A 57,671-nucleotide genomic window follows, 5' to 3' on the forward strand; every position below is an offset into this window, starting at 1 on the left:
CGATGACGCACAAGAGAAGAACGACGCCAAGGCTAACGATCCATTAGCAGATGCTAAGGATGAAGCAAAGGACAAGATTGACAACATGCCAAACTTGACTGATGCTGAAAAGGATGCAGCTAAGGATGCTGTTGACAACGCAACTTCACAAGACGAAATTGACAAGGCTGTTGATGACGCACAAGAGAAGAACGATGCCAAGGCTAACGATCCATTAGCAGATGCTAAGGATGAAGCAAAGGACAAGATTGACAACATGCCAAACTTGACTGATGCTGAAAAGGATGCAGCTAAGGATGCTGTTGACAACGCAACTTCACAAGACGAAATTGACAAGGCTGTTGATGACGCACAAGAGAAGAACGATGCCAAGGCTAACGATCCATTAGCAGATGCTAAGGATGAAGCAAAGGACAACGTTGATAAGAATATGCCTGACTTGTCAGATCAAGATAAGAAGGACATTGAAGATAAGATTAACGATGCCAAGACACCTGAAGAAATTGACCAAATTATCAAGGATGCTCAAGATCTAAATGACGCCAAGAAGGATGCCAAGGACGATCTAAAGGACTTGAATGACTTGTCAGATCAGGATAAGAAGGATATCGAAGATAAGATTAACGATGCCAAGACACCTGAAGAAGTTGACCAAATCATCAAGGATGCTGAAGATCTAAATGACGCCAAGAAGGATGCCAAGGACGATCTAAAGGACTTGAATGACTTGTCAGATCAGGATAAGAAGGATATCGAAGATAAGATTAACGATGCCAAGACACCTGCAGAAGTTGACCAAATCATTAATGATGCTAAGAATCTAAATGACGCCAAGAAGGATGCTAAGGATTCAATTAACAAGTTGCCAAACTTGACAGATGCTGAAAAGCAAGATTTGATTAACAAGATTAATGATGCTAAGACAGCTGAAGAAGTTGAGCAAATTCTTAATGATGCTAAGAATCTAAATGACGCCAAGAAGAATGCCAAGGATGCAATCAACAAGTTGCCGAACTTGACAGATGCTGAAAAGCAAGATTTGATTAACAAGATTGATGGCGCTAAGACAGTTGAAGAAGTTGAACAAATTCTTAACGATGCTAAGAATCTAAATGATTCTAAGAATGGTGGAGAAGCTGTTGATAATCTTCAAGATGCTAAGAATAGTGCTAAGGATGCAATCAACAAGTTGCCAAACTTGACAGATGCTGAAAAGCGTGACTTTATTAAGCGAATAGATGGGGCTAATAGTCTTGATGCAATTGAAAACATTGCGATTGAAGCTCAAAACTTAAATGATTCACGTAATCAAGCTGGTCAAAATGACTTGCAAGATGCTAAGGATGCAGCTAAGAATCAAATTAATGGATTACAGAACTTGACTGATGCTCAAAAGCAAGACTTCTTGTCACGTATTGATGCAGCAACGTCAGTTTCAGAAATTAACGCAATTCTTGCAGAAGCTAAGGCTTTGGATGCACAAAACTTAGCACGTACTAAGGATGCAGCTTACAAAGTGATTGATGGTATGGCTAACTTAACTGATGCTCAAAAGGCTGAATTGAAGGGTCAAATTGAAGGAATGACTTCAGTTAAGGCTATCAACGATGCATTAGAAGCAGCTAAGAAGTCAGTATTGCCAAATACTGGAGCCGAAGATAATGGAATGCTTTCAGTAATTGGAGCTTCAATGCTTGGAATGCTCGGATTGGCTGGATTAGGACGTCGTAAGAAGAACTAATTAGCTGACCAATGTATAAAGAAAGGTTCACTTATATAAAGTGAATCTTTTTTTGTATAGACTAAAAGTCCAATTGATATGTTTAAGCCAATTCAGTTCTAATCCACATCATAGAATATAGTATGTGATATAAAATAAATTTAACTAATTTCATTTAAAAAAATAAAGTTATCAGATACATCTATACATTATGGAGTTTGTAGATCCACTTTCTGCATGTATAGATTATCAGAAAGTAAAAGCTAATAAGATTAGCAGTGCTAAAAAGCCATCGAAATTTAAATAAAAGTTCAGATATGATAAAAGTCTATGCAACCCGCATAAGGAAAAGTAAAATATGATTAAGTTTCAAGAGACCAACTTAACAGATGTCAAAAAAATGGCGTGAATAATCGAGCTGAAAAAATGATTGTAGTTAATGCTATTAATATTGTGTTAGAATCAGTATTATCAAATATTGGGGTCGAGAAAAATAGATTATTTTCAGCGGATGATGAATTAAATGTTTAGCGCTGCTGAATTTAGGATTTGTAAGAAGAACTAATTAACAAATGAATTATGTGTATCTTAATTGTTATAGCATATACAGTTTTATTAATAAATTAATAGAAAAATAGTCTTTTAAAAATAAATCCTTTAGAATCAAAAGAACTAGGTGATTTTTGGGAAAGAGTACATTATGAATAATACCGAAAAAAGTTATACTCACAAAAAAACAAAATATTTCATATTACTTTTTTTCATTTCATTTGGAATTAGTTTGCTATTAATTTCAATGCATGAAATTCAGTTTTTTAATACTAAATCCATTTCAGAACAAAATACAAGTGCCTTAGATAAGCCATTGGATTATGATGTGAATGCAATTTTTGCAGATAATGGGTCAAGAATGTGGAATACTCAAATAAGAAATGCAAAAATGGGAGTTGGCTTTTCAAAGGATAATTTATCCCCTGGTAAAGTTGATTTAGAAACTCCTTCGCATTTTGCTAAACGGCATAATTTAGAACTCGTAATAAATGCATCCCGTTTTAATGTCAATGCAGGTCAGATGTGGGGAACACATATGCATGATGGAAAAGTCATTGCGCACAGTAAATGGGATGCTAGTAGTTCCTATTTGACGATTGGCAATGATGGAAAGACATTGGGATCTAAGCCGAATGCAACTGTATTTCAAAATGGACAATATCAAGAAGTGATAACTGGTTTCTTTCCGTTAATACAAAATGGGAAACCAGTACCAAAACCTAAAAATATGAAAGTGGCTTCCGATCATCATCCAAGACAAATTATTTATCAACTTGATGATGGTACGTTAGGTATATTATCAGTCTCTGGAAGATTTGATGGAAATAAAGGTTTGAACTATAGGGGAATGGTGCATGAATTAAGCAAAATTAAGCATGTGAGATTCGCGTATAATTTGGATGGGGGTGGATCCACTTCGACAGTAGTTAATGGACAAATGATTAATCCTAGTTTTGATGAATCACGTAGTGAACGTCCAGTTAGAGATTATATTTATTTTTATTCTGACGAAGTACAAGATCCCTTAAAAACAAGACCAACAACCACATTACGATAGTAGTATTTATTATAAACGCGTATCATGAGGTGGAGATGAATTTTCAGTAAAAAAAGATATAAACCAACAAGGAACATGTTTAAAAAGCGAACCATATATTTTTTGCCATTGAATGGTTATATTTACAATTAATGAGGTTCAAATGTAAGTGAATAAGTAAAGAAAGGTTCACTTATATAAAGTGAACCTTTTTTGTATATGATTTTAAAATATTAAAAACCGAGTTTATTTTAACAAGATGAGCTCGGTTTTTTTAATCATTCATAGAAGCTTGTAGGGTGAGAAATACTTGAATAATTAGTAAACAGGTAAGGGCAGTTAAAATGGCACTTACCGGTGCAATATCGTTTGCAAGTTGTATATCATTTATTGGTGAGTTCCAAATGAAATGTAACAATACTGGCGATAGGGTCCAGGTCCATGCGACTTTCTTAGTAATAATTGGGTGTTTTGAAATTAAGGAAAATAAACCGACGGCAATGATGCCAGTATATGCCCAATGTGAAGCTAAAGCGCCAGAAAGTCGATTAAATGTGTCAGGAATAATTTCTTGAATATTTGTACTAGCAGTGAGTACCACATATGAAATATCTTCGATTACTTGAAAACCAAAACCAACCATAATTCCGATAACAAAGACCACCTGAATTCGAGATACGTTAAAAAGATAGATTAGCAAGAAAACGCAGATGATTTTCAAAATCTCTTCAATAACGGGACCTGTCAATGCTGCTTCCCACTGTTCCACAAAAGTTTGGTTTGAAATGAGCGTTTTGAAACCTTGAGCAGCTAAATCATTAAAAATACTAGCTAGCCAACCAGTAAAGAAAGCACCTGCAAAGAAAGAAGTCCATAAATAAATTTGAGCAACAGCCAGGCGTTTTCTTAACCAATTAAATACGAGCAAACCAGGAATGATATAGATGAGAAGCAAGGTGAGGCTGCTGAACAAGGTGCTGTATTCGTGCTGAGTCAGTCCAGCGTAACCGATACTACCGATTTCATAGTCAATACCGATTGCGACGATGATAAGAAATATAAAAAGAATGCCAGTTTTAGGGGCAAAATTATGATTTAAATGCATGATAATAGATTACCTCTTTAAAAATTTACTTTTAAAAGCATAACACGTTTGTTTAGTGAAAGGATATATTTTCTATCTATTACAATGTAAAGATGTTTAATATCTAAGAATAATATGGATTAATCATTGTTAAAAGGCGCTGAATATTGATGGTTCATGATGTAAATCATATTAATGATGTTACTTTTATTTGTTTTGAATGTTTAAACATTGGAAGCAATCAGAAAATCAGTCGTCTTGAAAGTCAGAATTGATATCAACTGGAATTTTATAGATTATTTCCTTATTTGGAAGTATGAACATTATAAAAACGATTAAAAGACGAACTATATAATTGTTTTTAATCATTTTAGTGCTAAAATATTTACATTTAACGAATTAAGTGTTTAAATGTATGTGAATAGAAGAAACGTACATAAAACTTGGAGGTTAATATGCCAAAGGTAGCGGTGATTATGGGATCTAAGTCAGACTGGCCAACAATGCAAGAAACGACAAATGTTCTTGATGCATTAAATATTGAATATGAAATTCATATTGTTTCGGCACATCGAACCCCTGAAAAAATGATTGAGTTTGCGAAACAAGCACGTTCAAACGAATTTGAGGTCATTATTGCTGGAGCTGGTGGTGCTGCTCATTTACCAGGAATGGTTGCTGCCACAACGACATTGCCTGTTATTGGCGTACCAATTCAATCAAAGGCATTAAATGGACTGGATTCATTATTAAGTATTGTACAAATGCCAAGTGGTGTTCCGGTTGCGACTGTCGCAATTGGTACGGCAGGAGCTAAAAATGCTGGTTATTTAGCAGCACAAATGATTGGTATAACCAATGCAACGGTTGCCGAGGCAATTGGTAGTTTCCGAGATGAGCAGGCGCAAGCGGTCATTGAAAGTGAGGCTCATTTGCATGAATAACCTGATTTTACCACCCGCAACAATTGGCATCATTGGTGGCGGTCAGTTGGGCCAAATGTTAGCACTGGCAGCTAAACCCTTAGGGTATCGCGTGATTGTTTTAGATCCAACGCCGAATGCACCAGCAGGACAAGTGGCAGATGAACAAATTATTGCGTCATATGATGATGCTGCGGCCTTACGAGTATTGGCGCAACGTGTAGATGTCTTAACCTATGAATTTGAAAATGTAGATTTGATGACTTTAAAGGATTTAGGCAATCTAACACCGTTACCACAAGGCACAGAACTCCTAGCTATTACTAAAAACCGTTTAGCTGAAAAATCATTTATTAAAAATTTAGGCCTGCCGGTCACGAATTTTGCTGAAGTTAAAAATGTGATTGATTTGGATGCAGCAGTTCAGCAGGTTGGTTTACCAGCAATTTTGAAAACTGTTGAAGGCGGTTACGACGGACATGGACAATGGGATATTCCTGATCGTGATGCCCTTGCTGAATTAGTTGCACATTGGGATGACTCAATTGAAGATACTTTGATTCTGGAACATCGAATCGCCTTTGATTTCGAAATCAGTGTCATGGTAACTACGGATGGCAATGATGATATTAGGATTTGGCCAATGACGCAAAATGAGCATCATTCGCATATTTTACGAACGTCTATCGCGCAAACGAATCCAAATCAAAAACAACTCCAAAAAGTTCAGGACATTGCAAAAACAATTGCAACAGCGTTTGGCTTAAAAGGTGTCTTGGGAATTGAAATGTTTGTACAAGGTAATGATATTTATATTAATGAATTAGCACCACGCCCGCATAATTCAGGACATCTCACAATAGAGGGCACGAATATTTCACAATTTGAAGGGCATATTCGAAGTATTGTTGGTTTGCCGATTCCTGAAATTCAGTTACAAGCGCCAGCCATGATGTTGAATTTATTAGGTGACAAGTTGACACGAGCAAGAAATGACTTAGTTACGCATCCTGAGTGGCATTTCCATGATTACAGTAAAGCTGAAATTAAGCCATTGCGTAAAATGGGCCATATTACAGTTGTTGGAGATACGGATATTCAAGCATTGAAAGAATGGGAGATGGAAAATCATGGCGATTGAACAAGGTGATGTGATTACAACTGGTAAAGCCAAGCGTTTATATGCAACGAATGATCCTGAATTATTATGGGTCCAGCATTTGAATCAAGCCACCGCATTAAACGGTAAACGTAAAGCAGAAATTCCCGAAAAAGCTGCATATACAAACCAAATTAGCCAACTGTTATTTGAATTTTTGAATCAAGCAGGTATTGCAACCCACTTTGTACAACGCCTTAGTAAAACTGAAAGTTTAGTTCAGCGATTAGAAATGTTGCCATTAGAAGTTGTCATTCGTAACTATGCATCAGGTCATTTTGTTTCACGATTTGGTGTTGAAAATATGCAGGTACTCGAACCCAATGTTTTGGAATTCTATTTTAAGTCAGATGCATTAGATGATCCATTTATGAATGAATCACAAATATTGGCCTTACGATTAGCTGATACGGAAACATTGGTTCAAATTCAAACGGTGGCACATCAAATCAATCAACACTTGAAAGCCCTATTTGATGAAATTGATATTACATTAGTCGACTTTAAATTGGAATTTGGTCGAACTGATGCTGGTCAGGTCATTTTAGGGGATGAACTCTCACCCGATAATATGCGACTGGTTGATCAATCAACTGGTGCATCCCTGGATAAAGATATTTTTCGACAAAATTCAGGTGATTTAACAATTGGATACGCCCAAGTCTTACAACGACTACAAGCAAAATTAGGAGCATAACTTATGTATTTAGCTAAGATTAAAGTAACCTATAAGCCATCTGTATTGGACCCACAAGGGGAAGTAATCAAGTCAGCTTTGCATCGTTTGGATTATGAAACAGTTGAACAAGTTGTCCAAGGAAAATATTTTGAGGTTAAATTAACGGCAAGTGATTTAGAAGATGCCAAACAGTTAATTGAATCAATGGCAGAAGCTTTATTAATTAATCAAAACACTGAGACATATGACTATACAGTCGAGGAAGTTGAGGGATAAGCATGAAGTCGGTGGTGGTTCGTTTTCCAGGTTCTAACTGTGATGAAGATATGTATTATGCGTTAAAGGATTTAGGTTTAGCGCCTGAATTCATTTCAGCGCAAAGTGACGCCAGTTTAGATGAATATGATGCGATTTTCTTACCGGGCGGATTTTCATATGGTGATTACTTACGTACAGGCGCTATTGCCCGCTTTTCACCCATTATGGCGGCTGTGCAAACAGCTGCTGCGCAAGGAAAAATCGTTGTGGGTATTTGTAATGGCTTTCAAATATTGACGGAAAGTGGCTTATTACCAGGTCAGTTAATGATGAATGAAGTGCCTGGTTTCATTTGTGATGAAACAGAGCTTGTGATTAATCAAAAGACTTCAGCCTTTACAAATGCGTATACGGCAGAGCAAATTTTAGTACCAGTGGCGCATGCGGATGGACGCTATTATGCCGATGCTGAAACTTTGCAACGCTTAGAAGACCAAAATCAAATTGTCTTTAAGTATGCTGAAAACCTAAATGGTTCAGAAAATAGAATCGCTGGTATTACAAATGAGCAAGGTAATGTATTGGGCATGATGCCACATCCAGAACGAGCAGTTGAAACATTGCTTGGTAATACGGATGGACAGAATTTTTTCAAAAGTATTTTAGCGACTGTTGCAGCGCAAGGAGTGAACTAATATGCGAGAAAATGTTGCAAATCCAATGGTAAATGAACCAACACCAGCCGATATTCAAACAACACAATTATACGAACAGTGGGGCTTAACGCCAGCGGAGTATGATTTGATTGTTGAAAAATTGGACCGGCTCCCCAATTATACGGAAACAGGTTTGTTTTCTGCCATGTGGTCAGAACACTGTTCATATAAAAAATCAAAGCCAGTCTTGCGTACTTTTTGGTCGAAAAATGAACGGGTGTTGCAAGGACCTGGTGAAGGGGCTGGCATATTAGACATTGGCGATGATCAAGCTGTCGTGTTTAAAGCTGAATCGCATAATCATCCGTCAGCGGTGGAACCCTATGAGGGTGCCGCGACAGGCGTCGGTGGTATTTTACGTGATATTTTTTCAATGGGTGCCCAACCAATTGCCGTTTTAGACAGTTTGCAATTTGGTGATATTCAGTCGAAACAAACGCAACGTTTGGTGGATGGCGTCGTGGCTGGAATTGCGGGATACGGGAATGCAATTGGTATTCCGACCGTTGGTGGTGCGATGAATTTTGATGCAACGTACCAACATAATCCATTGGTTAATGTTATGGCTGTTGGTTTACTTGATCAAAAGCATTTACATGTCGGAAAAGCTGAAGGTGCCGGAAATTCAGTTTTGTATGTCGGCGCAACAACCGGCCGTGATGGTATCCATGGTGCCACTTTTGCATCGGTTGAATTTGATTCGAATGAAGATCAAAATCGTTCAGCGGTACAAGTTGGTGATCCATTTATGGAGAAATTAGTGATGGATGCAACGATTCGTGCGATTCGCGAATTTGGGGACAGCATCATTGGAGTTCAGGACATGGGTGCGGCTGGCTTAGTATCTTCAACAGCCGAAATGGCGGATAAAGCTGGGATGGGGATGACATTAGACTTAAATCAAGTTCCTCAACGTGAAGCACACATGACGCCATATGAATTGATGTTATCAGAATCACAAGAACGCATGATTTTGATTGTAAAAAAGGGCCATGAAGCGCAAGTCCAACAAGTCTTTAACGAAGCTGATTTGAATGCTGTTGTGATTGGTGAAGTTGTGGCTGGATTGGATTATCAATTACGATTTAATGATGAAATAGTGGCAGATGTACCAGTCGACTTTTTGACTTCAGCTCCCAAAGTGAATTTACCGCAGGTGAAGCCAGCACGGCTTGAACAGGCGACAACTGAGCAATATCAACCGGATGTTAGTCAACCAACGCAAGTTTTGACGCAACTATTAGCACAGCCAACGATTGCTTCTAAGGCAAGTTTATACCGTCACTTTGATAGTAGTGTACGTACAGATACAGTTGTCAAACCAGGTGGGGATGCGGCAGTTATTCGTGTTCGCGGAACGCAAAAGGCTTTGGCGATGACAACTGATATTAATAGTCGTTATACGTACTTAAATCCCTATATTGGTGGACAGTGGGCGATGCTAGAAGCCGCACAAAATATTATTGCAACAGGGGCAGAGCCAATTGGTATTACGGATTGTTTGAATTTTGGAAATCCAGATGATCCTGAAATTTATTTTGAATTGGCCCAATCTGTTGCAGGCATTAATGAAGTGGCGCAAAAAATTAATACACCGGTCATTTCTGGAAATGTGTCGCTTAACAACGAAACAGATGGCACTGCCATTTATCCAACACCAATGGTTGGTATGGTTGGACTTCATACACAAACTGATCATATTACGACAATTAAGGCAAAATCAGCGCAGGATGCAATTTACTTAGTTGGTCAATTACAAGGCCAGTTTAATGGAAGTGAGTTGCAACACATGCAAATCGGTGCTATTTCAGGTGATTTGTTGCCAATTGATGTTGATTACGCGCAAGGCGTGCAACAAAAAGTATTGCAGGCGGCCCAACAACAATTAGTCGCAAGTAGTCATGACATTGCTGAAGGTGGTTTGGCAGTGGCATTGTCAGAAGTGCTCTTTGGAACAACGTTTGGTGCCACTGTTAATGTTGATGCGCCAATTGAATGGGTGTTTGCTGAAGCACCAACACAATTTGTGGTGACTGTTAAGCCAGAGCAACAAGCGGATTTTGAAAAGCTCATGAGCACGGATGCCGTTAAGTTGGGTGACATCACGAATGATGGACAGTTTAAATTAATTGCAACGAATGGCCAGATTGACGCACCAGTCGCAACTTTGGAAAGTGTATATAAGGATAGCTTATGCCAACAACTACAGTAGAAAATGAAAAATCATTGAATGAAGAATGCGGTATTTTCGGGATTTGGAATGATCAAAAAGCAGCCGAATTAACTTTTTATGGTTTACATGCCTTGCAACACCGTGGACAAGAAGGGGCTGGAATTGTTGCTAAACAAGCAGATGGTCGTTTGTGGCAAGAACGTGGCTTGGGTTTGTTGAGTGAAGTGTTTAGCGATCCGCGCCGTATGCTTAATTTAACAGGTGAAGCTGCAATTGGGCATGTCCGCTATGCGACAGCCGGTAATCATGGGATTGAGAACATTCAACCATTTATGGTGAATTTTTCAGACATGCAAATTGCTTTGGCTCATAACGGAAATATTACGAATGCACAAACGCTCAAGCAAGAATTAGAAGATGAGGGTGCAATCTTTCAATCATCATCAGATACCGAAATTTTATTGCATTTGATTCGTCGATCAAAAGCGCCAACTTTTGACGAAAAACTCAAAGAAGCTTTGCTACGTTTGCGTGGTGGTTTTGCTTTTATCCTTTTGACTCCCAATGCCATGTATGCAGCATTAGATCCACATGGATTCCGTCCTTTTGTGATTGGTCGCTTGCCTGAAGCTGGTGGCTATGTGGTGGCAAGTGAAACCGCTGCTTTAGAAACAGTGCGGGCTGAATTTTTACAAGATGTGCAACCGGGTGAACTGATTCGCTTTGACAATGCAGGTATGCATCTATCAAAGTACACGGAACAAACGACCCTTAATATTGATGCGATGGAATATGTTTACTTTGCCCGCCCTGATTCTAATATTTATGGTGTCAATGTTCATCGTGCACGTAAACGAATGGGGGAAGCAATTGCCACTGAACAACCAGTTGATGCAGATATGGTTGTTGGTGTGCCAAATTCTTCATTGTCTGCAGCCATGGGCTATGCTGAAAAAGCGCAATTACCAAATGAAATGGGCTTGGTAAAAAATCAGTATATTGCACGGAGTTTTATCGAACCAACTCAAGAACGGCGTGAGCGGGCTGTACGCATGAAATTGAGCGCAGTACCAGCCATCGTCGCTGGGCAACGGGTCATCTTAGTTGATGATTCAATTGTTCGAGGCACCACATCAAAATATATTATTAAAATGTTACGTGATGCTGGGGCAAGTGAGGTGCATGTAAGAATCGCGTCACCCGCATTCAAGTACCCATCATTTTACGGTGTGGACATGCAAACAACTGATGAATTGATGGCGGCGCACTATTCAAAGGATGAAATGTGCGACATTATCGGAGCTGATTCACTGGAGTTTTTATCAGTTGAAGGGTTAGTGACAAGTATTGATTTACCTTATCAAGGAGCTGGGAATGGGTTAACGACAGCCTACTTTGATGGGCACTATCCATCTCCAGTCTATGATTATCAAGATTCATTGGCTGAATTAGCCGCCGCAAATATTGTTACTTTTGACCCAGAACCTTAAGCCAAGAAAGATAGGAGCAACCGATATGACAGAAGAAAGTGCATATGCTGCATCCGGTGTCAGTGTTGAAGCCGGTAAAGCAAGTGTTGAAAAAATGCAAACAGCTGTTGAAGCAACCTATAACGATCAAGTATTGACACCTTTAGGGAGTTTCGGTTCTGCCTTTGCTTTGGGCCAAGGTTATCAGGACCCAGTTTTGATTAGTGGTACTGATGGTGTTGGCACCAAATTATTGCTGACCATTGCAGCACAAAAGTACGATACCATCGGCCAAGACTTAGTGGCCATGGTGATGAATGATGTCTTAGCACAAGGGGCCAAGCCTTTATTCATGCTTGATTATTTAGCGGTCGATAAAATGCGCCCAGAAGTGGTAGCAACGCTGGTGCAAGGGGTTGCCAAAGCAACGAAAACAATTGGCGCCGCTTTAATTGGTGGAGAATCGGCTGAATTACCCGGCATGTATGCTGACAATCATTATGACTTAGCTAGTTTTGGCGTTGGTGTTGTTGAACGTGAACAATTGCTTTCAGCCGAAAAGGCACAAGCGGGGGATGTTTTGATTGGTCTGCCATCAAGTGGATTGCATTCAAATGGCTACTCATTAGTCCGTCAAGTCCTTGGTTTAGAAACCGCGGCCGACTGGCAGGCTTTACCAGAGTCATTGCAAGCAACGCTACTAGAACCAACGCGCCTTTATCAGCCTATCGTCGAACCATTGTTGAACCAGCCTGGGTTGCATAGCATGGCACATATTACTGGTGGTGGCATTATCGAAAACTTACCACGGGCATTTGGGCCTGAGCTGACTGCCGTTGTTGAATGGGATAGTTGGCCCATCTTACCAATTTTTGACTTATTACAAAATAAAGCCAACTTAACATTAAATGATATGTTGCTGACTTTTAATAATGGCTTGGGAATGGTTTTGGTTGTAAGTTCTGATGCAGCTGATGACGTTTTGCAACATTTTGCAACACAGAACCAACCAGCTTATTTGATTGGTAATTTGCAACCACGCGAAGCAGAATCAATTGTTTGGAAAGGAACAGCTCCATGGCCAATGACATTAAATTAGCAGTGTTTGCTTCTGGGAATGGTACGAATTTTGCGGCTATACTGGATGCGATTGCAGTACAGCAATTACCCTGTCAAATTGTCTATTTAGTAGTCGATAAGCAAGATATCGGTGCCATCAATATTGCTAACGCGCATCACATTCCGGTTTTATTTGTTGATTATAAACAAGCTGAAAATCGTGAAGCCGCAGAGGCACCTATTATAGAACAATTGCAAGCAGCAGGCGTACAAGGCGTGCTGATGGCTGGCTTTATGCGATTGATTACGAACCGCTTATTAGAGGCCTTTCCACAAAAGATTATTAATATCCATCCAGCATTATTACCTAGTTTTCCAGGGATTCATGGCATTAAAGACGCTTTTGATTATGGCGTGAAAATAACGGGTGTGACAGTCCACTATGTCGATGAAGAAATGGATAGTGGCAAGATTATTGATCAAGCGACTGTTCGCCTGGAAGCGGATGAGACCCTAGCGAGTTTAGAAGAAAAAATTCATGACGTCGAACATCATTTATATCCAACTGTTTTAGCACAACTATTGAAAGATGAGGTATTTAACTAATGGCACGAGCATTGATGAGCGTTTCAGATAAGCAAGGTTTGGTTCCTTTTGCCCAAGCATTGACGGAATTAGGTTATGAAATTGTTTCGACTGGTGGTACGCTCCGGTCCCTTGTTGACGCTGGGATTCAAGCAATTGCAATTGATGATGTAACAGGCTTTCCAGAAATTCTAGACGGTCGTGTAAAGACTTTACATCCGCGTGTCCACGCTGGCCTATTGGCACGTCGTGATTTACCTGAACATATGGCGACATTGGATGAGTTGGACATTACGCCCATTGATATGGTTGTCGTTAATTTGTATCCCTTTAAGCATACGATTCAACAAGCTGATGTGACACGTGCGCAAGCTATCGAGAATATTGATATTGGTGGTCCTTCAATGCTTCGTTCCGCTGCGAAAAATGCCCAGGATGTGCTACCAATTGTAGATCCAGCTGATTATGCCGACGTGATTGCGCGTTTGCAAGCTAACGATGTGGACGATACTTTCCGGCATGCTTTGGCAGCCAAAGTGTTCCGGCATACAGCGGCTTATGACGCATTGATTGCCGATTATTTGTCAGATACCGATTTCACCACACAGAAAACAGAAACATATGAATTGGTCGATAATCTCCGTTACGGTGAAAACGCACATCAAGACGCAGCAGCATACCGTGATGCTTTGCCAACTGATTATTCAGTTTTGAGCGCGAACATTTTGCATGGTAAGAAGCTTTCTTATAACAATATTCGTGATGCGGATGCCGCTTTGCGAATTATCGCTGACTTCTCAGCACCAACGGTTGTGACGGTTAAACATATGAACCCAGCTGGAATTGGTCAAGGTGATTCAATTGAGCAAGCTTGGGATCGTGCTTTTGCAGCTGATGATGTGTCAATTTTTGGTGGCATTGTGGCTTTGAATCGTGAAGTTGACTTAGCAACTGCTGAAAAAATGCATAAAATTTTCTTGGAAATTATTATTGCGCCAAGCTTTACCGATGATGCTTACGCTGAATTGGCTAAAAAGAAGAATTTACGTTTGCTAACGCTACCATTTACAAATGATGTGCCACAAGCAGTTGAATTAACATCAATCTTAGGTGGAACTGTTATGCAACATCGTGATCTTTTGCCTGAGCAACGTGAAAACTATGAAGTTGTTTCAAAAGCACAACCAACTGAAGCACAATTGGCGACATTAGAATTTGCGCAAACAGTGGTTAAGCATGTGAAGTCAAATGCCATCGTTGTGGCCACACATAATCAAACCTTAGGTGTGGGAGCTGGGCAACCAAATCGAATTGATTCAGTGAAGTTGGCTGTGGACCATGCTTCAAATAAGGCTGGCTTTGAAGAAGCTGTATTAGCTTCTGATGCCTTTTTCCCAATGGCCGATTCAGTTCAATATGCAGCGGATCATGGCATTAAAGCGATTGTTGAGCCTGGTGGTTCAATTAAAGACCAAGCATCAATTGACAAGGCCGATGAATTAGGCATTATCTTAGTATTTTCTGGTAACCGTCACTTCAAGCATTAAGATAGGAGCTGCAAATGGCGTCAGTGTTAATTATTGGGTCAGGTGCCCGTGAATTTATTTTTGCGCAAACATTTAGTCAAACGGTTGATGAGATTTTTATTGCACCTGGGAACGATGGAATGCGTGCGGCAGGTTTTGAAACGGTTAATTTAACAGATATTGCAGATTTGATTGATTTTGCTAAGGAAAAGGACATCGATTTAACCTTAGTTGGGGCTGAAAATTTGCTAATGCAAGGGATTGTCGATCAGTTTGAAGCTGAAGGCTTAAACATCTTTGGTCCAACCCAAGCGGCTGCTCAATTAGAAGGGTCAAAGTCATTTAGTAAGGATATTTTAGAGCGATATCAGATTCCAACTGCAAGTGCAACGACGGTTGACTCATTAACACCAGCTATTGACGTTTTGAAGGCGCATCCATATCCAGTGGTCGTGAAATTAGATGGACTCGCCCTCGGAAAAGGCGTTAGTATCTATGAAAACCAAGCTGAAGCACTCGAAGCAGTCCGAGCGATTTATGAGCAGGAACCCACTGCAACTTTGGTCATTGAAGAATTTATGGAAGGGCCTGAATTTTCAATCTTTTCATTTGTTGGAAAAAATCAGGTTTTACACACACCAACGGCGCAAGATCATAAACGTTTGCTTGACCAAGATAAAGGGCCAAACACAGGTGGTATGGGGGCCTACAGTCCCGTCCGTTGGTTGGATGATGCGATTGTGCAACAAGCCATCAATACATTAGTGCAACCAGTATTAGATGCGATGCAGGTAGAAGGGCATCCTTTTCAAGGTATTTTATATACTGGCGTCATGTTGACACCAGCAGGGCCAAAAGTGATTGAATACAATGTTCGTTTTGGTGATCCAGAAGCACAGGTTGTGCTACCGCAACTGAAAAGTGACCTTTTTAAAACTTTGCAAGATTTGCTTGCGGGCGTGCCGACTGAAATGTCTTGGCAGACAGAAGATGTTTATCTTGGTGTGACTTTGGCTGCACCAGGCTATCCAATCCAGCCAGAGCATGGCACAGTGGTACCGACTAATTTAGGAACTGATATTGCGCTTGATTATGCTGGTGTTAAAAATATATCAGGACAACTTGTAAGTCACGGTGGTCGTGTCGCAACTGCTGTGTTACACCGTCCAACGATGGCATTGGCCCAAAAGGACTTATATCAAGCATTAGATGCAGAAAAAACGCATCTGGTTTATCGACATGACATTGGTTATCAAGCGGTTGAAGCTGAACAGTTAGAGGGAGAATAAACACGTGCTAAATGATATTGAAATTGCTCAGGCAGCTGAAGTATGGCCCATTGAAAAAATTGCTGAAAAGATTGGTTTAACTAAGGAAGAATGGGCTCCTTATGGTTGGGATAAAGCTAAGTTATCTTTAGGCTCAGAACATGACAGTGATACTTTAGGAAAGTTAATTTTAGTCACGTCGATTAATCCAACACCTGCTGGTGAAGGTAAGTCAACTGTCACGGTCGGATTAGGGGATGCATTATCTAAAATTGATCCAAAAACGATGATTGCCTTGCGAGAGCCTTCCCTGGGACCCGTAATGGGGATGAAAGGTGGCGCCACTGGTGGTGGTTATTCACAAGTTGTGCCAATGGCTGATATTAATTTACATTTTACGGGTGACTTTCATGCGTTAACGAGTGCCCACAATACTTTAGCAGCGTTAATTGATAACAGTATTTATCAGGGGAATCCGTTAAATATTGATCCTAGACGTGTGTTATGGAAGCGTGCATTAGACGTAAATGATCGTGCTTTGCGGCATACAACAATTGGGTTAGGCAGTCCGACAAGTGGTGTGCCACGTGAAGATGGCTTTGACATTATCGTGGCTTCAGAGTTAATGGCAATTTTAACCTTGTCAAATGACTTGATGGATATGAAGCAAAGAATTGAAAAAATTGTTATTGCGGATACTTATGAACGAGAGCCTGTAACGGTTGGTGATTTAGGTGTTGCCGGTGCATTAACAACTTTACTAAAGGATGCGATTCATCCGAATCTTGTGCAGACATTGGCGCACACCCCAACCTTGATTCACGGCGGACCATTTGCCAATATTGCACAAGGAACAAATTCAATTCAAGCGACAAAGACGGCATTGCGCTTGGCAAACTATACTGTAACTGAAGCTGGTTTTGGCGCTGATCTAGGTGGTGAAAAGTTTTTAGATTTTAAAGTTCCCTTGCTAGGTAAAGCACCAGACACAATTGTCATTGTTGCCACGGTGCGTGCGCTTAAAATGCATGGCGGTTTGGCTAAAACAGAATTAACACAAACCAATTTAGCAGCACTAGAAAATGGTTTAGCTAATTTGGGGCAACATTTACAGAGTATGCAGCGTTATGGCGTACCTGTTGTAGTCGCAATTAATCAGTTTACGAATGATGCACCAGAAGAATTGTCTGCTATTCAAGCTTACACGGCTAAGTTTGATGTGCCTGCTTATGTTTCTGATGTATGGGGACAAGGTGGAGCGGGGGCAACCGATTTGGCTCAGGGCGTCATTGAAGCAACAGAAAGACCCGCTGCATTTAAAGCGTTATATGCTCCAGAAGACGCGGCGCTTGAAAAATTAAATAAAATTGCACAAACAATCTATGGTGCTGAAAATGTTGAATTATCGGATAAGGCACAACGCCAATTAAAACGCTTTGCTAAGTATGGTTGGGATAAGTTGCCCATTATCATGGCTAAAACCCAGTATTCGCTTTCGGATGACGCCAAGAAATTAGGGGCACCAAAGAACTTTACGATTCATGTCCGTGAGTTTGTTCCAAAATTAGGGGCTGGCTTCTTAGTTGCGATGACTGGATCAATTTTGACAATGCCTGGATTACCAAAGCATCCAGCGGCTGATGAAATTACTATTGATAAGGATGGTACGATTAGTGGCTTGTTCTAAACCACATGTGTTGATGTCAACAATGGGGATGCCACCGTAGATGTTTGGTGGATACCTATTGAAAAATATTCTGTTACTGTCGTTTTATTATATTTTAAGGAGCAAAAGATTTCATGAATACTTCAATTGAAGAAGCAGTCCGTTACATGGCCCAAGGTGGGCTGGCCGTTATTGTTGATGATGAAACCCGTGAAAATGAAGGAGATTTGGTTGGTGTTGGATCAAAGATGACTCCTGAAAATGTAAATTTCATGGTAACCCACGCGCGTGGATTACTATGTGCTCCAATTACGCAAGCCATTGCGGATCGGTTAGATCTGCCACAAATGGTTGCAAATAATACTGAAGTAAATGGTACTCGTTTTACCGTCTCGATTGATGGTAGTCATGAAGCAACTGGTGTCACAACTGGTGTATCGGCTTTTGATCGCTCAGCAACATTACAACATTTAGCCAATCCAAATGCCAAGGTGACTGACTTTGTACATCCTGGTCATAGTTTTCCATTGGTTGGTGAAGATGGGGGTGTCATGGCGCGTGATGGCCATACTGAAGCGGCGATTGATTTAGCACGTTTAGCAGGGGAGCCTGAAGTTGGTGCAATTTGTGAAATTTTGCTTGAGGATGGTCATATGGCACGTGAACAAGATTTGCGTCAATTTGCCGCTGACTTTCAATTACCATTTATTTCAATTGAACAATTAACAGAATATGTGCGTGAACATGGTAATCATGCAATTGTCTAAGAAGTGATAAAAAAAACTACTGAGTGATGAACTCAGTAGTTTTTTATTTTGTTAATCAATATCGCTAATTACTAATTTAATTTATCTGATAATTCTTCATAGCTTTGCAAAATATTGACTGATTTATTTGTAATTCTCATGGTTTGAGATGCACTAAGTTCATCTTGTAAATCAACTTGGAGTGCAGTTACAGCATTTTGTTCTTGAAGTAGGTCGATGCTAGCATTTTGCTTTTCAGCTTCAGACATCGAGTCTACTTTGCGGTTTAACTCTTTAATATGTTTATTTAAGTTATCATAACCATCCATGATGCTTTGGAATTCCTCTTTAGAAACACCTTTACCATCTGCAGTGGCGACTTCATCATGGTTTTCTGTGCTGCTTGCACTGGTACTTGATGCAGTCCGACTTGATGCAGTACTACTTGAACGGGTACTTGATACAGTACTTGAATCAGATGATTTGAAGATGGCATATGTTCCGGCCCCAACACCAGCAACAATCACAATCAAAAGCGCCAACAAGATTCCTAAAATCCAAACCCAAACCTTCTTATACCATGGCTTTTTTTCGACGTAGACAACACCATCGCCATCTCTTACTTCTTTTCCCATAATTCTACTCACTCCAACAGCTTTTAACGTGAATCAGTTTTACACGTAGTCATTATTATCGGTGCATGTTTTTAATTTTTTAAGAATATTTCCACAATTTGGAAATATTGCTAACTTAACTAAGCGATTATTTTGTATACGCTTAGTTGTCACGTTTAAGATTATTTTACACAATTATCAGACTGAAGAAAAGCATTAAATGAAATTATAAACAATATGTCATTAATGATTTTTGATAGGAGTAGACAGTTATTACTCATTAAGGGGGTATACAGTCAGCTAGTTTTTATTTATTAATGGCGTAACTTGTAAAGCGTGACGGAAGCGACGCTAAAGTTATGATTGGTTCCAATAATTAACAGAATTTAGATAGGAGGCCAATTGATGTGTGTTTTCGAATTGAATAAATTTGCAACAATGACTATTTGACAGAGCTTTAGAAATTGATATAATTTCAATGTAAGCGTTTTCTTTGCGAGCGCTGTGGGTGACAGTGACGAGGTGTGGAGACTGTTAGCGATCGAGAATTTGGGCATTCTCATAAAAAGTTCCATAGAGGAGATAGAGTTATGACAACATTGGAATCATTGGCGCGTACGATGGACCACACCCTTTTAAAAGCTGATGCTACACGTGAACAAGTGCTACAAATTGTTGCTGAAGCCAAGCAATATAACTTTGCATCTGTATGTATTAATCCTTACTGGGTTTCAACAGTTGCTGAGGCATTGCGCGGTACAGAGGTTGCGACTTGTACAGTAATTGGGTTCCCATTGGGGGCTAATACAACAGCCATTAAGGTTGCGGAAACAATTGATGCCATCGAAAATGGTGCAAATGAAGTGGATATGGTCATTAATGTTGGTGAACTAAAAGCTGGCAAAACTGATATGGTGACAGATGAAATTCAACAGTTAGCGACTGCAGCGCATGAACATGGTGCCATTCTAAAGGTCATTATCGAAACGGCCTTATTAACCAATGATGAAATCATTGCTGCAAGTCAAGCTACGCTTGATGGTGGGGCTGATTTTGTTAAGACATCAACTGGTTTTTCAACTGGTGGTGCTAAGGTGGAAGATGTGAAATTAATGCGTGAAACGGTTGGGCCTGACTTAGGCGTAAAGGCTTCTGGTGGCATTCATTCACGCCAAGATGCACAAGCAATGATTGATGCTGGCGCCACACGATTAGGTGTTAGTGCATCAGTTGCGATTATGAATGATCAAACCGCAACTGGAAATTATTAATTTTTTACTGAGGTAGATTTGGATCTACCTTTTATTTAGCTTGATAATGTAAGCGTTTACAAGTTAGGAAGAGTGAGAAATATGGCATATAAGCGAATTTTTGGGATTGTTTTAGATTCTGTTGGTATTGGTGCGGCACCGGATGCTGAAAAGTATGGTGATGTTGGATCAGATACGCTTGGACATATTGGCGCAGCCTTTGCAGGTGATTGGTCATTACCCAATTTACAGCGGTTAGGGTTAGGAAATATAAGGACCGACAACCCGATTCCAGGGGTGAGCCCCATTGCAGAACCAATGGGATATTTTGGAAGGATGCAAGAAAATTCGGCAGGTAAAGATAGTATGGATGGCCATTGGGAAATGATGGGTTTGCCTGTTGAAACGGAACTCGCCACATATCCGGAGGGGTTTCCAGATGATTTAATCACTAAACTAGCTGAATTTTCTAAACATCCGATTTTAGTGAATAAGCCCTATTCAGGAACGGATGTTATTCGAGACTATGGCGATGAAGCTGTGGCGCAAAAGGCCTTAATTGTCTATACATCTGGTGATTCTGTCTTACAAATTGCAGCTCACGAGTCAGTCATTCCCGTTGAGGAATTGTATCGTATTTGTGAATATGCTCGAAGCTTAGTGAATGAAGCCCCTAATTTAATCGGACGCGTGATTGCCCGGCCATTTATTGGATTAGATGCTGAAAGTTACACGCGCACATCAAACAGACATGATTTTACGCTTAAGCCAACGGGCGTTACTGACTTAAATCGTTTGACAGATGCGGGTGTTAAAGTAATTGGTATCGGAAAGATTAACGATATTTTTTCAGGAGAAGGTATTACAGAAGGCTACCATACTGAGTCAAATATGGACGGTATGGATCATGTTGATCAAGCTTTGGAACAAGCATTTACTGGTTTTTGTTTTACGAATCTTGTTGATTTTGATGCGATGTATGGACATCGACGTGACCCAATTGGTATGGGAAATGCTTTGATGGCCTTTGATCAACGTTTAGGTCATGTTTTGGATGCATTAAAACCAGATGATTTACTCATCATGACGGCAGATCACGGAAATGACCCTGGATTTAAAGGGACTGATCATACCCGTGAATTAGTGCCACTTTTGGCTTATTCACCATCAATGCAACATGGTGAAACATTGGATTTACGTACGACATTTTCTGATTTTGGGCAAACCATTTTGGAGAATTTCAATGTGCCAGCTGGCCCATTTGGAAAGAGTTTTTTGACAGCAATCAATCAAGAAAATTAAGAGGGACAATCATGACAACACATATTAATGCAAAAATGGGCGATTACGCAGAAACTGTGCTTTTACCGGGTGATCCACTCCGAGCTAAATTTATTGCTGATACATTTTTAGAAGACGTTGTGCAAGTAAATGAAGTGCGTGGCGCGTTAGGCTTCACTGGCACGTATAAAGGAAAGCGTATCTCGGTACAAGGTTCTGGAATGGGAATTCCGTCCATGTCAATTTACATTAACGAGTTAGTCTCAGCCTTTGGTGTGAAGAATATTATCCGTGTGGGCTCATTTGGCGCTATGGCTGACAATATTGCGTTGGGGGATGTTGTTTTGGCATCTGGTGCATCAACTGATTCTGCTGTGATTGCTCAGACTTTTGGACCGGGCATTTACTGGTCAGCATTACCAGACTTTGAATTGCTTGATACAGCCTACCATCAAGCACAAGCAATGAATGTGCCAGTAAAGGTAGGAAATATTTTTGCAGCCGACCGATTCTATAATGACGAAATTGATATGGATAAGTTAAAGGACTACGGCGTATTAGGAACAGAAATGGAAGCAGCCGGATTATACCTACTCGGTTCAAAATTAAAGTTTAGAGCGTTGGATATTTTAACTGCATCAGATCATATTTATCGTGATGAAGCCTTATCAGCGCAAGAACGACAAACTAGTTTCAAAGACATGATGTTGGTTGCATTGGAAACAAGCTTAAAATTCTAGCTGAAGGTGATTAAAATGAAAATGGTTGAGCTTTTAATGAAAAAACGGAATGGGTCTGCCTTAACAACAGCTGAAATCAACTATATTATTGAAGCCTATACAGCGGGACATATTCCTGATTATCAAATGAGTGCTTTTTTAATGGCGGTATTTTTCAATGAAATGAATATTGATGAACGAACTGCTTTAACGAATGCTATGATGCAATCAGGGGACGTTTTAGATTTGTCCGATATTCCTGGGATTAAAGTTGATAAACATTCAACAGGGGGCGTTGGAGATAAGACGAGTTTACCGTTAGCATCCATGGTGGCAGCACTTGATATTAAAGTACCCATGATTTCAGGCCGTGGACTGGGACATACAGGTGGGACCCTAGATAAGTTAGAGTCAATTCCAGGTTTTCGCGTTGATTTATCAGAAGCTGAATTTAAAGACCAAATTCGACATGTGGGGACAGCAATTGTGTCCGCTACTGGCGATATTGCACCAGCAGATCGTAAGATTTATGCATTAAGAGATGTTACGGCAACTGTTGATTCAATTTCTTTGATATCAAGTTCGATTATGTCCAAAAAGTTAGCGACGGGTAATGATGCACTAGTACTTGATGTGAAAACCGGTTCTGGGGCATTTATGAAAACACCAGAGGCATCTAAAGCGTTAGCTGAATCTCTAATCAATATAGGTGAAGCCGCAGGATTACAAATGCGAGCGGTTATTTCAGACATGAACCAGCCGCTTGGTCGTGAAATTGGAAATCGTTTGGAAATTGTCGAAACCATTGAAATGTTAAAGGGACAAGGGCCGGACGATCTGATTGAATTGTGCCTTAGTTTAGGCGCACCAATGGTTGTTATGGCCGGTAAAGCGAGTGATGAAGTGCAAGCACGCCAACAACTATTAGATACACTTAATACTGGAGCAGCTTTAGCAAAATTTGAAGCGATGATTATTGCACAAGGTGGCAATCCGGCGGTGATAGATGATTATGCTTTAATGCCATTAGCAAAATATGATATTGATCTAAAAGCCACCCAAACAGGAAAAATTAGTCAGTTTGATGCTGATGCGCTAGGGATGGCAGCATTGGCCCTAGGTGGTGGTCGTGCAACGAAGGAAGATCAGATTGATTATAGCGTTGGCATTACGATGCATAAGAAACTGGGGGATGCTGTTGTAGCAGGAGAGCCTATTTTAACTTTACATGCGAATAAGGCAGATGTATCTCAAGAATTGGCTGATTTAGCGGCGCATATTGAAATTTCAAAAACAGCAGAAGTGCCACCCTTAATTCATTTTGTTTTATAAACACTAAAAAGCGGATCCGAATTGGATCCGCTTTTTTAGTTTGCTTTGTTAATGCAATGTATTAAGTAGCTGTTCGATTTCATCAGTTAATGGATTAGCTTGAAGTCGACTGATAGCATAGACATTAAAAGTCGGGATATCGGGGTCAGTTAAGTTGATTTGCTTGAGGTCAGCATCATTATCATTCAGTGCCAACGGCGTGATAAAACTCATACCACCATGTTGGCGGACGAGATTTTTTAAGAGCGCTAAATTACTTGTTTGATAACTGACGGTTGGATGTATCTGATACTTCTCACTCAGTTCATTAAAAACAGCATGATGGACAAAACTTTCGTTTAATAAAATAAAGTTTTGTTTGTCTAAGTCTTTGAAAGATAATTCATCAGGCGCTTGTTTATCAGCACTAATTAAAACAAACGGATATGAATTAATCTTTTGAATTTTAACATCTTTTAGTCCCTTTGGTTCGCTGGGAGCACCAATTAATGCCATATCTAATTGACCTAAATTGACTTTATCTAACAGATTAATACTGCCTTCTTCAAGTGTTTGAACGTGTTCAATGAGGTGATGACTCAGTAATAAATAACTGATTTGGTCGGCATAATAAGTCGCAATGATGGGTGGTAGACCAATGGTAATTTTTTGCTCGGTTTGAAGTGTGATTTCTGATTGAGCAAAATTGTATTCAGCTAAAATTTTTTGAGCAGCTAAATATAAAGTTGTTCCAGCAGACGTTAAGGTAACAGTTTTGTGGGACTGATCACGGATAATTAGACTCGCACCAAAGTGTTTTTCTAATCGCTTAATTGCATATGTCACGCTTGGCTGCGTGATTGAAAAATGATTGGCAACGGCAGTAAAAGAATGTTTATCTGCTAAAAGCACAAAGTATTTTAAATCATTAATATTCATGAAAGTCCTCCTGTCATATAAGTATAATTTATTATAACATGGTCGTTTGACTATAAAATTTATGACCAACTACAATCAATGTATGAACACAAGCACTAATAATAATGGAGGCGTGAAAATGCGTGGATATGAAGTATTGAATAACCCATTTATGAATAAAGGTACGGCTTTTACGGAGCAAGAAAGAAACACTTTGGGGCTAACAGGACTACTCCCTAGTCATGTGCAAACAATTGATGAACAAGCTGATCAAGCTTATAAGCAATACCAAGCAAAACAAACCAATTTAGAAAAGCATTTGTACTTATCACAAATTTTCAACGAAAATCGAACATTATTCTTTAATTTACTAGATAAGCATGTGGCAGAATTCATGCCAGTTGTTTATGATCCAACAATTGCCGATTCGATTGAAAATTATTCAGACTTGTTTGTGAATCCACAAAATGCAGCATTCTTGGATATTAATCATCCTGAAAATATTGAAGCAACTTTAGAAAATGCAGCCGATGGTCGTGACATCGAATTGATGGTTGTTACTGATGCAGAGGGAATTTTAGGTATCGGTGATTGGGGTGTGCAAGGTGTCGATATTGCCGTGGGTAAATTAATGGTTTACACAGCTGCTGCAGGAATTGATCCCAGTCGTGTGTTGCCTGTTTCAATTGATGCGGGAACAGATCGTCAAAGTTTATTGGATGATGAAGGCTATCTTGGTAACAGTCAGGCTCGTGACCGTGGTGATGATTATTTCGCCTTCGTTGATAAATTTGTTAAAACAGCACAAAATCTATTTCCACATATGTACCTACATTTTGAGGACTTTGGTCGATCAACGGCAACTAAGATTTTGAACACGTATAAAGCAGATTGGCCAACCTTTAATGATGATATTCAAGGAACCGGAATTGTGGTAACAGCTGCGGTTCTCGGGGCATTAGCCATTACAGGTGAAGACATTAAAGATCAAATCTATTTGACCTATGGTGCAGGCTCTGCTGGAACTGGTATTGCAAATCGTGTGCTGGCTGAATTTATGCAACAAGGACTTACTGAAGAAGAAGCACGTCAGCGTTTCTATATGGTTGATAAGCAAGGTTTGTTATTTGATGACGACGACACATTAACTGACGAACAACGACCTTTTGCACGTTCAAAATCAGAATTTGAAAATGCGAGCGAGTTGACCAATTTAACTGCGGTTGTTAAAGCTGTGAAACCAACTGTCCTTGTTGGAACATCGACAAATCCAGGTTCATTTACACAAGAAATTGTGACCGAAATGGTTGCAAATACGCCTCATCCAAAAATTTTCCCATTGTCAAATCCAACGCGTTTGCATGAAGCCATGCCAGATGACATTCTTAAGTGGTCAGATGGAAAGGCGCTTGTTGCAGCCGGTGTTCCGGTAGACCCAGTTACATACAATGGTGTTAAATATGACATTGGGCAAGCAAATAATATGCTTGTTTATCCAGGACTTGGACTTGGAACAATCGTTTCACAAGCTAAGGTTTTGTCAGACGGTATGATTTCTGCTGCAGCGCATGCATTAGGTGGAATGGTGGATGCTAGTCAACCTGGGGCACCAGTATTGCCTCCCGTATCAAGCTTGCGAGAAATGTCAGAACGTGTTGCGGTGGCGGTGGCTCAAGAAGCCGTTGATGAAGGAATCAATCGTCAAACGTTATCAGACATTCAAGCTGCAGTGAAGCAAGCTGAATGGATACCTGAATATTAATTAATACGCAGTTTAATAAAAATAATTTATATGAAAAAGTCTATTTTCAGTAGGTGTGCTGAAAATAGACTTTTTTGTTATTTGAAAATAATTGTATATATCGTTTCTGCTTATCCGTTTTAAGCTTTTGTTCGATCTGTTAGCATAAATGCTGGCAGAATAATTAAAAATCCTAATCCAGCCGTAACGAAAAATCCAAGGTGATAGGCATCTAATAATTGTGCTTTTTCTACAATCTGATTTGATGCGAGGTAACTTGATACAACAGTTGCGACAACAGCAACACCTAAAGCGTTTCCTAGTTGTTCAAAGAGTTTAGATCCTAAAGAAGATGCCGCTGATTCTTTTTTAGCGATACCGACAAATGTATCGGCTTGAACAGCTGACTTAATGGCAGCGCCACCGATTCCTCTAATAAACAAAATCATTCCAATGCTTAGATAACTTGTTGTTGCAGTAACGTAAGCGAAGGGGATTGTCGTTAGAAATGTCAAAATCGTTCCAACGATGACAACCCATTTAGCTCCAATGTTGTCTATCATTTTACCAATTAAACCACGTGAAACTAACATACCAATGCTTTGCGGAATCAATGCCAATGAAGCAATTAAAATGGAATCATGTCTTACATCTTGTAGGTACAAGGGAAGTAAGAGGATGGGACCAGTTGTCACAAATCCAGCTAACAAATTAATAATCATTGCTCCAGAATAATTGCGGTGAGTAAATAAGCGTAATGGTAAAACGGCATCTGTTTTTTTCAATGCATACAAGATATAGAGTATCGAGAATATGATACCGGAACCAATCCAGCTTAATGTGCTTAAGTTCCAAAACGTTCCTAAATGACTTGTTGTGACAATGCCATACACGATTAGAGTAGATGCTAATAGTAATAGAACGACACCAATGAAATCAAATGTTGCATTTTTATTTTTAGGTGAAACTTGAGGAACATACTTGTAAAGGGCATAGCATGCAATGATCATGATTGGGATATTTACTAGGAACATCCAGCGCCATGAAAATAAATCAATAATTACACCACCAATAATCGGACCAAGCATCGGACCAAGCGTCATTGGTAATCCAATGATTGCCATAGCTTTTCCCATATTGTTGCCGCCAAATAAATCAGCTAGCAATGTAAACATGATTGGCATTAACATACCGGCAGCAAAACCTTGAAAAATTCTAAAGACGATTAAACTATCAACATTCCATGCTAAACCAGCAAATAACGAGGCGATGCCAAAAGTAACTTCTGCCCAAAAATAAACTAGCGTTCCCGAATAATGTTCTACTAACCAACTGGAGAAGGGAATCGCAGCTCCCATTGCTAAAATGTATGCGGTAATCACCCATTGCATTGCATCTAATGGCTTTTGAAAGGCACTTGCTAATTGGTTTATACCCATATTTACCATAGTTGAATCTAGCATTGGCGCCATAATGCCAAGCACTAGAATCCAAGCAATTTTTTTATATTCATTTGGTAAAGTTTCAGATTGTTTATGGTTCATATAAAAACTCCTATTATTTTTTTGTTTCCTTGTCAACAAAATAAATAATAGGAGTTTTTTGTTTCCTTGTCAACTAAATTAATTTAAATCATTTAAATGATCTGTTAATTTTTTCCCAAATGAAATGATTGTTTGGAAATCTTCATCTGTTAAGCTATTAAAAATAGACGCATCTCGTTCGTTAATACTACCTAAGAATTCATGATGTTTTGTATAAATGTCTTTTCCTGTTTGAGTTAGTCTAAGTAATCTCGTTTTTTGATTAACTTCACTTTGATAATCCTCAATAAAAGTCTTTTCAATTAGTTTATTTACTAATTTAGTCACACCGCCACGTGTCATATTAGACTTTGCTGCTAATTCAGTTACATTTGGATCTGTTAAATCACCGATAAGTGCAATCATTTCAATTTCAGAATGTTTTAAATTTCCAAAATAAGATTTACCTTGTACTTGATTGATTAATGAAAATTGATTTAATAATTCTGCATATACTGAGATAAATTGGGATTCTCTAGTCATAAGAAATTTCTCCTTAAAGTAATACGATATAATGTGAGTATACCATGCAAGTAAAGGTGTGAATTCATAATAAAGGCATAGATAGACTATAGGAAGTAGGGGGCTACGACTAAGTTAAAAATAGTAAATTGATATACCTTTAAAACGGGGGTATAATTAACTATTAGTGTAAAAAATTACTGATACGAGCTAGATAAAATGATGGAGTCGGAAAAATGTTGAATTTAAAGAGAATCAAACCACTTGTCATCCCGTTAATGATTTGTTTAATTTTAGTGACGGTTGTTTCAGGTGCTTCCCCAATCTATAAAACCAATCAATGGAATGATACAAATGCAATGCTTACAATGGGAAGAAGTTTATTGCAAGGCACAATTCCAATGAAAGACATTGTAGATCAACGCGGCCCAATAATGTATTTTATCTATGCTTTTGCAGCTTTGATAAAATCAAATAGTTTTTTAGGACTGTATATTATTGAGTTAATCAATGTCTTTATCATTTATGCCCTATCATTCAAACTAGTGAAGGCGGTAAATGTTGAAACGATGTCGCCATACTGGGTGAGCTTAGTTGGTCCAGTGGCACTTTTAACGACGTCTGCTTTTTCACAAGGGGGATCTCCAGAAGAATTTGGGTTTGCATCCGTTTTGTATCTACTAGTCGTTCTGGGAACGGCCAGGGAAAATGTTACGCATATAAGACCAGGAACATATTATTTGCTTGGATTGAATATGAGCCTGCTTTTCTGGTCTAAATATACACTGGCCGGTAGTTATGTTTTCTTCTTTTTAACTGTTGGTATACTATTATTATGGAAATTAGATTTTAAGCAATTATTTAAAGTTATTATTTTTTCACTTTTAGGCTTTTTAACAATCACAGCCCTTGTTTTGTCATTTTATATAGCAGTGCATGGATTAAACGGATTAATTGACTATTACTTTGTTCAAAATTTAACTGGCTATACAACACCAGTTTATAATGGATTAGTACAGCAAAATAATATTATTAGCAAAAGTATGTTTATTGCGATCCAAATAGCAAGAATGTTGTGGTCACACTGGATAATCCTATTAATTATTTTAACTAGTTGGTTTATTTCAATTAAGAATAGTCGTCCAATAATTATCGAAATGGTAACGTTTATCGGAAGTTTGGTATTTATCACAATCGGTGCTGCAATTATGCATTATTATGCGTTAATCATAATGTCTTATTTTGCCGTAGCACTAATATTCTTGATTAAATACTTGCCATATGTTGTAGATAAGAACACAACACAACAAAGTATGTTTACATTTAAGTTTCTGACAGCTTTTTGTATTTTACTTATGCCATTTATCAATAATAGTAATATTTTAAATTATGTGGTTAGAGGGACAACAACATCTATCAATGGTGAAAACCAATGGAAAGCGCAACGTAAATTTGCGAAAAGAATGCATAAGGGATACGATAAGCCAACCCTGTTACAGGTGAACTCTTTAGATGGTGGATTTTACTTGGCGGCTGATATTATACCAACTACTAAATATTTCCACAGATTAAATATGAATTATGATCAATTCCCGAAGATGTACGATGACCTTCAAGAAAGCTTAGCTACAAAAAAGACCGATTTCGTTGTAGTCAGAGTCAAAAATAATAATTTGGATGAATCAGACAGTAATGCTATGCTTAAGCGAAAAGCTTTGAGACAGGTTGACGAACATTTACGTCCTGATTTATCTCAAAATTACAAAGTTGTTGATAAAGAACAAGACACATTCAACAAGCCAATGTATTATGTATTATTTGAAAAAGTAGATTAACCTGGAACAAGGTAGGAAAAGGCTAATGTCAATCATTAGTCTTTTTTATTTTAAAAGCATTGGAAAATCATTTTTATTTATTGTGTTCATATAATGAAAAAACACGGATTTTTTGAATGAACTTAATAATACTTTTAAGTACTCTGTATGTTGAAGGGTTGAGTTCTTGATTATTAACTCTCACGGTTGTATACTAACAGGAGTATTGTTAAAGTATTAAAGATCTAAGGAGATTCTAAAATGTCAAAGGACGTAGTTAAAAATACAGTAATTGGTTTATTAGTTGTTGCTTTATTGGGGGCAGTGTACGGAGTGTATCATGAACGCCAAGAAAAATTGAGCATTAATACTGGGACGACAACGCAATTGCCACATGGTAAGTACAAAGTTCACAGTTCTTCAAAAGTAAAAAATGCGACAGTTGAAAATAATAAGCTTAAGCTTGATAAAACTGAATACTATATGGTCCCTGCAACAAATGGAAAGAATGCCAAAAATCAAAATGTTTTAACAACTCAGAATGTTAAAAATGGAAACACATTCTTGTATTCATTGAAAAAGAATGGGAATAAGATTGAGTTCCGAGCAATAACTAATGGTGAAACAGGAAAGATTGCTTTTACACTTGAAAAGTAAACTGACAAGTTATTTGTAGTCTTGCAAAGGAAGGATTAGTCGATGACTAGCATAATTAATGGTGTCACTTTTTTTACGGATGGTTTAACAACTTCAATGTCTCATCAGCGTGCAAATTTTAAGTTTACCGAGGAAAATGAGCGCATCTTGAAGGAACATCATATCTATACGGCACCACGAAATAAAACAAACATTCAACGTTTTAAACGAAATGGTGTGTTCCAAATGGGGGTCAACAGCATTGTCGAGCCATATTCAATGGTTCTCCAAGGAAATTGGTTCATGTCAATTGGCGCATTTACCTCAACAAATAGTTCATTACCAGTGAATTCAGTAGTTGGTCGCTATTCTTCAATTGCGCATAACGTGACTAGAATGTTTGGAAATCACCCGGTTGATCGTTTTACAACTTCAATGTTAACTTATGATAGTCAAGTGACAGCATTTAATGATTACTTGGCGGAAAATGATGTTTCATTTGATTTGGTAGAAAATCCGAACAAAAATAGCAGTCCAATTGTAATTGGAAATGACGTTTGGGTTGGACAAGATGTTCGTTTTGTGTCGACTGGTGTAACAGTTGGAGATGGCGCTATTATTGCTGCTGGATCTCTTGTTACTAAAGATGTTCCACCATATGCTGTGGTTGGCGGTGTTCCAGCGAAAGTTATTAAATATCGATTCCCAGAAAAAGATATTGAAAAGTTAATGGAACTTAAGTGGTGGCAATATGGTTTTGCTGATTTTGATACGATTCGATTTGATGATCCAATTGACGTGTTTATTGAGAAAATCGAAGAAAAGGTTGCTAACAACGAATTAGAACCATATAAACCAAAAGTACTAACATATAAAGATTTGGTTTAACTTTATTTAATTAAAAATCCCATTCCAATCGATAAATTGGAATGGGATTTTTTGATTTCATATGTAAATAGATAAGTAGACATTAAAGACCGGATTTGTGCTAATAGAAAAGTGAAAACACCGATATGACAGAGGTTTTTGTCAGGATATCTAAAATGCCTCTAAAAGAGGGGATACAAAAAAATGGGGAGAAAGATCTGTAGAAGAAGGAGTCGTATGTACCAATTTTTTGAATATGATTGATACAGCAATCAATGAATTGAGGTCACTAATGGAAACAGAACAAGCAATGTGACACGTGACAATTGTTGAACTTTGCATTTATGTTTGTAATTAATAAGCGATAGAGGCTAAAAAAGGACGCTACGTATTTTCCGTAACGTCCTTTTTTATTAGTTTAAAATGTTATGCCACTTACTCATAATATTGTCAGGGTTATACATAGCAGTAATATCTTTTCGTGCTTGCAGTCCCATCTTTTCAAGTTGGTCAGGAGTATTTAGAGCCTTTACAATTTGAATAGCCATAGCGTTAATATCACCATCATCAATTAAGTAACTGTTTTGTTGATCATTGATAAAGTCGGAAGGACCATATTGGATGTCAAAAGCGACAACTGGAACCTTTTGTTCCATTGCTTCAATCATACTCAATCCTTGACCCTCGTAATGACTTGCTGAAATAACTAAGTCAAAATCTTGTAGCGTCTTAATCGGATTAGAAGTATATCCTTTAAGAGTAACTGAATTTTCAAGATGCAGTTTTTTAATTTTTGCTGCAGTTGGATCCAAGTAGTTACCGCTACCATATAGATGGAATTGGATTGTAGGGTCTAAGTCACTCACAATCTTTGCAACATCAAGCATCCGATCGAAACCTTTTTCCTTGCTAAATCTTGAGATAGTTCCAACAACTTTTGATCCGTAAGTGTGATCTGGTTCACTGTTTAATGTGATGAAATTTGGAATGGTGTAGATATTTTGGATATTAAAATCTCTTTGGATATCTTGTTTCTGACCCTCAGTTAGCGTAATAACACCATCGATTTTGTCGGCATTATCCAAAATGAATTTTAAGTCTGGTTTGAATGTTTTAGTATCAGCCCAGTTCTCGAAATGACGAGCATGTAGCACTGCAAATAATTTAACGTTTTTATTTTCTAAACCAAGAATCTTTCGGAAACTTCCTGGTCCATCACAGATGATACTTGTTTCGTCGTCGACGATGTCATTTAAAAAGTATTGAGACAGTTCGATATTATTTGCAAAATGCTTATTACGAGATAATACGAAGCAACTACCAATAGTTCCTGTTTTAGCATTACATTGGCGAGAAAGATATGGATGTCCTTCAGCATTAAAGAAAACTTCGTAATGTTTCTTATTGTTTTCGTTGAAATATTCAATATGACTAACTAAGCCATTGATGAAATGAATTCGTTTTGATCGCTTCGCATTATTCATTTCATCAATTATCTTAATATGATTACCTTCAAAACGAACATAACATGCATAATTTCCAGTATCTTTGTCAAAGAAACGAGCCGTATTATCTTTAGGGATTTTAATGTAAGTTTCTAATGTTTGAAGATATGAATCTTCTGTTTGATTATCATTGATTGTCCCAGTAAGTGAATCTTGATCAAAATATTGGAACATATTAATCATATTTGTGCGCTCATCCATTTTGTTTTTTTTCAGAGTCGCGATAATTTCTGGATAGTCAGGATTGTAATCGAGGGTAACTAGGTCACCTTGTATATTATGGTTGTAGAAATAGTGACTACGTACCAGCATGGCAGATGTCATGCCACCTTTTCCCAAAGCAATTCCATGAACTAACATATACACTTTTTTCATATCTCTAAAATTATCCCCTTTATTACGTCTCTAATATGTGTTTTCAGACGTTATAGTATTATTTAACGGCGTCTGAAATTTATTCTTTTACAAGAAATACACAGTAATAACTATAAAATTAACTTATGTACACATAAATGATTGACATAAGTTGTTCTAATGATTTATTTATATAAAAACCACTAGTTTATATACTCTTAATCTATTATATACTTTTAATCATTCTAATCAATAGAAAGCTGTTATATGAATAGGTTTTTAAAATAATTTATATTGATAAAAATTTTTTCTAGTTTGACCATTATTGTACGTATAAATGTATCTTAAATCATATACGAAATAGGCTAGGTAACTATATGAATCTAGGAGTGTATAGAATGAGAAATTTAAGGGAACACGTGACGCTGATTAGAGAAAGAGTCTGCAGTTGAAGAGAGTAATGCTTTCATTTTAGAAAAACAAGATGATGGTGGTGCGGTCGTACATATGCAAAATTGATTCAAGAGTACGTGACGCAACCAGTGTATAATCAACAAAAGGGGCTACATTAGGAAAAAGGAATAGATTCGTGGTGGAGTGGGTATAAAATCGAAAATTATCAATTGTTGATGAATGAACACATACATGGTCATGAAACTATACAAAATAAGAAGCAATGTTTAAATTTCTTGATTGTTGTTGTAAAACAGTTTTTGGTATATTTTATTTAGTTGCGTACAATATATAATATATATTGTAGGATTGTATTTAAAAGTCATAAAGAGGTTCGAATAAGATGCCAAATACATTTTTTGATTTAATTGAGGATAGTAATCTCAAATTTTCAGATATTAAGCAGTATTGTACAAAAAAATCAGTAAAATCTCATGAAATTTTACTAAATGAAGGTGATGTTGCAAACGCATGCTTTATTGTTGAAAAAGGCATTCTTCGATTATGGAATAACTACGAGGGGAAAGACATAACGGTACAGTTCTTTTTTGAAGGGCAAGGGGTTAGTTCTTTTGAAAGTTTATATTTAAATGAACCAAGTAAATTTTCAATCGATGCTTTAGAAGATAGTAACGTTTATGTACTTAATAAAGCAAATTTAAATCTATTAATTACACAATACCCAGAAATTGAAAATTTGATTACCAAACAAATCGCTCATCGGTTTATTGCCTACACAAATTATTTTCTATCTCGAATTAAAGATAAGCCAGAAGATAGATATAAAGCACTAATTCAAGTCGAAGGAGACAATATGAGACGTGTTCCGGATCATTATATTGCTTCTTATTTAGGTATAACATCTGTTTCGCTGAGTAGAATAAAAAAAAGAATTTATGATTCAAAACGTTAACATATGTTAATGCCCCATAATTGATTTGCTTCTAAACTATATTTATCGAGTAAGAGATAAATATATTCGGAGGAATTTAATTATGAAATTTGTAGTTGTTTATAACCATCCATATGATGGAAGCTTTTGTCATGGAATCTTAGAAGCCCTAAAAGAGAGTATACAAAAAAGTGGTAATGAAATTGATATTATTGATTTAGATAAGGATAACTTTAATCCTGTTATGTCGTCTCAAGATTTACAAGCATTTACTAAGCATGAAATGGTTGATGAACAGTCAAAACAGTATGTAGAAAGAATAAAACAAGCTGATCATTTAGTATTTATTTTCCCAATTTGGTGGGAACTCATGCCAGCTATGACTAAAGGTTTTATTGATAAAGTGATTTTCCCTGGTTCTACTTTCAACTATACAAAATCAGGCTACTTTATGGATGCTACATTAGATAATTTGAAATCAACGACTGTCATCACGACAATGAATACACCAAAACCTATCTATAGTTTAATTTATGGGAATGCTATTAAGAAGGCTCTTATAAAAGGAACGTTAAAGAAAAGTGGACTTAAGAATGTTAAGTGGAAGAGTTTTAACATGGTTAAAAATAGTAAACCTGAAAAACGGCAAACTTGGCTTAATCAAATTACTCACTTATTTCAATAAAAAAAGTTCTAATATTTAGGAGGTTATTCATGTTTATTTTACTTAGCTTAATGATTATTTTTTTGATTTATGGTTGTGGTTTCATATATATATTTTATATATTTGTTTCAAATGAAAAATCAGAAAAAGTAACAGACTATGAATTTTTAATCCATAGTCTGTTGTTTTTTATCCAGTTTAAATTTTAAAGCAATTCATGATTGATGGTAAAATTATCACCACCATGCAACTAACGATAATATATATTATGTAAACTAGAATAAAGAAGAAATAGTAAGTGAAATTGTATAACCCCTTTTCAATGTTTTTTAAACCTTATTCATTTTAAAAAAAGTTGAAGCAGTCGCGCTAAAAAAATGTAAAACATTCTCTGCGCTTAGTTGCACTGTTAACTTAGAACTTGATGACTCCTTCAAATACATTGTTGAATATTAGTAATCGCAGCAACGTTAAAACCACAATTGTTATCTTTAAATAACTTCAGACAAAAAACTGTCTAAGTAGCTATATATCAGTTACTTAGACAGTTTTGAGTATTAAACAGTTTGTGTTTTGTGCTTATTATTCATGTATCGTATACGTGCTAAACATGCTTTATGATAAGCTTTATCCCATCTAATTGTGTTCTAGCTAAATAGCTACTTAGACGCTATTAGATGTGCTAATAATACCTATAAAATGACTCACTACTGAATCCACCCATTGTAATTGAATCTTGACCGGACTAGCCATAAATGCGTCAAAATCTGTTATTCAATCCATAGTTTTTGCGATTAGCTTGTGTGATTATCAAAAAAATAAAAAACACCAGGACATTGATCCTAGCGCTTTTACATATTTTACAACTTATTAACTTTGTACTTTGGTTCTTCACCATTCAAGATGCTTACAATATCGTTTGAAGCATCAATAGCCATACGGCTCTTTGTTTCAACAGTATTTGAAGCGATATGTGGTGTAAGAAGGACATTTTCTAATCCAACTAATGGGTTGGTTATTGGAAGTGGTTCTTCTTCAAAGACATCTAAGGCAGCCCCCGCAATGTCATGATTCTTTAGTGCATTAACTAGGTCTTCTTCAACTAAAATACTTCCACGAGCCATATTAATCAAGTAAGCATCAACTTTCATCATATCAAATTCTGCTTTACCAATTGAATGTTCGGTTGCCGGAATAGCAGGTAAATGAACCATGATATAATCGGCGTTCTTAAATAAGTAATCACGTTCAACAAGTTTTACATTTTCTGTTTCTTTAGCAAAAGGATCAACGGCAATAATATTCACACCAAAACCAGAAAGTTTTTGTGCAACCTCTTGACCAATACGGCCAAATCCTAAGATACCAACAGTCTTTCCGTATACATCACGTCCAAGGTGTGTCTTACGATAATTCCAATTTCCTTCATTTAAAGCTTTTGAATCTTGATAAATATTTTTACTAATCGTTAGTAATTCAGTAACAGCAGTTTCGGCAACAGACCCAGATAATGCTGTTGGTGTATTAACAACTTGAATACCACGTTTAGTTGCAGCATCAATATCGACTGAGTCATAACCAACACCATTCCGTGCAATAACCTTCAAGTTAGGCATACTATCCATAATTTCGGCATCAAATTTCTGAGTACCAATAATAACAGCACTTGCATCGGCCCCTTCTGTCATCATTAACTCACGTGCACGCCCGTTTCCAACAACAACTTTAAGATTTGCGGCTTCTAAGATTTGTTTTCCATCTGCTGGAATATCATCTGGTAAATATACAACTTGTTCTGACATAATTTGTTTTCTCCTTTATTTGTTTGAATCTAAGAAAGTTTCTAATTCTGATAATGTTGGGTAACCGTCGTTGTCACCTGGTGTTTGCACTTGTAAAGCACCAACCGCATTTCCTCTTTCAACGGCACTTGTTAAATCTAAGCCCTCCAGTAATGCGGTGATAACACCTAATGCAAATCCATCACCTGCTCCTACAGTATCAATGACGTGATCTACTTTGAAACCAGGCACATTAATACCAGTTTCATCGTGTTTGTTCTTGATGTACGCACCTGCGGGGCCAATTTTTACGATAACTGTTTGCGTTATATCACTATTATTTAAGTAAAAATCAGCAATTTCCTGGGGATCACGAGATCCCATCAAAATTTCACCCTCTTCAATGCCTGGCATGACAATGTTTCCATATTTTGCAAGTTCATTGATTGTTGTAACCATTGTTTCTTTTGATTCCCATAATGCTGGTCGCAAATTAGGATCAAAAGTCGTAAGGATTGAATTTTTCAGCATTGTTTGGGCAAAATATTCAAATGTTTCTTTTGCTGTGTCAGAAATTGCAGGGAAAATACCTGATAGATGTGCTATCTTGACACCGTTTAAGTCAATAGTATCGATAACGTCTTTTTCTAAATGAGCAGCTGCAGAGTTTTTACGGAAGTTAAATGTTTTTGGATCACCAAAGGAAACACGATCTTTTAATTGGAAAGCAGTCCAATTATTTGAATCTGAAGAAATGTATGAAGTTCCAACACCAAATTTCTCAATGTTTTCAATGGCATAAGTACCTAATGGATCCTCTCCAACTTGTGAAATATATTCAGTTGAATGGCCCAAGCGATTGGCACCAATCATAACGTTTAATTCAGCTCCACCTAATAATTTATAGTAATTGATACTATCAACTAAGCCTTTATCAACATCTGTTGAAGCAAAAGTAACGATAGGTTCTCCTAATGTTAAGAGTTCAGTCATGATAAAATTCTCCTCAAAATAAATAATGATATGCCGTTTTAACGGCCAAAGAATAAGAATACAAGTAGCGTGTTAACAATACTTACAATCCACATAACAGGTATTCCCATTTTTAAATAAGTCTTAGCATCTAATTTAGAATAAGTAAGGGCCCATGTATTCCAAGATTGCGTTAAGTCAATTGAAACGGCCATGATACTTACTGTATAGAATAATGGAAGTAAGAACATTGGATTAAATGTATTGGTTGCAGCCAATACTGATGCAGTAGCAGCCCCTGCTCCCCACACATGTAATGGGCCTCTAAATAATGCTAATGGCGCAAGAATTCCAAAAGCTAACGCAAGGACTAAAGTACTATGAGGCAAAATGATTTCAATTAATCCTTTAAATCTTGGAACATTAATCGTAGCTGCACCAACGAACATAATTAATGACATCAAGAACATAATTAGGCCAGAAATATCATTAATTGCACGGCTAGTTGTTTTATTAACAAATTCAACTAAACCAGTATAGCTTTTCATTCTTCCGGTCAGTAATAAAGCAATTAATGTTGAAACTAACAATGCTGGAATAGCATCCCATTTGAATAACAAATTAAATACAACTGGCAAAATAGGAATAACATAGGTAATCGGATGTACGTGTTCAGTAACATCGTTTTGTTGCGCCCCTTCAATTACATCATAGTGATCGTCTTTAATGCTTTTACTGTGAAGAAGGACAAATATGATAATTCCAATTAATTGGACAATCATTGCAGTAATACCAAAAGCTAGATACTTTCCAGAATAGTTAACTGATGGGAAAAAAACTTTAATTTGGTTGAACAAAACAACGTTAATATACATTGCTGCACCAATTGACATTGTAAATACGGGAATAGCAATTTTCTTAGGAACACCAATTGAAAGCAAAATTGGAATTAAGATGACGCCAATCGCCATAACGGACCCAACACCATATGCAGATGAAAAGATTAATACGGTAACTAAGACGATGACAATTGTTGCTAAGACAGGTGCCTTTTTTCCAAGTATTTGCGTCTTTGAAGAAATTGACCCAGCGATACCTGTATCAACTAAAACTCTCCCAAACCATGATCCAAATACAATGTAAATAATGGTTGGTCCATAATCTAAGGCAGGCTGTGCAATAACCTTTTGCATGACTGTACTAAATGGTACAAGACCAATAATTGACCACAAGATTGCCATTACAAAGAAACCAATCATTAGATTGCCGCCTTTAACAATGTAGAAAATAAATCCAATGAATGTTAATAGTAATAAAGAACTAATGATAATATTCGCCATAGCTATACTCCTGTTTGCAATTTGTTAATACCATCAGTAATTTGTTCTGATGAAGTAACAGGATATTCAATGGCAACTGGCACATCTTTTGGCAAAATATTTAGGATATTACGCCAATGAATATGGCCTTCTCCTAAAGGAACTGTTTTTGTCTGATTTCCAGTCCCAATAGCATCTTTAACGTGAATATATTTGACAAAACCAGCCAATGCTCGTGCTGCGCTTAATTCATTGTCAGAAACATAACGCCAATTACCCATGTCGTATACGTAGCCAATTGAAATATGATTATCAATCATAAGTTTCATAAATCGTTCAATAGCCGCAACACTGCCCATTGATTTAATTTGATTATTCTCAATATTTACTTGATCTAAGCGAGTGGTAAATTGATTCAAAGTTGCAAGTTCGTCAGTAGTAATCTCATTAAATTCCCCGATATTGAATTTGATTGCATAAATTCCCATTTGTTCTGCTTCATCAAAGTAAGTTTCTAATTCAGCGTTTAATTCGTTATTAATAAATAACGCTTCAGGTACTGAGTAGAATAATTTAATGTCATTTTCCTCAGCAAATTTTTTAATATCATTCATTTCTGAAGCAATATCATAGAAATATTCTCTTCTAATTTCAACGCTCGTAATGCCAAAGTCTAAAGCATTTTGAAGCATTGTGATTTGTTTCTCTCCTGCTGCATGTTCTTTATTGAAAACTAAATTATTTAATACAATTTGCTCTTTTCGCATAATAGCCGCCTTAATATTTATTGAGTGCACTAACTTTATTAAGTAGTTCAGTAAAAGATAATTGATGCCAATCTAATTCTGAATTTGAATTAAAGTTTTGTGCATCTAAGTTATTAAATCGTTCAATCAGAAAATATGCAGATAAGTAAGCTGCTAAATCATCTTTGGCCAGTTGTTCAATTGCTTTAGATGATGAGTCTAAATGTAACGACTTGATAAAAGCCATTGCAAACTCATTTGGTTCAATCTTGATGCTGTTTGAATTCATAATAAAATCCCCCATTTTTGTACATCAAAACAGCTTATTTTGGTGTACCGTTTTCGGAAACCGGTTTACAAGAGATAGTGTAAACGCTTCCACCATACTTGTCAAATGTTTTTAGATCTATTTTTGGTGTATACTTAGGTATTATGGAAAAGAAATTAACTATTAATGACATAGCTAAAGCTGCAAATGTTTCTAAAACAACTGTTTCAAGATTTTTGAATCAAAAGTATGAAAATATGTCAGAAGAAACTAAACAAAGAATTGCAAACACGATAGATGAATTAAACTACTCTCCTAATCGACGAGCTCAATCCTTAAAAAATCATCGGTCTTATTTGATTGGGATTTCAGTTGCGGATATTTCAAATCCGTATACCTCTAGACTTTTGAAAGGAATTAATGATGAATTAGCTGATTTGCCTTATCAAGTAATTATTATGGATGCTGATAACTCTACTAAAATTGAAAAGCAAAATATTCAAAAATTAATTGCTGACGATGTTGATGGTGTTATCATCCAACCACTAACTAATATGGCATCTCAATACCAAAATCTCATTGATTCAAAGATTGTTACCATACAAGTTGATCGTTATATTGATGAACATATTTGGCCAGCAGTTGTTTCTGATAATTTTAATAAGTCATTTGAAGTTGGCGAAATTTTGAGAGAAAAGCATTATAAACATGTCATACTACTCACTAACAATGCTGAGAATATTAGTAGTCGAAAAAATCGTATCAATGGTTTATTGAAAAGCATCGAATCGTCTAATATGACTGCATTAATTGTTGATGTGGATAAAAATCCAGATTGGAAACCACTAATCATTGCTGAAATTGAAAATAATGCAAACTCTGCATTATATGCACTTAATGGAGAACTTTTGTGGGAAGCAATTCGAGTTCTTCGATCAAACAATATTCAATTTCCGGAAGATGTTGGCGTTATCGGTTATGATGATAATGGTTTTGCGGACTTAATCACCCCTGCTTTATCTGCAATCGTCCAATCTCCTGTAACAATTGGGAAGACAGCTGTTAATAAAGTTTTAGATGTACTAAATAATGATGAACAAATAGAAATAATTAAAACTCAAATACCAGCAACTTTTGAGAATAGAGAATCACTATAAATAAAAAGCACATTGTCAGAATCATTCCGACAATGTGCTTTTATGTTGTTATGTGTATTTGGCTTTATCTTGCAATAGCAGTTGTTAACTAATGCTGATTTTCTCGTAAGAAGTTTTTCATTGCTTTTTTCCCACCAAACATGCGGTTAAGCTTTGTTTGTTCAATCATTTTTGCATTCATACCGTCATATTGCGATTCTAACTGAAGCTTTTGATAGCTCTTAAAGCGTTCTTCAGATAGCTGACCGTTTTTAATTGCGAATTTAATCGCACACTTTGGTTCAGTTGTATGAGAACAGTCATTAAATTTACACTGAAGTGCTAATGATTCAATATCTTCAAATGACTTAGAGACATTAGTACCTCCAATACCAAGTTCACGCATACCAGGTGTATCAATCACCATCCCCAGTTCATTAGGCAATACATAAAGATCACGCTGAGTCGTTGTATGGCGACCTTTATCATCATTACGTAGACCATCAGTGTTAATCTGAGCGTCGTTGATGAAATGATTAATAATGGTTGATTTTCCAACCCCGGATGAACCAATAAATGCGGACGTCTTCCCTACTTCTAGATGTTTTTCAATGTCCTGATACCCGTCAGTTGATGTATTAGTGGTACATATAATGTCTACACCAAGGGCAATTTGTGAAATTTCAAATAGCTTTTCAGTAAGATCATGGCATAAATCAGTCTTTGTTAAAACGATATAAGGTAAAGCCCCACTATCCCATGCAATCGCGAGATAACGTTCTAGCCGCCTTAAATTATAATCCTCATTCAAAGACATGCAAATGAAAATCATGTCAATGTTTGTGGCGATTAATTGTTCGTCTGTCGAATTACCAGCGCTTTGACGGGATAGACTGCTTTTACGTGGCAGAACTTGGTGAATGATACCATTTTGTGTTGAATCAGGGACATCCAAGCTGACAAAGTCACCTACAGCTGGATAATCTGATAGTTTTGAAGCATCATATAAGAATTTACCCGATATTTTGGCGTACAATTCCCCTTGTTCAGTCAATACCTTGTAGATGTTTTGAGCTTGTGACGATACACGGCCAATCACCTGGTTGGTGTCTGAGTTAGTAAGTTCGTCATCTGTGAAACCAATATTTTTTAAATTAAATGTAGTCAATTTATTATCCTCCAAAAGTTTTTAAAAAACTTATGAGAGGCAAATTGCATGTATGTTGTTTATTTTGCAAGTGCCTCTCGGCGCATTACAATATCCATTTGAGTTACAGTCATGTTAAACATAAAAGCTGTGCTCCTTTTCTTAATAGTTTAGGTAGTTTAGCATATGTGCCAAAAAGTGTCAAAACCATGGCTATCATGGGCTATAAGTGTTAAAAAATTGTTATCATCAAAAGAAGCATGCGTATTTACTGTTTAATACGCATGCTTCTTTTTACAATTGTTATGCTTATTACTTAGTCCGCATGTTGTTGTTTTCTAAAGGTTTCAAAATCAGTCGTTACCGTATGATTTTTTTGAGCATCATAGAAGTCAATTTTGTCAGTCACTATTTGTAGATGTTCTTGTTGAAGTCGAATTTGTTCTTCTAATTCGTTGCGTTTGGTTTTTAATAAATTTTGGCGTTGTTCAATTGTACAGTCGCCTTGTGATCGCCAGTCCACATATTGTTTCATCTCAAAAAGGCTTAATCCGGCGCCTTTCAGATGCTGTAGAAACTGAAACCAGAGTACATCATGATCATCATAAATACGTTGACCATTTTCTTTATTTGGTTTTAACAACCCTTCTTTTTCATAATAGCGAATGGTATATGATGAAGTATTCACTAGAGTAGAAAATTCACCAATATGGTATGTTTTATCCACGTTTTTCCCTCGTACATGCTTATTTGTAAATAGGTGTGTCACCGTCTGTTCCTGGCTGTGAAATACCTAGACTTTCATTTTTATGTTCATTTGGATGAAGGATGATTTCTTCAATCAAGTTGGCAATACTTGCTCGTGAAATCGTTGTTCCTTTAAATGGTTCATCCCCATTTGTTAACTCATAATCAATCATATCATTATTTGACATATATGCAGCCCGAATGATTGTGTAATCAATAGCTAGATTGTTTTCAATTAATTGCGCGGCTGTACGTGTATCTTCCATGACAGCATGTCCAACGGATTGTTCGAGCCATGTTCCAAAAGGATCTGGAACTTCATGATAAAGGCCGAGGCCTGTGACATAAATGAGTCGGGTAACGTTAGCCTCATTCATGGCCTTTACGATATTACGGACCATAGGTGTAAATTGCCCGCCCAAATTAGCATATACCATGTCTGATTCAGCAATTGCCTCAAAAACAGCATGATAATGATTAACATCCCCTTCAATTATTTCAGTATTCATGGCATTTTGGATGTCTGAAGGTAAGCGATCAGTATCCCGTGCAAATAAGTTCATTTGAACATCTGCATGATTTATAAAATGTTGCTCTACCAATCGAGCGATTTGTCCGTTGGCCCCTAAAATGGTCACTTTTGTCATGTTCTTCCCCCTTTAGTTACTTAGTTGTTCATAATCATCATTTGAAACGGGCTCTAACCACTCTGGTGTCCCGGTGGTAATTGCGATGTGTTCAAACCAACTATCTTTGGTTGCACCGTGCCAGTGTTTAATCTCAGCATGAGTAACAATGACATCACCAGTTGTCAAATGTTGTGCTGGTTTTCCAATTTCCTGATACCAGCCTTCACCACCAGTGACTAACAGGATTTGATAACCATCATGATGAATATGCCAATTGTTTCGGCATGCAGGTTCAAAAGTGACATTGGAGACATTAACGATTTCATTTTCTGACACCAATGTATTTAAGTAACTTGTACCGATAAAATATTGGGAAAATTGCGTATTTGCATCCCCGCTATCAAAAATAACACCATTTTTTACAGATTCATTTTTAATCATGACGTTCCTCCTGTACTAGTTTGTTGCTGTAAACCTCTTTTGCGATATTGAATGCGGACCAAGCTTTGGGCCAACCAATGTAAAAAGCTAATTGCGTAAGGATTTCTACTATCTCAGCTTGTTTCAAACCATTCCCTTTACCAAGCTCCATATGATAGGTTAATTGCTCAAAATTGCCACTAGCAATAAGCGCAACAATTGTAACTAAGCTTCGATCACGAGGTGCGAGTTCTTTTTCCCGTGACCATACTTGGCCAAATAAAACATCATCATTTAATTCCGCGAACTGGGGTGCAAAATCACCTAATTTTTCATGTCCAGCTGTTTGTTTTTGCATAGCTTGTATTGCTCCTATCTTTTGTATGTTTATAGTTAATAATTAAACTGTACAACTTAGAGTTCACTCTAAGTCAATAAAAAACGCATTTAAATCATGAATTCATGATCTAAATGCGTCTTTACATTGTTAAAAATGATAACTACAGAGAGCCCCCCCCTTTTAGCAAGTCCTTATTTTTAGGTTAATCATTTCAATAAGCTTAAGACAGAAAATACCCGTGGAAAATATGAGATGTCATACTTTTCACGGGTATTTTTAAATATTAATCAATTAACGTTAAACTTTGAATTTAGGGTCGTCCCAATTTATATCAGCTTTTTTCCCATGGAATTTATACATAATGGTATGATCCAAACTGAAATCAGGTTTGATATACACGTCATATAATCTGGTCCATGTACCCTGCTCATAATAGCGTTCCATCAATGGGACTTCTTTGTTGTTCAATAAAGTACGCTTATAGGGTTTGACTTTACCAGGTAAGTAAAAGTCAATATGCTTATATGATGTAAAGCGTTCAAAGAATTCTTTGAAAACATATTGAGATGCAACAGAAGAAAAAGTCTTTTTAATTCTCAAGGAATATACTAACTCCCCAGAATGGTAATACATTTCATTATCTCCAACAACTTGTTTTTCAGTTGTCATCGGCATCCCTTTTGCTTGCAAATACTTCTCTATATTTTGATGTTTATTTGTCATTATAGAATCTCCATCCATCGCTTGATAAACAATTCTTGTGAGAAGTACTCACTTCTTTGCAAAATCTTTTGTTGATCAAAGTCCGAATTTATAAATGTCTCCATCGCATTTGCTAAGCTTTCGGGAGTTCTTTCTTCAGCCACAATCCCAGAGTTTGCATCAATGATATCTGCTGGACCATACTTTATAGGATAAGTAATAACCGGTGTCCCATTACTGATTGATTCCAATACATTCAGACCAAATCCTTCATAGAAACTCGTTACTAGCAGTGCATCTGACGTTTGGTAAGCTTTTTCAATGTCATCTGTTCGCCCTTGTAGGATGACTGAGTTGGTTAATCCCTCATCCTTAATAAGTTTTCTAAGTTGTGATTCCAGTTCGCCATCACCATAAATATCAAAGATATAATCAGGATGTGTTTTGTGAAAGATACTAAAGGCTTTGATTGCATCTGGGATGTTTTTGGCTTCAGTTAGTCTTAAGACCATGACAAAATGTTTACCTAATTTATCATAGGTGATTGTTCTCTTAGGTGTAGAGTGTGGAATTACCGTAATGTTGTTTGCAAGTGATGGTCTAACTTGCAAAATATCACGTTTCTGCTCATCAGTTAAGGTGACAATAATATCATCTACGCCAAGTAAATCGGATTCTAAGACTGTTTTAAATGATCGCTTTATTTCAAGACTCGCTCCTAAGGGATCCTCTAAATGGACACTATGCAATTGGAAAATTCTTTTTTTAACATTTGTGTCTAGAAGTGGACGGTCTACGTATCTCGCATCTGAAATAACGACATCTGATTCATCAAGAACCTGTTTATAGAAATATGTAATTAATTTCTTTTGAGTTTTAAAAGTGACTAGTTTATCACCATCCAACAACTCAAATTTAAGGGCTTTTCCATCAGCATTTGTAATCTTAGTATGATAAAGTGTTGCATCGTTCGTTAAGTATTGGCGTTTAATAACATTGTCATCAGCATCTGTGTAATCAATTCTATTAACAAATTCATTGTTTTTTACAAAGAAAAAGACATTTGTTTTCATGGTTCCAAGTTGATAAAGTGTGAAATACTTAATATTTCCTGATTTATCTTTATTGACTCTAAATGCTGGAATACCATCTTTGAAATAGAATTGAATTGCTTTATTTTTTGGATCTGTAATCTCTATATATGTTTCAAATGGGTCAGGAAGCATATTTTGAAGATATGTTTTCCAGCTAACAGTGGCGTTACCAGCTAATTTTTCGGCAAAATAGTCATACAAATTCAAGAAACTCGTGTTCTTTAATACACGGCCGTCGTCATAAAATTTCTGGTATAGGCTCGAATAGTTTGGATTATAATCGGATGTAATAATTTGGATATCAACATTTGCTGAATTTAAGAGCCGTGCCCGTTCAAGCAAAGATGTTGTACGGCCACCAAACTTTTTTGGTAGTATCGTTGTAATCATTTTTATAGTCATTATAACCCTCTAGCTTTTATCTGTTTAAACTCCTGAATTAGATATTGAAAACGGTATTTTCAATACGTATTTTAAATATACTATTCCCTGGCTATATATGTCAATTTTAGTACTAATTAGCCGAAAAAACCGATACCATGCGTGTTATGGTATCGGTTTTTAAATTTTTATCGCCATCTAACTACAATGTATAGCGCTTTAATGTGTGATTTAAGCTATAAGTACAAGCAATGATAATAAAGACTGTGGCAAATAACAAGATAAACATGTGCCAATTAACAAATTTAGCGATGTATCCCCAGAATAATGAACCAAGCGAGAGTGTTGAGACTGAGATTGTCGAATAGGCACTCAGTACCTGCCCCATATTTTTATTAGGTGTTTCATTCTGAAGAATTGGTTTTTGAATGACTTGGCTCACCCCTAGGAAGATAAATGAGAACAGCCAGATTCCAAGCATTAAGTACTTACTACTGATAAAAACCACTGGCATGAGAGATAAACCAAATAACAAGTAAGCTAAGCATAGTGTTTTTCCAGTTGTAAACATTTTTAGAAACAGAGATGCGATAAATGTTGATCCAAGCATGACACCAGCTGAATAGAATGCGGTTAGAAGACCGTAGAACGATGCGCCACCAATACTTTTAGCAATGACTAAGACGTAGACATTTAACCCACCAAACATAAAATTGGCCAGCGAACTGCCACAACAGAGAAGCAAGATAAGTTTATTTTTATAAATCGCTTTAAATCCATCAAATAACTTTTTCTTTTCTTGCTCGACAGCAATTTTTTCATCTGTATTTTTTACATGGGTGTTGTCATTTGCAGGGTCCTTAATTTTATAAAATGAAACAATTGAGAGACAAAATGTTATTAAGTCAATAAACAACAAATTGATATATGACATCAGGGTGACTAGAAAGCCAGTTATGGCAGTGAATACATAATCGGCGCCATTGTAGGCGACTGACATATAAATTTCAGCTTTTGGTAAATCATGTTTATCAACAACACTTGGAATAAAAGCATCCTGTACGGTGTAAGTGTTACTCCCGGCTGTAGCCGCAAAGAACGCGCCGATGAATATGACTATCAGCGCAGCATTCCCTAACTGCCCTTGTAAGCTCATCCCAATCATAATAACGGCCACGGACATGAGTTGTAGTAATTCTAACAACAGTAAGATTTTGCGTTTATTGTGTTTATCAATAATTGGTCCGAATAAAAATGAAAAGAAATTAGGTACAAATAGTAAGAAGTTTAGAAACCCGACATACATGGTATTGTGCGTGACCTCAAATACATACCATGACAGTACAAGCATATAGATAGAGTCACCACAGTTACTAATGAGGCGACCTAAAAATAGATATTTAAAATTTTCGTATTTTGTAATCATGACTGAATCCCCATTATCAACTTAAGACTAAGTGGATTGGTTGGCTGATTCATGCTTTTGGTAAGTTCATACATATTTTTCACTTTTTCTCTAAGTTTGATAATCAATTGGACGACTTTAGATGTGTTCATAGTTGATTGAGGTGTTTATCTTTAATTTCAAATACTTCATCGGCCACGTCATTAACGAATTGTTGATCGTGTGAAGTGAATAAAACCATACCGGGATATCCGATAATTAAATGTTTCAATGCTTGTAAGGTATTGAAGTCCATAAAGTTCGTGGCTTCATCCAAAATAATCACGTTTGAAGGTTGTAGAAATGTACGTGCCAATAATATACGAACTCTTTCGCCACCACTTAAGACTTGGAGTGATTTCGTAAAGTCTTTATAGGCAAAACCAAGTTGTGCCAAGACAGAACGTACAAAATTAGCCGTATATTCGGTATCGCTTAGTAAATAGTCTTCGATTGATTGATCAGGTAAATCAACATACTTCAATTGTGAATAGTTTGAAAAATTGACTTTGGGAGAAATAACTAATCCTTCACCCCGCGCTTCAATGGCCTTAAAAAATTGGGTCTTACCAACCCCATTTTTTCCAATAATTGCAATTTTTTGATTGTTTTTAAATGAAAAATTACATGGTTCAAACAGGACGTGATCATCAACGATTAGGGAAAATTTATCGCCTAATATGGGATAAGCAGCATGCAAATTAGTCGTCTTTGTCTTTGGAAAGGTAATGCGTGTTTGTGACTCGATCTTCTTTAAGTCGCCCACGCTATCTAGACGCTTCTCAATTGATTTCATAACTTTATTGGCTGATTTTTCGACGGTATCTTTTTGTTTGGAACTTGATAGACGATCTGGTTTGGTGTCTTTGATATTTTTGTTGTTTTTAGTCTTTCTCCTAGCCTGTGCCAAACTCGTTTGTTGCTTTTTTAAGGAGGATTCTAGACGCTGTTTTTCTTTTTGAATTTCAGCATTGGCTTTTTCAATATGTTCTTTTTCTTGTGCTTTTATTTGCAGAACATCTGACACATTGCCGGAATACAAAGTGATTGTGCCATCTTTAACCTCAATGACCTTATTAATGGTTTTATCAAGGAAAAATTGATCATGGCTAATGATGATGAGTAAACCATAATAGTATTTCAGTTCTGAAATTAACCAATTAATGCCATCACGATCTAAGTGATTTGTTGGCTCGTCAAAAGCTAGTGCTGGCATGTAGTCTCCATACAGGATTTGTGTTAAACGCTGCTTTGAGACTTCACCACCGCTTTTATGATTCGTTAAATCATCATGATGTGGCAATTGGTCGAAGACATTGATATCACAAAAGCGTGTGATTTGACCGTTCCCTTGTGCAGGGGTTAATTGGCCTGTTAATAAACGTAATAAGGTAGTTTTTCCAGCGCCATTATCGCCTATAATACCAATTCGGTCATTCTGGTAGATTTGTAGTTCAGGAATATCTAAAACAGTCTTTCCGTCAAATTCAATCTCAACGTCTTTTAATTTAATAGCTAATTCTTCCATGTTGTCTCCTTTGTGTAAGTCACAAAGAAAAATCTTTGGACTCTTTGTCAATAGTGCTTTGGCAAAGAGCTTAGCGTAACTTCGTCATATAAAAATCCGTCCTTTCAAATTGTTACGACCATTTTATCATATTAAATGAAAAAATAAAGCGTTTTCTCATTTAACTCTCATTGTAAAATGCTCAAACTAGACATATTTATCAATGTTTTTGAGAATATTGAGACGTTTCGTCTCACTAATATCTTCAGCATTGAAATTCATGACCTTACAGTCTTTGATGCCCATTTTGTTGAAAACGCCTTTTTTCAACATGTTGCCAACAGGATTTCTATATTTCAGTTTATAAATCGGATTTGGGGTTCCAATAGTTGTTAAGATGCGGACCTTAAGTTGAGTGGGTAATAATTGACGTTGTCCACTTGGTGTATCAATCTTAACTTGCCCTTTTGCCAGGACTTTATCTAAAAATCCTTTCGTCATCGCGGGCATTACTTCCCACCATATTGGGAAGAGCATGATTAATTCGTCAGATGCTTGGATTCTCTCTAGGTAGTTTTGGGATTGCTCGTCAACAAAAGGTTGTGTGCGCCAATTAATTAAATCATTCTTATGCATAATTGGATCGAATTGATCCGCATGTAAATCTATGATGTCAACAGTATCGCCACGCGCAATTAGCTTTTCTTTTAAATGTACTAAAATAGCTGCTGTAAATGCACGATTATGTTCTTCATTAAACCCTGCTGCTTGACCGTAGGGATGGTCGAATATGATTGTTGTTTTCAAAATATAACTCCTTGTGTACTTGGAAAAATGGATTGCTTGTTTAAATTGATTCCATGGAATATAATATCGAGTATACAACTAAAGAAAAGCATGTCAATATACATTCCGAGGAATATTAATTATGAATACAGTACAAAACAACCTATTCGATGCATTAAACACCTTCAGGCAGCACACGGGTGAAGAGAACATACGACAAGGGATTACGGCTAGATATGCGGAAATACCAAATATAGATAAATTAAGTATCGCTGATTTAGACATTATTGAGATTATTGATAACTACCCTGATTTGCGCATTTCAGAAATTGTTTTACACACGCATTTCACCCAGAGTGCGGTTTCGAAAATTCTCAATAAACTATCTAAATATGAATTCATTGATAAACACCAAGTGCCAGATAATAAAAAAAATACGTATATTGCCCTCACTGCGGCTGGTTCTGTTATCGCTAAAGCACACAAGGAGTTTCATCAGATGCAGGCGTATAAATTGCAACAAGCCCTGGCCCCCTACTCGGAAGCGGACTTAGCAATGTGTGCAAAAATTATTGGCACTATTAATGATGTTCGAAATTAGTGTCATCAGCTTAATAGACAAAAAAACATGTTACTAATTAGCAGTAACATGTTCTTTAGCATGGATAAATTAATTTAGATGATTATGCGCGCTTCTTGAATGCAAAACCTAAACCAAGTGCTGAAAGTAGTCCAGCACCAACAACGGCTAACCAACCTTGTTGGTTACTGTCTGTCTTTGGTAATTGATCAGCACTAGCGACGTTATCTGTCTTTACAACGGGATTTGCAATAACGTTAGTTGCTTGTGACTTAACCGTCTTTGTGAAGGCCGCTTTATCACTAGGCGTGATGCTTTCGGCTTCGTCATCCTCTAGATATCCCTCTAAGAAACCGTCAAGGTAAGCTTCGTACATGTCGAGTAAGTCTTCAATCTCTTCATTGGTACCATTCTTATCGGTGTAAGCCAATAGTTCCTCATACATAGCAACTGGGTTATTATAGAATTGATCCAATAGTGCATCAAAGTCTGCATCACTTAGTGCTTCAAAGTATTCATCACTGAATTCATCAAGTTGAGCAGCTTGTTCAATTAAGTTGTTCAAATAGTTTGTATGCTTATCAATGATTGCTTGATGGTCAACCTTTTGACCATTTTTCTTCTCAATAACCTTAGGCTTCTCAGTCTTAGGTGCTTCAGTCTTAGGCTTCTCAGTCTTAGGTGCTTCAGTCTTAGGCTTCTCAGTCTTAGGTGCTTCAGTCTTAGGCTTTTCAGTCTTAGGTTCTTCAACCTTAGGCTCTTCGGCCTTAGGTTCCTCAGTCTTAGGTTCTTCGACCTTAGGCTCCTCAGTCTTAGGCTCTTCAGTTGTTGTACCATCTAACACAGCTTGGTATTGCGCTCGTAATGCTTCGTATTCAGGGATTAAACTTCTGAATTCTTCAGCGCCCCACCAGCCATTGCGCTCAGCGGAATCAGCTGAGTCGCTAATAGTATTAATACGAGATGTGAGCGTTTTAATAGAGCTTTCTAAAACTTTAACAGTGTTTCCATGAGCCCATTCAGATTCAGGCAGAGCAAGTGTTTCATTGAAACTGCTAAGGTTATCATTAAAGAAATCTTGACTGGTTTTTAAGAATTTTTGGTCATCTTCGTACATTAGACGATTAGATTGCTCCATTCGAGCCTTAGATTCTGCATCTGCATCTTCTACAGCTGCCGGCTTAACTTCAGAAGTAGTTGTTTCAGCCTTTTCAGTCTCTTTGGCTTGGTTTGCTTCAGTTTTCTCAGTCTCTTTGACTTGATCTAATTTAACTGTAGATGAAGCTTCTGAAGATGCATCCTTTGTCACAGCTGTGTCCGCGTTTGCATTTGGTGCAACGCTATCTGCTTGTACTTGATTATCTTGTTGGGCGATGGCCAAAGTAGCTAATGCGGCACTTGCAAATAATAATGATTTCTTGTTCATATCCTAACTCCTTTAGTTTTTAAAAATGTTTTAAGAAACAAGTTAATTATAACAAATCAATACCGAATGAACATAGATTATATACAATTGGGTCAAAAACGCTTACTTTGTAACGAGGTGATTTTATAGATAGTATATTAAAATCATTGATTTTTATATTTTTTAAAATTAATTAACGTAGATTGGGTGTCAAGACAGTGATTTGGCGTAACAAAAGATGAATAAGTGTTTTATACAAAAAGTAAGCATTAAAAATCTGGATTGATATGACTAAAAAACAGGCCACCAATAGTTGGTAGCCTGTTTAATGTGTTGATTTAGTTGTTACGATTTAAATTAAGATCGTAATTTCTGGCTGATTTAAAAACCCAAGTGGCTGGTGCACAAAGCAAGACAGCGATACCCGCAATTAAGAATATTTTATTGACACCAAGCGTATCCCCTAATGGACCAATCAACATTAAGCCAATTGGACCAGGTAAACTAAGGATAGACAACATTGATCCCAAAACTTTTTCAAGATCTTCAGATGGATAGCTTTGTTGAATCATTGAAAGTAGTAAGGTGTCAAAAAATGGTGTGCTAAGTCCTGAGATAGCAGCTAGAATTGCAAAATAAATAAAGCTGGTGAAACTTGGCGATAATAATCCGCTTAAGGTAAAGGTTGTGCCTAAAATAAGGTATGCAGATAAAAATGGTATCATTCGATTCTGCCATCTTCCAAATAGACTAATAATCAGCCCACCTACTAACATGCCAACTGAGTACAGAGCTTCAACAATTCCAGCATCGGCAATCTTTAGGTTGAAGAATTCGAGGGTCATCAAAGGATATAGGCTGGCGACTGGCATGATGAACAAAGTTGAAACTGCGCTGATTATGATTATAATCCATAAGCCAGTTTTGCTGTGTAATAATCGAAAACCGGTATACATATCGGCAAATGTTTGGCGGACTCGTAATTTGTCATCCTTATTAACGTATGAAGGAATATTGATAAAGTACAAGAGAAAGACACCAATTAAGGCCCCAAGTATATCTAGAAGTAATAGCGTTTCAATCGATACAAATCCGAATAAGAAGGCCCCTAGTGCAGGTGCTAAGATACGATTTGCTGATTGAATAACTGAAAAGCGTCCATTGATTTGGGTTAGCTTATCTTCCGGCGTGATGGCAGGAATAATTGATTGTAAGGTTGGCATTTGGAATGTCTGCGCAACGGCTCTAATAAATAGCACAATAAAAATTAGATAGGTAGCAGTTGCATGCGATTGGTTCAAATAAAGTGATAATAAGCCCGCTACGCCGGCTGCAACAATGTCTGGCACAATCAAAAGTATTTTCTTGTTATAGCGATCGACAAAGCTTCCGGCAAAGGGGCTTAAGATAATCATAGGCAACATGCCAATCATCGTCGCGAAACTTAATGTTGTGGCCGATCGGGTTTGCTCAGTCAAATACCAAATAATGGCATACTGAACCGTCATGCTTGTGATACCAGTAAGAAACTGACTAATAAGTAATAAGTTAATATTTTTTTCTACATGTCTATGTGTAGAATTTACATGTTTATGCATGTGTAAATCTCCTGTTAAAAACGAAAAGGTTTAGCATGCTAAAAAGCTGTTCAATTTTGATTTAACATTACAGGTGTCGCCAAAATAAAATACAGGCCACCCCTGCCTGGATATGTTAAATGAATTTTCTTGGTTAAAAGCGGATCTAATTGACTACAGGTAATTTTAGGCACACTAAAGAGAACTATTGAATAGTGTTGATTATAAAATTACCAGTGTAAGCAAAAAGATCCCCCCTCTCTATTTTTGAATTATCATATCAATATATGGGCAGTTACTGTATTTGTCAAGAATTAATTGTTTTTAAAAGTCAAAAAGACCAGTTAAGTTGAAAACTGGTCTTTTTCTTCTATTTTATTTATGATTGTGGACTCTTTTTTCCAAATTTAATGAAATAGAAAATTGCCATGATGATTAAGAAAACTAACCCGACCATTAACGACACATTCGTTTCAGGATTAAAGAACATAAATCCCAGCGTTATGATTAGGAATGCTAACGTGACGTAATTTGAGTATGGGGCCCAAGGCATCTTGAAAGGATGGTTATCCAATAATTCCGGATGGCGCTTTCTGAATTTGGTTTCACTGATTAGAATAACAAACCATGGGACCATACCTGGAAGCGTACTAGAACTATACACAATCACGAATGCATTTCCGGCATTTTTAAAAACAAGTGGCGCAAGTGCGTTTAACACTAATCCGATAAAGATACCAAAAGAGATTGCGAAAACAGCATATGCTGGGACCCCGTTTCGATTTACTTTTGTATAGAAAGATGGTAGTTCGTGGGCTTCTGCTAAGTTATAAGTCATACGACTAGCGCTATAGATACCCGAATTCGTCCCTGACAATGCTGCTGTTAGCACAACAAAATTGATGATTGAAGCTGCTGCCGTAATACCAATTTTGGCAAATGTTTGAACAAATGGCGATCCAACTGAGTTTAATTGATCCCAGGGGTAAATGCATAAGATAACAAAAATTGCACCAACGTAGAAGATTAAAATACGATAAACCGTTGATTTAATCGCTTTTACTAATGTGTTTTGTGGGTCTTGTGCCTCCCCGGCTGTCACACCGATTAATTCAATTCCTTGATATGACGTTAAAACAAGCGCTAAAGCAAAGAAGAAGCCTTTGACACCACCTGTGAAAAATCCGTGTTCCCATAGGTTGGAAAATCCTACCGGGTGTCCCCCGTTTCCGAAGCCAAATAAGATGACACCCAGACCTAGGATAATAAAAATGATGATTGTTAAGACCTTAATTAAGGCAAACCAGAATTCTAATTCACCAAACATTTTAACCGATATGAGGTTTGCAATGCCTAAGAATGTAATCGCTATTAAGCCTGGTAACCAACTTGGAATAGATGGCCACCAATATTGTAAGTACCCACCGACAGCAATCATTTCACTGACTCCAACGACGATATATTGAAAAATATTACTCCAAGATGTTAAATAACCCCAAACTGGATGAATGTATTCTTGGGCATATTTAGCAAATGAGCCTGTTTGTGGGTCAACATAAAGCATTTCGCCAAGAGCGCGCATAATCATATATAGAAATGCACCAGCAATTATATATGCCAAAAGCACTGACGGACCAGTCCACTTAATGGTTGAGGTTGCACCCATAAATAGACCAACACCAATTGTGCCGCCTAATGCAATCATCTGTACTTGTCTGGGTTTTAGTTTCCTCTCCATAGTTGTAACTTCCTTTCAAATTTAAAACAGTTGTGATGATACTTTTATTTCAGACTAGCTGCGGGTGCTTTATGTAAGGCAATAAAAAACACGTTTAGCCAGATAAGACTAAACGTGTTCGGAATCTACTGTTATCCTCTACGTCCGCTTAGCCAAGTTGGAATAAGCGGACACCTCAAAAATGCCAGCTTATACCTTAGTGGTAGTAACAAAGCTGGTAGTGGTTAATACAACATTTTGATATGAATTATGCATGGTCAGTAGACTCCTTTCGTGTTTTTGTTAAATGAATCTTAACTCTATAAATGAGAGATGTCAAACTTATTTTTAACATTCATCTTATTCCGAGCATATTTAAGCGTTATTTGCCCTATAAAAAAGCCATTGGGTTACACCAATGGCTTTTTTTTGATTGTTTAATTGCGTGGTTCAATCGTTACAGCAGTACCATAGGCAGTAACTGAATCCCCAATTGTATTTGAATTGCTGTCAAAACGGCAACAAATGACCGCGTTAGCGCCAATCTTTTCCGCGGCTTCGCGTAAGCGATCTAGTGCTTCTTGACGTGATTCTTCTTGTAACTGTGTATACCCTTTGATTTCACCACCAACGACAGATTTCAAGTTTTGCCCAAAGTTTGAAATAATATTACGTGAGCGTGTTGTCTGCCCAAATACTTCTCCAAATGTTTCAGTCACTTGGTAGTTGGCAATGGTCTCAGCTGTAGCGACAATAATTTTTGACATGATTAAATCTCCTCTTGAGTAAACATGAATCTGCTAATGCTTTAAGTATACACCCACCTGTGTTGTTTCAAACACGAGGATTTTATTTTAAAACTTTGAGATACCAACGATCCATTGCACTATGTTCGGACCCGTTCAGTGGCTGTTTTAATGGTGTGAAGCCGAATTTCTCATAGAGCGCACAAGCTGGTTTTAATTTTGCCATTGTTTCGAGATAGCATTGATCATACCTTTGCGCTGCATAGTCAAGTGCAATCGTCATTAATTGCTTTGATAAGCCATGGCCTTTTGCATCATCAGATAAATATAATTTTTGAAGTTCACATATGTGCTGTTCATCTGTGCTGTTCATCGCTTGGATTAAGCGGGGCAATGCCAATCCCCCCTAAGATAGTCGTTTCATCCGCAATTACCCAATATGCCGCATTTTCAATCCCTTGATAGTAATGATATAAGTCATTTAATTGTGGATCAAAATATGCTGTCCCAGGAATGTCTAATTGTTCCTGTTTTAAAGAATGTT

54 protein-coding genes (1 of these 54 running past the window's edge) are annotated in these 57,671 nt (G+C 37.1%); 27 read left to right on the forward strand and 27 right to left on the reverse strand.

Features of this window, described 5'->3' with window-relative positions; all coding sequences use genetic code 11:
- Together IV67_RS05095 and IV67_RS05100 are read left to right on the forward strand one after the other, a co-directional pair.
- Positions 1–1,741: GA module-containing protein (locus tag IV67_RS05095; RefSeq protein WP_162261077.1), on the forward strand; the 1,741-nt coding region annotated here is incomplete at its 5' end.
- Between the two features lie 679 nt (positions 1,742–2,420).
- Positions 2,421–3,329, forward strand: coding sequence for a phosphodiester glycosidase family protein (locus tag IV67_RS05100; protein ID WP_057787775.1), 909 nt, complete (start codon positions 2,421–2,423; stop codon positions 3,327–3,329).
- Positions 3,330–3,582: 253 nt separating this feature from the next.
- On the opposite strand, the gene IV67_RS05105 is transcribed toward IV67_RS05100, so the two are convergent.
- The gene (locus IV67_RS05105) at positions 3,583–4,413 is read right to left on the reverse strand and encodes a PrsW family glutamic-type intramembrane protease (protein ID WP_057787778.1); all 831 of its coding nucleotides are present in this window, start codon (positions 4,411–4,413) and stop codon (positions 3,583–3,585) included.
- A 434-nt stretch (positions 4,414–4,847) separates the two neighbouring features.
- Here IV67_RS05105 and purE point away from each other — a divergent pair, with 434 nt between their 5' ends.
- From purE to ribB, 13 genes are all read left to right on the forward strand, one after another.
- A complete protein-coding gene (gene purE, locus IV67_RS05110) occupies positions 4,848–5,336 on the forward strand; it encodes a 5-(carboxyamino)imidazole ribonucleotide mutase (protein ID WP_057787780.1) in 489 nt (162 codons plus the stop codon).
- Positions 5,329–6,456 (forward strand): 5-(carboxyamino)imidazole ribonucleotide synthase, encoded by a 1,128-nt coding sequence (purK, locus tag IV67_RS05115; protein WP_057787782.1) that lies wholly within the window; start codon positions 5,329–5,331, stop codon positions 6,454–6,456. Before purE ends, purK begins: the two co-directional genes overlap by 8 nt.
- Positions 6,446–7,171 carry a phosphoribosylaminoimidazolesuccinocarboxamide synthase gene (purC, locus tag IV67_RS05120; protein ID WP_057787784.1) on the forward strand — a complete coding sequence of 242 codons (726 nt, stop codon included), beginning with the start codon at positions 6,446–6,448 and terminating at the stop codon, positions 7,169–7,171. The genes purK and purC overlap by 11 nt, the downstream gene beginning before the upstream one ends.
- A 3-nt stretch (positions 7,172–7,174) precedes the next feature.
- Complete coding sequence (gene purS, locus IV67_RS05125; RefSeq protein ID WP_057787785.1) at positions 7,175–7,429, forward strand: phosphoribosylformylglycinamidine synthase subunit PurS; 255 nt, start codon at positions 7,175–7,177, stop codon at positions 7,427–7,429.
- A gap of 2 nt (positions 7,430–7,431) precedes the next feature.
- On the forward strand, positions 7,432–8,106 hold the full coding sequence (purQ, locus tag IV67_RS05130) for a phosphoribosylformylglycinamidine synthase subunit PurQ (protein WP_057787788.1): 675 nt from the start codon (positions 7,432–7,434) through the stop codon (positions 8,104–8,106).
- A gap of 1 nt (position 8,107) precedes the next feature.
- Positions 8,108–10,339, forward strand: a complete 2,232-nt coding sequence (gene purL / locus IV67_RS05135) for a phosphoribosylformylglycinamidine synthase subunit PurL (RefSeq protein WP_083486679.1) — start codon at positions 8,108–8,110, stop codon at positions 10,337–10,339.
- A complete protein-coding gene (gene purF, locus IV67_RS05140; RefSeq protein WP_057787790.1) occupies positions 10,321–11,790 on the forward strand; it encodes an amidophosphoribosyltransferase in 1,470 nt (489 codons plus the stop codon). Before purL ends, purF begins: the two co-directional genes overlap by 19 nt.
- Positions 11,791–11,815: 25 nt before the next feature.
- The gene (gene purM / locus IV67_RS05145; protein WP_083486680.1) at positions 11,816–12,868 is read left to right on the forward strand and encodes a phosphoribosylformylglycinamidine cyclo-ligase; all 1,053 of its coding nucleotides are present in this window, start codon (positions 11,816–11,818) and stop codon (positions 12,866–12,868) included.
- Positions 12,847–13,434, forward strand: a complete 588-nt coding sequence (gene purN / locus IV67_RS05150) for a phosphoribosylglycinamide formyltransferase (protein WP_057787792.1) — start codon at positions 12,847–12,849, stop codon at positions 13,432–13,434. Before purM ends, purN begins: the two co-directional genes overlap by 22 nt.
- Entirely contained in the window at positions 13,434–14,960 is a 1,527-nt protein-coding gene (gene purH, locus IV67_RS05155) for a bifunctional phosphoribosylaminoimidazolecarboxamide formyltransferase/IMP cyclohydrolase (RefSeq protein WP_057787794.1), read from the forward strand. Before purN ends, purH begins: the two co-directional genes overlap by 1 nt.
- A 14-nt stretch (positions 14,961–14,974) precedes the next feature.
- Complete coding sequence (gene purD / locus IV67_RS05160) at positions 14,975–16,228, forward strand: phosphoribosylamine--glycine ligase (protein ID WP_057787796.1); 1,254 nt, start codon at positions 14,975–14,977, stop codon at positions 16,226–16,228.
- A gap of 4 nt (positions 16,229–16,232) precedes the next feature.
- Complete coding sequence (locus tag IV67_RS05165) at positions 16,233–17,894, forward strand: formate--tetrahydrofolate ligase (RefSeq protein WP_057787798.1); 1,662 nt, start codon at positions 16,233–16,235, stop codon at positions 17,892–17,894.
- A gap of 113 nt (positions 17,895–18,007) precedes the next feature.
- Complete coding sequence (gene ribB / locus IV67_RS05170; RefSeq protein WP_057787800.1) at positions 18,008–18,640, forward strand: 3,4-dihydroxy-2-butanone-4-phosphate synthase; 633 nt, start codon at positions 18,008–18,010, stop codon at positions 18,638–18,640.
- A 71-nt stretch (positions 18,641–18,711) separates the two neighbouring features.
- On the opposite strand, the gene IV67_RS05175 is transcribed toward ribB, so the two are convergent.
- Positions 18,712–19,254: a hypothetical protein gene (locus IV67_RS05175; protein ID WP_057787802.1), complete on the reverse strand. Its 543-nt coding sequence runs from the start codon at positions 19,252–19,254 to the stop codon at positions 18,712–18,714.
- 569 nt (positions 19,255–19,823) lie between these two features.
- Here IV67_RS05175 and deoC point away from each other — a divergent pair.
- From deoC to IV67_RS05195, 4 genes are all read left to right on the forward strand, one after another.
- Complete coding sequence (deoC, locus tag IV67_RS05180) at positions 19,824–20,504, forward strand: deoxyribose-phosphate aldolase (RefSeq protein WP_057787804.1); 681 nt, start codon at positions 19,824–19,826, stop codon at positions 20,502–20,504.
- Positions 20,505–20,585: 81 nt separating this feature from the next.
- A complete protein-coding gene (locus tag IV67_RS05185) occupies positions 20,586–21,785 on the forward strand; it encodes a phosphopentomutase (RefSeq protein WP_057787806.1) in 1,200 nt (399 codons plus the stop codon).
- Positions 21,786–21,796: 11 nt separating this feature from the next.
- Positions 21,797–22,504 (forward strand): purine-nucleoside phosphorylase, encoded by a 708-nt coding sequence (deoD, locus tag IV67_RS05190; RefSeq protein ID WP_057787808.1) that lies wholly within the window; start codon positions 21,797–21,799, stop codon positions 22,502–22,504.
- A 15-nt stretch (positions 22,505–22,519) separates the two neighbouring features.
- Positions 22,520–23,815, forward strand: a complete 1,296-nt coding sequence (locus IV67_RS05195; protein ID WP_057787810.1) for a pyrimidine-nucleoside phosphorylase — start codon at positions 22,520–22,522, stop codon at positions 23,813–23,815.
- A gap of 48 nt (positions 23,816–23,863) precedes the next feature.
- Here the strand turns inward: IV67_RS05195 and IV67_RS05200 are convergent, their stop codons facing one another.
- Positions 23,864–24,733 (reverse strand): LysR family transcriptional regulator, encoded by an 870-nt coding sequence (locus IV67_RS05200; RefSeq protein ID WP_057787812.1) that lies wholly within the window; start codon positions 24,731–24,733, stop codon positions 23,864–23,866.
- An 82-nt stretch (positions 24,734–24,815) separates the two neighbouring features.
- Here IV67_RS05200 and IV67_RS05205 point away from each other — a divergent pair, with 82 nt between their 5' ends.
- The gene (locus IV67_RS05205; RefSeq protein WP_083486681.1) at positions 24,816–26,474 is read left to right on the forward strand and encodes a malolactic enzyme; all 1,659 of its coding nucleotides are present in this window, start codon (positions 24,816–24,818) and stop codon (positions 26,472–26,474) included.
- 119 nt (positions 26,475–26,593) lie between these two features.
- On the opposite strand, the gene IV67_RS05210 is transcribed toward IV67_RS05205, so the two are convergent.
- Together IV67_RS05210 and IV67_RS05215 are read right to left on the reverse strand one after the other, a co-directional pair.
- Entirely contained in the window at positions 26,594–27,997 is a 1,404-nt protein-coding gene (locus IV67_RS05210) for a DHA2 family efflux MFS transporter permease subunit (protein ID WP_057787816.1), read from the reverse strand.
- Between the two features lie 78 nt (positions 27,998–28,075).
- Positions 28,076–28,519, reverse strand: a complete 444-nt coding sequence (locus tag IV67_RS05215) for a MarR family winged helix-turn-helix transcriptional regulator (protein ID WP_057787817.1) — start codon at positions 28,517–28,519, stop codon at positions 28,076–28,078.
- A gap of 215 nt (positions 28,520–28,734) precedes the next feature.
- Between IV67_RS05215 and IV67_RS05220 the strand changes: the two genes are divergently transcribed.
- The 3 genes from IV67_RS05220 to IV67_RS09575 all read left to right on the forward strand — a co-directional run bounded on the left by IV67_RS05220 (position 28,735) and on the right by IV67_RS09575 (position 31,836).
- Complete coding sequence (locus IV67_RS05220) at positions 28,735–30,333, forward strand: hypothetical protein (protein ID WP_057787819.1); 1,599 nt, start codon at positions 28,735–28,737, stop codon at positions 30,331–30,333.
- A 240-nt stretch (positions 30,334–30,573) separates the two neighbouring features.
- The gene (locus IV67_RS05225) at positions 30,574–30,969 is read left to right on the forward strand and encodes a hypothetical protein (protein ID WP_057787822.1); all 396 of its coding nucleotides are present in this window, start codon (positions 30,574–30,576) and stop codon (positions 30,967–30,969) included.
- 42 nt (positions 30,970–31,011) lie between these two features.
- Complete coding sequence (locus IV67_RS09575) at positions 31,012–31,836, forward strand: CatB-related O-acetyltransferase (protein ID WP_057787824.1); 825 nt, start codon at positions 31,012–31,014, stop codon at positions 31,834–31,836.
- Positions 31,837–32,228: 392 nt separating this feature from the next.
- On the opposite strand, the gene IV67_RS05235 is transcribed toward IV67_RS09575, so the two are convergent.
- Positions 32,229–33,695: a glycosyltransferase gene (locus IV67_RS05235; protein ID WP_057787826.1), complete on the reverse strand. Its 1,467-nt coding sequence runs from the start codon at positions 33,693–33,695 to the stop codon at positions 32,229–32,231.
- A 775-nt stretch (positions 33,696–34,470) separates the two neighbouring features.
- On the opposite strand from IV67_RS05235, the gene IV67_RS05240 reads away from it, so the two are divergent.
- Positions 34,471–35,040 (forward strand): Crp/Fnr family transcriptional regulator, encoded by a 570-nt coding sequence (locus tag IV67_RS05240; protein ID WP_057787828.1) that lies wholly within the window; start codon positions 34,471–34,473, stop codon positions 35,038–35,040.
- Between the two features lie 82 nt (positions 35,041–35,122).
- Positions 35,123–35,704: an NAD(P)H-dependent oxidoreductase gene (locus IV67_RS05245; RefSeq protein WP_057787829.1), complete on the forward strand. Its 582-nt coding sequence runs from the start codon at positions 35,123–35,125 to the stop codon at positions 35,702–35,704.
- 839 nt (positions 35,705–36,543) lie between these two features.
- Here IV67_RS05245 and IV67_RS05250 read toward each other — a convergent pair.
- The 5 genes from IV67_RS05250 to IV67_RS05270 are packed head-to-tail and all read right to left on the reverse strand — an operon-like array spanning position 36,544 to position 40,790.
- Positions 36,544–37,485, reverse strand: a complete 942-nt coding sequence (locus IV67_RS05250) for a phosphoglycerate dehydrogenase (RefSeq protein ID WP_057787831.1) — start codon at positions 37,483–37,485, stop codon at positions 36,544–36,546.
- Positions 37,486–37,500: 15 nt separating this feature from the next.
- Entirely contained in the window at positions 37,501–38,457 is a 957-nt protein-coding gene (locus IV67_RS05255; protein WP_057787833.1) for a sugar kinase, read from the reverse strand.
- 38 nt (positions 38,458–38,495) lie between these two features.
- Positions 38,496–39,776 (reverse strand): hypothetical protein, encoded by a 1,281-nt coding sequence (locus tag IV67_RS05260; RefSeq protein WP_057787835.1) that lies wholly within the window; start codon positions 39,774–39,776, stop codon positions 38,496–38,498.
- 2 nt (positions 39,777–39,778) lie between these two features.
- The gene (locus tag IV67_RS05265) at positions 39,779–40,522 is read right to left on the reverse strand and encodes a sugar phosphate isomerase/epimerase family protein (RefSeq protein WP_057787837.1); all 744 of its coding nucleotides are present in this window, start codon (positions 40,520–40,522) and stop codon (positions 39,779–39,781) included.
- 10 nt (positions 40,523–40,532) lie between these two features.
- Positions 40,533–40,790, reverse strand: a complete 258-nt coding sequence (locus tag IV67_RS05270) for a hypothetical protein (protein WP_057787840.1) — start codon at positions 40,788–40,790, stop codon at positions 40,533–40,535.
- 143 nt (positions 40,791–40,933) lie between these two features.
- Here IV67_RS05270 and IV67_RS05275 point away from each other — a divergent pair, with 143 nt between their 5' ends.
- Positions 40,934–41,926, forward strand: a complete 993-nt coding sequence (locus tag IV67_RS05275) for a LacI family DNA-binding transcriptional regulator (RefSeq protein WP_057787842.1) — start codon at positions 40,934–40,936, stop codon at positions 41,924–41,926.
- Positions 41,927–42,014: 88 nt separating this feature from the next.
- Here the strand turns inward: IV67_RS05275 and rsgA are convergent, their stop codons facing one another.
- The 10 genes from rsgA to IV67_RS05325 all read right to left on the reverse strand — a co-directional run bounded on the left by rsgA (position 42,015) and on the right by IV67_RS05325 (position 51,123).
- Positions 42,015–43,073, reverse strand: a complete 1,059-nt coding sequence (rsgA, locus tag IV67_RS05280; RefSeq protein WP_057787844.1) for a ribosome small subunit-dependent GTPase A — start codon at positions 43,071–43,073, stop codon at positions 42,015–42,017.
- A gap of 295 nt (positions 43,074–43,368) precedes the next feature.
- Positions 43,369–43,779: a MerR family transcriptional regulator gene (locus tag IV67_RS05285; RefSeq protein WP_057787846.1), complete on the reverse strand. Its 411-nt coding sequence runs from the start codon at positions 43,777–43,779 to the stop codon at positions 43,369–43,371.
- Between the two features lie 19 nt (positions 43,780–43,798).
- Positions 43,799–44,446: an NAD(P)H-binding protein gene (locus IV67_RS05290; protein ID WP_057787848.1), complete on the reverse strand. Its 648-nt coding sequence runs from the start codon at positions 44,444–44,446 to the stop codon at positions 43,799–43,801.
- A 12-nt stretch (positions 44,447–44,458) separates the two neighbouring features.
- Positions 44,459–44,869, reverse strand: coding sequence for a cupin domain-containing protein (locus IV67_RS05295; protein WP_057787850.1), 411 nt, complete (start codon positions 44,867–44,869; stop codon positions 44,459–44,461).
- On the reverse strand, positions 44,862–45,206 hold the full coding sequence (locus IV67_RS05300) for a carboxymuconolactone decarboxylase family protein (protein ID WP_057787852.1): 345 nt from the start codon (positions 45,204–45,206) through the stop codon (positions 44,862–44,864). The genes IV67_RS05295 and IV67_RS05300 overlap by 8 nt, the downstream gene beginning before the upstream one ends.
- Positions 45,207–45,485: 279 nt before the next feature.
- A complete protein-coding gene (locus IV67_RS05305) occupies positions 45,486–45,911 on the reverse strand; it encodes a hypothetical protein (RefSeq protein ID WP_057787855.1) in 426 nt (141 codons plus the stop codon).
- Positions 45,911–47,386 (reverse strand): glycosyltransferase, encoded by a 1,476-nt coding sequence (locus IV67_RS05310; RefSeq protein ID WP_057787857.1) that lies wholly within the window; start codon positions 47,384–47,386, stop codon positions 45,911–45,913. Before IV67_RS05310 ends, IV67_RS05305 begins: the two co-directional genes overlap by 1 nt.
- Before the next feature lie 181 nt (positions 47,387–47,567).
- Positions 47,568–48,791 (reverse strand): MFS transporter, encoded by a 1,224-nt coding sequence (locus IV67_RS05315; RefSeq protein ID WP_057787859.1) that lies wholly within the window; start codon positions 48,789–48,791, stop codon positions 47,568–47,570.
- Positions 48,792–48,918: 127 nt separating this feature from the next.
- Positions 48,919–50,337, reverse strand: coding sequence for an ATP-binding cassette domain-containing protein (locus tag IV67_RS05320; RefSeq protein WP_057787861.1), 1,419 nt, complete (start codon positions 50,335–50,337; stop codon positions 48,919–48,921).
- 186 nt (positions 50,338–50,523) lie between these two features.
- Positions 50,524–51,123: an NAD(P)H-dependent oxidoreductase gene (locus IV67_RS05325; protein WP_057787863.1), complete on the reverse strand. Its 600-nt coding sequence runs from the start codon at positions 51,121–51,123 to the stop codon at positions 50,524–50,526.
- A gap of 121 nt (positions 51,124–51,244) precedes the next feature.
- Between IV67_RS05325 and IV67_RS05330 the strand changes: the two genes are divergently transcribed.
- Positions 51,245–51,703, forward strand: coding sequence for a MarR family winged helix-turn-helix transcriptional regulator (locus IV67_RS05330; protein WP_057787865.1), 459 nt, complete (start codon positions 51,245–51,247; stop codon positions 51,701–51,703).
- An 82-nt stretch (positions 51,704–51,785) separates the two neighbouring features.
- Here IV67_RS05330 and IV67_RS05335 read toward each other — a convergent pair whose 3' ends face one another.
- The 6 genes from IV67_RS05335 to IV67_RS09505 form a co-directional block, all read right to left on the reverse strand.
- On the reverse strand, positions 51,786–53,108 hold the full coding sequence (locus IV67_RS05335) for an LPXTG cell wall anchor domain-containing protein (protein ID WP_057787867.1): 1,323 nt from the start codon (positions 53,106–53,108) through the stop codon (positions 51,786–51,788).
- Between the two features lie 317 nt (positions 53,109–53,425).
- Positions 53,426–54,685: an MFS transporter gene (locus IV67_RS05340; protein WP_057787869.1), complete on the reverse strand. Its 1,260-nt coding sequence runs from the start codon at positions 54,683–54,685 to the stop codon at positions 53,426–53,428.
- Positions 54,686–55,043: 358 nt separating this feature from the next.
- Positions 55,044–56,402: an amino acid permease gene (locus IV67_RS05345; protein ID WP_057787871.1), complete on the reverse strand. Its 1,359-nt coding sequence runs from the start codon at positions 56,400–56,402 to the stop codon at positions 55,044–55,046.
- A gap of 416 nt (positions 56,403–56,818) precedes the next feature.
- Positions 56,819–57,139, reverse strand: a complete 321-nt coding sequence (locus IV67_RS05350) for a heavy metal-binding domain-containing protein (RefSeq protein ID WP_201782738.1) — start codon at positions 57,137–57,139, stop codon at positions 56,819–56,821.
- A gap of 91 nt (positions 57,140–57,230) precedes the next feature.
- Positions 57,231–57,521, reverse strand: coding sequence for a GNAT family N-acetyltransferase (locus tag IV67_RS09500; RefSeq protein WP_236698253.1), 291 nt, complete (start codon positions 57,519–57,521; stop codon positions 57,231–57,233).
- Positions 57,484–57,671, reverse strand: the 3' portion of a protein-coding gene (locus IV67_RS09505) for a hypothetical protein (RefSeq protein ID WP_236698254.1). The gene runs 55 nt beyond the window's last position; 188 of the gene's 243 nt are visible here — the last part of the coding sequence; its start codon lies beyond the right edge, outside the window; its stop codon occupies positions 57,484–57,486. Before IV67_RS09505 ends, IV67_RS09500 begins: the two co-directional genes overlap by 38 nt.

It is taken from the genome of Weissella minor (assembly GCF_001437425.1).
GTDB classification, from domain to species: domain Bacteria; phylum Bacillota; class Bacilli; order Lactobacillales; family Lactobacillaceae; genus Weissella; species Weissella minor.

Bases quoted from the DNA above. Each gene is read 5' to 3' on its own strand.
- IV67_RS05200 (WP_057787812.1), bottom strand. From the start codon at position 24,733: ATGAATATTAATGATTTAAAATACTTTGTGCTTTTAGCAGATAAACAT.
- IV67_RS09575 (WP_057787824.1), top strand. From the start codon at position 31,012: ATGACTAGCATAATTAATGGTGTCACTTTTTTTACGGATGGTTTAACA.
- IV67_RS05295 (WP_057787850.1), bottom strand. From the start codon at position 44,869: ATGATTAAAAATGAATCTGTAAAAAATGGTGTTATTTTTGATAGCGGG.
- IV67_RS05235 (WP_057787826.1), bottom strand. From the start codon at position 33,695: ATGAAAAAAGTGTATATGTTAGTTCATGGAATTGCTTTGGGAAAAGGT.
- IV67_RS05185 (WP_057787806.1), top strand. From the start codon at position 20,586: ATGGCATATAAGCGAATTTTTGGGATTGTTTTAGATTCTGTTGGTATT.
- IV67_RS05310 (WP_057787857.1), bottom strand. From the start codon at position 47,386: ATGACTATAAAAATGATTACAACGATACTACCAAAAAAGTTTGGTGGC.
- purS (WP_057787785.1), top strand. From the start codon at position 7,175: ATGTATTTAGCTAAGATTAAAGTAACCTATAAGCCATCTGTATTGGAC.
- ribB (WP_057787800.1), top strand. From the start codon at position 18,008: ATGAATACTTCAATTGAAGAAGCAGTCCGTTACATGGCCCAAGGTGGG.
- IV67_RS05305 (WP_057787855.1), bottom strand. From the start codon at position 45,911: ATGACAAATAAACATCAAAATATAGAGAAGTATTTGCAAGCAAAAGGG.
- IV67_RS05100 (WP_057787775.1), top strand. From the start codon at position 2,421: ATGAATAATACCGAAAAAAGTTATACTCACAAAAAAACAAAATATTTC.
- IV67_RS05255 (WP_057787833.1), bottom strand. From the start codon at position 38,457: ATGACTGAACTCTTAACATTAGGAGAACCTATCGTTACTTTTGCTTCA.
- IV67_RS05240 (WP_057787828.1), top strand. From the start codon at position 34,471: ATGCCAAATACATTTTTTGATTTAATTGAGGATAGTAATCTCAAATTT.
- IV67_RS05105 (WP_057787778.1), bottom strand. From the start codon at position 4,413: ATGCATTTAAATCATAATTTTGCCCCTAAAACTGGCATTCTTTTTATA.
- purL (WP_083486679.1), top strand. From the start codon at position 8,108: ATGCGAGAAAATGTTGCAAATCCAATGGTAAATGAACCAACACCAGCC.
- IV67_RS05265 (WP_057787837.1), bottom strand. From the start codon at position 40,522: ATGCGAAAAGAGCAAATTGTATTAAATAATTTAGTTTTCAATAAAGAA.
- IV67_RS05300 (WP_057787852.1), bottom strand. From the start codon at position 45,206: ATGCAAAAACAAACAGCTGGACATGAAAAATTAGGTGATTTTGCACCC.
- IV67_RS05215 (WP_057787817.1), bottom strand. From the start codon at position 28,519: ATGACTAGAGAATCCCAATTTATCTCAGTATATGCAGAATTATTAAAT.
- IV67_RS05210 (WP_057787816.1), bottom strand. From the start codon at position 27,997: ATGAACCATAAACAATCTGAAACTTTACCAAATGAATATAAAAAAATT.
- IV67_RS05220 (WP_057787819.1), top strand. From the start codon at position 28,735: ATGTTGAATTTAAAGAGAATCAAACCACTTGTCATCCCGTTAATGATT.
- purE (WP_057787780.1), top strand. From the start codon at position 4,848: ATGCCAAAGGTAGCGGTGATTATGGGATCTAAGTCAGACTGGCCAACA.
- IV67_RS05345 (WP_057787871.1), bottom strand. From the start codon at position 56,402: ATGGAGAGGAAACTAAAACCCAGACAAGTACAGATGATTGCATTAGGC.
- IV67_RS05250 (WP_057787831.1), bottom strand. From the start codon at position 37,485: ATGTCAGAACAAGTTGTATATTTACCAGATGATATTCCAGCAGATGGA.
- purK (WP_057787782.1), top strand. From the start codon at position 5,329: ATGAATAACCTGATTTTACCACCCGCAACAATTGGCATCATTGGTGGC.
- deoC (WP_057787804.1), top strand. From the start codon at position 19,824: ATGACAACATTGGAATCATTGGCGCGTACGATGGACCACACCCTTTTA.
- IV67_RS05245 (WP_057787829.1), top strand. From the start codon at position 35,123: ATGAAATTTGTAGTTGTTTATAACCATCCATATGATGGAAGCTTTTGT.
- purC (WP_057787784.1), top strand. From the start codon at position 6,446: ATGGCGATTGAACAAGGTGATGTGATTACAACTGGTAAAGCCAAGCGT.
- IV67_RS05205 (WP_083486681.1), top strand. From the start codon at position 24,816: ATGAACACAAGCACTAATAATAATGGAGGCGTGAAAATGCGTGGATAT.
- IV67_RS05275 (WP_057787842.1), top strand. From the start codon at position 40,934: ATGGAAAAGAAATTAACTATTAATGACATAGCTAAAGCTGCAAATGTT.
- IV67_RS05270 (WP_057787840.1), bottom strand. From the start codon at position 40,790: ATGAATTCAAACAGCATCAAGATTGAACCAAATGAGTTTGCAATGGCT.
- IV67_RS05175 (WP_057787802.1), bottom strand. From the start codon at position 19,254: ATGGGAAAAGAAGTAAGAGATGGCGATGGTGTTGTCTACGTCGAAAAA.
- purQ (WP_057787788.1), top strand. From the start codon at position 7,432: ATGAAGTCGGTGGTGGTTCGTTTTCCAGGTTCTAACTGTGATGAAGAT.
- purF (WP_057787790.1), top strand. From the start codon at position 10,321: ATGCCAACAACTACAGTAGAAAATGAAAAATCATTGAATGAAGAATGC.
- IV67_RS05225 (WP_057787822.1), top strand. From the start codon at position 30,574: ATGTCAAAGGACGTAGTTAAAAATACAGTAATTGGTTTATTAGTTGTT.
- IV67_RS05315 (WP_057787859.1), bottom strand. From the start codon at position 48,791: ATGATTACAAAATACGAAAATTTTAAATATCTATTTTTAGGTCGCCTC.
- purH (WP_057787794.1), top strand. From the start codon at position 13,434: ATGGCACGAGCATTGATGAGCGTTTCAGATAAGCAAGGTTTGGTTCCT.
- IV67_RS05335 (WP_057787867.1), bottom strand. From the start codon at position 53,108: ATGAACAAGAAATCATTATTATTTGCAAGTGCCGCATTAGCTACTTTG.
- purM (WP_083486680.1), top strand. From the start codon at position 11,816: ATGACAGAAGAAAGTGCATATGCTGCATCCGGTGTCAGTGTTGAAGCC.
- IV67_RS05195 (WP_057787810.1), top strand. From the start codon at position 22,520: ATGAAAATGGTTGAGCTTTTAATGAAAAAACGGAATGGGTCTGCCTTA.
- deoD (WP_057787808.1), top strand. From the start codon at position 21,797: ATGACAACACATATTAATGCAAAAATGGGCGATTACGCAGAAACTGTG.
- purN (WP_057787792.1), top strand. From the start codon at position 12,847: ATGGCCAATGACATTAAATTAGCAGTGTTTGCTTCTGGGAATGGTACG.
- IV67_RS05320 (WP_057787861.1), bottom strand. From the start codon at position 50,337: ATGGAAGAATTAGCTATTAAATTAAAAGACGTTGAGATTGAATTTGAC.
- IV67_RS05290 (WP_057787848.1), bottom strand. From the start codon at position 44,446: ATGACAAAAGTGACCATTTTAGGGGCCAACGGACAAATCGCTCGATTG.
- IV67_RS05330 (WP_057787865.1), top strand. From the start codon at position 51,245: ATGAATACAGTACAAAACAACCTATTCGATGCATTAAACACCTTCAGG.
- purD (WP_057787796.1), top strand. From the start codon at position 14,975: ATGGCGTCAGTGTTAATTATTGGGTCAGGTGCCCGTGAATTTATTTTT.
- IV67_RS05340 (WP_057787869.1), bottom strand. From the start codon at position 54,685: ATGCATAAACATGTAAATTCTACACATAGACATGTAGAAAAAAATATT.
- IV67_RS05260 (WP_057787835.1), bottom strand. From the start codon at position 39,776: ATGGCGAATATTATCATTAGTTCTTTATTACTATTAACATTCATTGGA.